Below are 57,671 nucleotides of genomic sequence, written 5' to 3'. Positions count from 1 at the left end.
TATTGCATTATGGAGATCTAACAGATAGCATGAATATTACCCGAATTATTCAAGAGGTTCAGCCTGACGAAATATATAACTTGGGAGCCATGTCCCATGTTAAAGTTAGTTTTGAGACGCCCGAATATGTTGCAAATGTAGATGGAATGGGTGTTTTAAGAATTTTAGAAGCAGTAAGGCTTTTAGGTTTGCAAAATAAAACAAGGATATACCAAGCATCATCTTCAGAATTATATGGATTAGTTCAGGAGACCCCTCAATCAGAAAATACTCCTTTCTACCCCAGGTCTCCATATGCGGTAGCCAAAATTTACGGTTATTGGATTACTGTGAATTATAGAGAGGCTTATAATATGTTTGCTTGCAATGGAATTCTGTTTAATCACGAATCTCCGCTTAGGGGCGAGACTTTTGTTACAAGAAAAATCACCAGAGCGGTTTCAAGAATTGCTTTAGGACTGCAAGAAACTTTTTACCTGGGCAATATAGATGCTAAAAGAGATTGGGGACACGCGGAAGATTATGTGGAGGCCATGTGGAGAATACTACAACAAGACCTTGCGGAAGACTATGTGATAGCTACCGGAGTGACTACCTCCGTTAGAGATTTCGTTATTAAAGCCTTTGATTATGTAGGTATTGAGTTGGAGTTTAGAGGCGAAGGAGTAGATGAAATAGCGGTAGTCAAGAAATGTAGAAACACGGAATTTAAATTAAAAGAGGGGAGTGTCGTTTTAAAAATTGACCCTAAATATTACAGGCCAACAGAAGTAGATTTCCTTTTAGGAGATCCAACTAAATCAAAACAAAAACTGGGTTGGGAACCTAAGCATGACTTAGACTCTTTGGTTAAAGATATGATGAAATCTGATTTGGAATTATTCAAAAGAGATATGCTATTACTAGAAGGAGGGCATAAAGTCAATAAATATCATGAATAAAGATTCGAAAATATATATTGCCGGACATAGAGGGATGGTGGGTTCTGCCATTCATCGGAAATTACAAAAGGAAGGCTTTCAAAAAATTATAACTAAAACTTCAAAAGAATTAGATCTAAGGGATCAGCTAGCCGTTGCTGATTTTTTTGATAAAGAGAAACCCGAATATGTTTTTTTAGCAGCAGCTAAAGTGGGTGGAATTTTAGCCAATAATAAATATAGAGCGGAATTTTTATACGATAATTTGTTGATACAGAATAACGTAATTCATCAAAGCTACTTGAATGATGTTACTAAATTACTTTTTCTAGGCTCATCTTGTATTTACCCTAAATTAGCACCGCAACCATTAAAAGAAGAATATTTGTTGACGGGAAAGCTTGAACCAACAAATGAGCCTTATGCCATTGCAAAAATAGCGGGAATAAAAATGTGTGACGCATATAGAGATCAATACGGTTGCAATTTTATTTCTGCTATGCCTACAAATTTATATGGTCCTAATGATAATTATGATTTAGAAACTTCCCATGTGCTACCTGCATTAATCAGAAAATTTCATGAAGGTAAATTAAGCAATACAGAAGCGGTGCAACTATGGGGGACTGGCTCTCCCAAAAGAGAGTTTTTACATGTAGATGACCTTGCAGATGCATGTTATTTCTTAATGAATAATTTTAATGAAAAGGGGTTTGTTAATATTGGAACAGGTATTGATATCTCAATTAAAGAATTGGCCGAATTGATTAAGAAAATTGTTGGATATTTTGGTAAACTTGATTGGGATGATTCTAAGCCAGACGGTACTCCAAGAAAACTAATGAATGTTGATAAGCTAACTAATTTAGGGTGGAATTATAAAATTGAAGTAGAAGAGGGAATTTTATCTGTTTATGAAGATTTTAAAAGTAAAGTTTTTTAGGCAGAACAGATCTTATTTCAACTATAAAAGTAATATACGCTAGAATTTAGAATAGTTTTCATCAGAATCTGGCTGACAGAAGATAATGGAATCAAGTACATGGATAAGTGGTTTGGGTAGCATAAGCCAAGGGAAGATAAACACCCTCGGTCAGACAAGCCAAAGGATTGAGGTGATTCACGCAAAGGAAAAAAATTCAGTTTAATAATTTTGAAACTAAATTTTCTGCAATAATAAGATTTATTTTTCGAAATAAAATATTAATACCAAGGCCAGGAAAAAGTCAAAAGATTATTTTTCAGTAAACATTCCCTCCCTTTACTCCACTTCAAAACAAAAGGTAGCCAAGGCTACCATTACTTTAACCACAGAGTGACGCAAAGATTTCACTAAGTTTCACGAAGAATAATGAAAACCTAATTGTCCCGTATTCCTCAGTAAGGCTTTTCCTCTATGTTCTTTGTGAAAATCTTAGATGTTAACCCATAAGTAGCCAAGGCTACATTTATTTTAACCACTGAGTGGCTCAAAGTATTCACTAAGCTTCACAAAGAAGAATGAAAGCCATAGGCTTTCTCTTTTTGTCCTTTGTGAAAATCTTAGCGAATCTTCGTGGTTTAAAAGCTTTAATGTTTGTTAAATCTTTCAAAAGCTGCTCTTTCCAATTCCTCTCTGGCATCAGGATGCGCAATCGAAATTAATGCCTTTGCTCTTTGCGTTAAGTTCTTACCGTATAAATCCACCACACCATATTCAGTCACAACATAATGAACGTGAGCTCTGGTAGTCGTAACTCCAGCTCCTTCCTGTAAATAAGGAACAATTTTGCTTACCCCTTTTTTAGTGGCAGCCGGCATGGCTATAATTGCTTTTCCACCTTCCGATAAAGAGGCTCCACGAATAAAGTCCATTTGTCCACCCACTCCTGAAAACTGCATTTTTCCTATCGTATCAGCACATACCTGGCCTGTTAAATCAATTTCTATGGCAGAGTTAATAGCCGTTACCTTAGGGTTTTTCCTGATGATGGCCGTATCATTGGTATAGGCAGCCTCTTTCATATGTACCAAAGGATTATCATCCATAAAGTCATATAATTTTTTAGAGCCTACAGCAAAGCAAGTCACCAGCTTACCAGTCTTCACTTCTTTTTTACTTCCATTGATCACACCACTTTCCACTAATGGTAAAATACCATCTGAAAACATTTCAGTATGTATGCCTAAGTTTTTATGGTTTCCCAGATTTTGTAAAGCCGCATTTGGGATAGCCCCAATTCCCATTTGAAGGGTAGCGCCATCTTCCACTAAACCTGCAACATGTGCACCAATTTTCAGCTCAATTTCGGAAGCTACTGGGATTTCATGTCCGTGAATAGGTTGATCGACTTCAATTGCATAGTCTACTTGACTAATGTGAATGATTCCATCACCATGAGTTCTTGGAACATTGGGATTAATTTGGGCAATCACTAATTTGGCAGTTTGAATAGCCGGTATTGTTACATCCACCGAAACACCTAATGAACAATAGCCATGATGGTCTGGTGTGGAAACTTGGATAAAAGCCACATCCAACGGCAAAATATTTCTTCTAAATAGCCAATGTACCTCACTCAAAAATATCGGAATATAATCTCCTCTACCGGCTTGGATAGCCTTTCTCACATTTCCGCCTACAAAAGCACTATTAATTTTAAATGATTTATAATAAGGTTTTTCTGTATAAGCAGCTCTGCCTTCCGTATGCAAATGCATGACTTCTACATTTTCTAATGATTGATGTCTGTTAGCAAGAGCATCAATCAAAGTGACCGGTGTCATGGCTGCTCCCTGAATAAATACCCTATCGCCTGATTTTACGTTTGAAACAGCTTCTTCGGCTGATACTATTTTTAATGAATTGTTCATATTTCCTTTTGTTTTGCGATTGCAAATTTACTATTCATTAGATAAGTATTGCTTGAGCAAAACCAATGAAAAGAATGATTTATATCAGGGTTTTTAATAAGGTATAGACAAGGTAAAGACTAATGTTTTTTTGTTGTATCAAAATACAAGTGATTTGATTCCAGAGCTGCTATATCTACAGTATTTAGTATAAAATCTATCCTTCTCACAATAATGTCACCCCTAACGGGGCTGGGGGTGTGCTTAAGCTGGCTTACCATAATATCGTTCCGCTGGAACTTTGTATCAATCTGCAACCAATATTAAAGTAAAAAACAAAAAGTAGTTTACAAGAATATTGTATTCAAAGAAGGGCTTTGATAGCAAACTTTTGCCCCATAGGGGTAAAATTATGGTAACATTTTAGTATGACTCGTCCAAAGCTCCGTTAGGAGTGACATTATGTAGCTAGGGATTTTTTCATAAGCTTAGTTATTAATATCAGACTTTGGAAAAGTCTGACATAAGTATAAAAGTATTTTTTTAAGCCAGCAAATTCTAACATAATTTGATCTAAAATATGTTCTATGCATTTCCCCCGCCAGCTGGCTGGAATAAAAAGAGGGCTTTCAACCTTTTTCATTAAATTAGAAGCAAACTTCACTATAATATGAGCGAACAACCCTATTTAAATATAAAAAATGGACTTTTATTCCCTTTTCTCTTTCAAGTGTTGGGATACGTATTTCTATTTTCAGGGATATTCCTTTTAGGCCTCAATATTTGGGTAAGTATTATTTTTATTTTGCTAGGGGTATTAATAGTATCTGCTTATTCGGGAATTGAATTTAAGAACGATCAATTTCGGGATTATAATGCTTTCTTTTTTATAAAGAATGGCAAGTGGGAGCCTTTAAAAAATGTGGAAAAGATATTTATTAAAAGAATTAAAGTCAGCCAGAAATTATATGGCAGAGCCAATCAGAGCTCTATTATCAGGAGTCATATGTATAAAGCATTTTTAAAATTTGATAATGGCGAGTCTTTATTACTATATGAGCATAAAAATAAAGAAAAAGTCGAAAACAAGGTGAATAAAATATCCCAATTCCTAAATACTAAAATTGTAGATTACGCCAATTAAAATTGTTAGAATTGAATCAAACAGTTTTATCTAGCTAAACCCGCTTGATTTTGAAATGAAAAAATTGTTTTTAAAACTGCTCTTATGGCAAAATGTGGAATGATATAAGCAGTGCCTTTGCAGTAAGTTTGAATTGTTTTCCAATGTTGGCTAATCCATAAAGCTTGCTTCTTCTGATGTGCTAATGAAGGAATAGTGGCTTTACTTGCATCAAATATTATCGCCAAAGATTGCCTGTCATCATAGCTACTTTCTAAATCTGCTAAATACTGTTGAAAGTTTTCATCTGTACCTTTCTCACCAGTAAAAGTAACCGTAACGATAGGTTTTTGATGTTCAACTATTGCATACTGTGTCATGTCTAATTTATTTTCCATTGATTAAACCATGGAAATGAGAATAAGTTTTGATTTGACGTTTAGATATGAAGTTCAGGAAGTCGAATTGAATTATAAGAAAATGAGATTTTTAGCACGGGTTTACAAGTGAGGTTAATACTAAATCTGCAGTATACCCTTTAAAATGCGATTCACAATATCGGAGGAAAAAACGCTTATCAAAAGGTTAATGGATCAGGAAGAATATAATATTCAGAAGCAAAAATTTATAGATGCCATAGAAGAAGCACTTGCTGAATAGAAATAATTTAAACCGCTTTCTAAGAAATAACTTTTCCAAAGTTCTCAACTTTGGAAAAGTTATTATTAATTAAATTTACCCTAATTCTGCCACATTATAGAAGGAATCATCCTTAGCCGGAAGCTCGCTTTTACCCATTAAAAATTCATCCACTTCCCTTGCTGCTTCTCTTCCTTCGGAAATGGCCCAAACTACTAGTGATTGTCCTCTTCTGGCATCGCCAGCGGTAAATATATTATCCACATTTGTTTTGTAATCGTTGGCCGCCACTGTTCCAGTTTGTGTTTTATGAACTCCTAAGCTTTGTAATAAGTGATTCTCCGGATGGGAAAACCCAATGGCCAGTAAGGCCAGCTCACAAGGCACATCTCTTTCCGTGCCTTGAATTTCTTGCATAATTTGACTTCCGCCTTGATTTACCCATTCAATATCTACTAATGTGATATGGCTTAACTCGCCTTTATCATTCCCTTTAAATTCTTTTGTCAATACGCCCCATTTTCTTTCTCCTCCTTCTTCATGGGAAGAAGAGGTTCGTAAAGTCATGGGCCATAATGGCCACGGGTCGCTTTCGCCTCTAGTTTCTTGGGGTTTAGGCATTAATTCTAACTGCATTACCGAGCTTGCATTCTGTCGGTGGGAGGTACCTATACAATCTGAACCTGTATCACCTCCACCAATGACTACTACATGTTTTCCTTCAGCCGAAATTTTATCTTCAATGGAATCGCCAGCTACTTCTTTATTTTGCATGGTTAAGAAATCCATGGCATATTGAATGCCTTTAAATTCCCTTCCGGGGATAGGCAAGTCTCTGGGAACTGTAGAGCCAGTGCAAATCACGATGGAATCAAAGTCATCTTTCAGCATATCAGGATTGATGTTTTTCCCAACTTCCGCATTCACTTTGAATCGAACGCCTTCCTCATCCATAATGTTAATTCTGCGCTCTACATATTGTTTTTCGAGTTTGAAATCTGGAATTCCGTAACGTAATAAGCCCCCAATTCTGGATTCTCTTTCAAAAACGGTTACCCAATGTCCAGCTTTATTCAGTTGGTCGGCAGCCGCTAGGCCAGCAGGACCGGAACCTATAACAGCTATTTTTTTTCCTGTACGCTCTTTGGGTGGATTAGCTTTCATATAACCCAGTTCATAAGCCTTTTCTGCTATCGTTTTTTCGATATGCTCTATAGCTACTGCCGGCTTATTGATGCCCAATACACAGCTTGCCTCACATGGAGCGGGACAAATCCTCCCCGTAAATTCAGGGAAATTATTGGTTGAATATAATATATCAGCTGCTTCTTCCCATTTTTCTCTGTAAACCGCATCATTAAATTCAGGAATAATATTGCCTAGCGGACAACCAGAATGACAAAATGGGATTCCACAGTCCATACATCTTGCTGCCTGCTTTTTGGTTTTCACTTCAGGAAAAGGCTGATATATTTCCTTGAAATCTTCTACTCTCTTTTTTGGGGATCTGCTATCGGGCAACTCCCTATCAAATTTTAAAAATCCGTCTTGTTGTCCCATTTTATGCTACAATTTTTTCGTTCTCTTTCTGTGCCTCAGCTTTTCTAGCTTCCAGTATGCGTTTGAAATCATAAGGAATTACCTTGATGAATTGTGGTAAATAATCCTGGAAATTAGCGAGTATTTTTTTCGCTTTTGGACTGTCTGTGGCCTGAGCGTGATAACTAATCAGTGTTTTTAATTCTTCCACATCATCTTCGCTAGGGCTTTCCAAGCTTACCATAGCTTGGTTGCAATTATCTTTAAAGGCCTTCTTTTCATCCAGTACATAAGCAATACCGCCACTCATTCCGGCAGCAAAGTTTTTACCGGTTTCTCCCAATACTACTACTCTTCCGCCTGTCATATATTCACAGGCATGGTCTCCAACACCTTCTACCACTGTACTGACACCGGAATTCCTCACTCCAAAGCGTTCGCCAGCCATTCCATTGATATAGGCATAACCAGAAGTAGCTCCGTAAAAGGCAACATTACCGATGATGATATTCTCAGAGGCCTCAAAATCAGAATTCTTCGGTGGATAGATGATGAGTTTTCCTCCCGAAAGTCCTTTTCCGTAGTAATCATTGGATTCACCTTCTATTTCAAAAGTGACTCCTTTCGCTAGAAAGGCACCGAAACTCTGACCTGCAGAGCCTTCAAATTTATATCGGATGGTATCTTCTGGAAGTCCGTCTCCTTTATATTTTTTACTGATTTCATTGGATAAAATAGCCCCAACTGCTCTATCGATATTTCGAATAGGGAAAGTATGCCTTACAGGCTTTTGATTTTCCATTGCTTCTTGGGCTGTTTCCAGTAATTTCCAATCCAGCACTTCTTCCAATTCATGCTCTTGCTCGATTTGTTTGAAAACTCCTACTTGCTCGGGTATGTTTTCCTGATAAAGAATTGGGCTTAAATCCAGATCCTTCAATTTCCAGAAAGGCACATCATTTCTAACTTTCAGTACTTCTGAGTGACCAACCATTTCCTCAATTGTTCTAAAACCAAGTTGAGCCATGATTTCTCTCAAATCCTCCGTTAAGAATTTGAAGAAATTCACGACATGCTCAGGCTCTCCAGTAAATAATTTTCTTAATTCTGGATTTTGAGTAGCAACTCCTACCGGACAGGTATTAGTATGACATTTTCTCATCATGATACAACCTTCCACCACCAGGGCTGCGGTGGATATTCCCCATTCTTCGGCACCTAGAAGTGTTGCAATAGCCAAATCTCGTCCGGTTCGCATTTGTCCATCAGTTTGAACCGTAATTCGACTTCTCAAATTATTTTTCACCAAAGTTTGATGCGCTTCTGCTAAGCCTAATTCCCAAGGCAATCCTGCATGTCGAATTGAACTCAGTGGTGATGCACCAGTTCCGCCATCCGCTCCGGATATTAAGACCACATCTGCATTGGCTTTTGAAACTCCAGCTGCTACTGTCCCAACTCCTGCCTGAGAGACTAGTTTTACATTTATCCTCGCTGCTCGATTGGCATTTTTCAAATCGAAAATTAGCTGAGCTAAATCTTCAATAGAATAAATATCGTGATGTGGAGGAGGGGAAATTAATCCTACTCCCGGAGTGGAATGTCTGACCCTTCCAATCCATTCATCTACTTTATGTCCCGGTAGCTGACCCCCTTCTCCAGGCTTAGCTCCTTGTGCCATCTTGATTTGTAATTCATCGGCATTCGTCAGATAATAGCTGGTAACACCAAATCTACCGGAAGCGACTTGCTTGATAGCTGATCGTTCCCAATCTCCATTAGGTTTTACTTCAAATCGTACTTCATCTTCGCCTCCTTCTCCACTATTACTTTTAGCGCCAATTCTGTTCATGGCTATAGCCAAAGTAGAATGAGCCTCATGGGAAATTGAACCAAATGACATCGCACCTGTGGCAAATCTTTTCATAATATTCTCAGCTGGCTCTACCTCTGATAAAGAAATAGGCACTCGCTTTTTGAAATCGAAAAGCCCTCTTAAAGTCAGTGTGTCTTTTACCTGATCATTAATTTTAGAGGCGTATTTTTTATATAAAGAGAAATTTGCGGTCTTAGTAGAATGCTGGAGTAAATGAATTGTTTCCGGATTGAAAAGGTGTTTTTCTCCTCTTAATTTCCATTGGTAAACGCCCCCTACTTCTAGGCCTTTTCTGACTTGCTCATTTTTAGGGAAAGCTTGCAGATGTCTCACTAAAACTTCTCTTCCCAAACCGTCAAAATCTATTCCTTCAATTCTGGAAATGGTTCCGGTAAAACATTTTTCAATTACAGTAGAATGCAGTCCTAATGCTTCAAATATTTGAGCACTTTGATATGATTGCAAAGTACTGATCCCCATTTTGGATAATATTTTCAATAATCCGTAACCGATAGCTGTTTGATAATTCGCAACAGCTTCTTTTTTAGTGATATCTTTTCCTAGAAGGTCTTTATCATGTAAATCTTCAATGGATTTAATAGCCAAATATGGGTTGATGGCACTTGCGCCATAACCGATGATAGTTGCAAAATGATGGGTTTCCCTAACATCTCCAGCTTCTATTATTAAACCAGTTTTCGTTCTTAAATTGAGTTTCACCAAATGCTGATGCACCGCTCCGGTTGACATTAAAGAAGGAATAGGAGCATGATTTTCATCTATAGCTTTATCAGAAAGAATTAAGACCACTTTTCCATTGTTGGCAGCTTCTTCTGCTTTTGCACAAATGTTATTTAAGCCTTCTTCCAATCTTCCGGGTGCTCCATCGGCTTTAAAGATACAATCGATAATTTCATATCCAAAACCTATATCTTTCAGATACATAAACTTAGCAATATCCGAATCCAGCAAAACGGGTTGTGAAATATGCACTTGCTTGGCATGAGCTGGAGTTTCCTCCAAAATATTTAAACTTTCGCCCACTCTTGTGAAAAGTGACATCACCATTCGCTCGCGAATAGGGTCGATGGGTGGGTTACTTACCTGAGCAAAAAGCTGTTTGAAATAATTGGCTATATGCTGACTTTGCTTGCTTAAGATTGCCAATGGAGTATCCGCTCCCATAGAACCGATGGGTTCCGTAGCTCGAACTGCCATATCGGCCAAAATAACTTTTAGTTCCTCAGAGGTATACCCATAAGCTTTTTGTTTTCTTAAAAGGATATTACCTGAAAGTTGTTCAACCTTAATTTCAGGAGCTGGTAAGTTACTTAATTTTACTCTATGCGCTAAAATCCAATCTTGATATGATTTATTAGCTGTAACGCCTTGCTTGATTTCTTCATCGAACAAAACCTTTTGCTGCTCGATATCTGCCATTAGCATTTTTCCGGGCTGCAATCTTCCTTTCTGAATCACATCATCGGAAGCTACAGGTAAAGCACCTGCTTCTGAAGAAACAATCAGACGACCGCTTTTGGTGATGCAAAATCTGGAAGGACGCAAACCATTTCTATCTAATGTGGCACCTACTTTTTTACCATCAGTAAAAATCAATGCTGCCGGACCATCCCATGGCTCCATAATGGAAGCATGATATTTATAAAATGCTTTCCGGTCTTTGTCCATCATGCTATTGTCTTGCCATGCTTCAGGCACTAGCATCATCAAAACATGCTCCAATGGACGACCATCCAATACTAACATTTCTACTATTCCATCCAGGTTAGCGGAATCTGAATGTTCCGGATTGGTGACCGGCAATAGTTTATTTAATTCATCTTGAGAGAATACCTTAGAATTGAAGTTGGCTTCCTTCGATTTCATTTTAGTCACATTACCTCTGATGGTGTTGATCTCTCCATTGTGCGCTATAAATCGAAAAGGCTGAGCTAATTTCCAGTTAGGGAAAGTGTTGGTAGAAAAACGAGAATGAATAATAGCAAAGGCAGATTTGAAACGCTCGTCTCTTAAGTCGTCAAAATATTCACGCAATTGATTGGTTCTCAACTGACCTTTGTAAATCACCGTATTGGTGGAAAGACTACAAACATAAAATGCTTTATTATTTCCTTGTACGTTATGACCAATAAAGTGTGTACTGTAATTTCTTAGTACAAATAATTTACGTTCTAATTCATCGATGGCCAAGTCTTTTTCAGCCTGAATAAAGACTTGCTCTATTAAAGGTTCAACGGGTTTAGCACCCGAGCCGGGTACTTTCTCATTAACGGGAATAGCTCTATAACCCAGTATTTTTAAGCCTAATTCTTGAGCATATTCATCAAGTACAGCTTTACATTCATCTGCTACTTTACTCATTTTAGGAAAGAAGAAAATACCTGTTCCTGCTGGCTTATTTTTTTCAAAAGAAATACCTGCGTCTTCAGATGTCCATTTAATGAAATGTTCATCTATTTGCAACATGATTCCGGCACCATCACCGGTTTGCTTATCAGCGCCAGTTCCGCCTCGATGCTCCATGTTTTCCAACATATCCAGCGCATCCTGAATCAGTTGGAATTCTTTATTTCCATTTATATTTACGATCGTGCCTATTCCGCAGGCATCATGTTCAAAAGCTGGGTTGTACAATGAATTTTTATGCATAAATTTGATAGTCAGTCAATTGTGAAGTATAATTTACTGATAATAACTAATCCAAAAAAGTAAATAATGTTGGAATTTAGTGTAGATACTTAGTGTCTAAATTACACTAACTAACTTTCATATGCAAATTAAAGTTCGCTGAAAATTTTAGAACTAGGGCATAAAAAAACAGCCCTATCGGTTTTGAGAGAGATAGGGCTGTTTTTGAGTATTGAAAAAAGTTTTATTTTTTTGGCATTAGTTTAACAATTTTGCCTGGACCTTCAACAGCAACATAAATATAACCGTCAGGGCTTTCGGCTACATGTCTCACTCTGCCTATGCCTTCTAACAATTTTTCTTCTTCCACATAGTTTCCTTCTCCATCCAAAACTACTCGGCATAAATATTGGAATTTAAGTGAGCCTAAAAGGATGTTATTTTTCCATGCAGGATAACGATCACTGGTCACAAAAGTCATTCCGCAAGGAGCAATAGAAGGATCCCAATAATGAATAGGCTGCATCATGCCTTCTTTTTTAGTTTCATCAGTAATGATGCTACCATCATAATCAATTCCGTAACTGATTTCAGGCCAGCCGTAATTTTTTCCTTTTTTCACTATGTTTATTTCATCTCCACCTTTAGGGCCATGCTCATGGGACCATAATTCACCAGTCTCAGGATGAAACTCCATGCCTTGCGGATTTCTATGGCCATAACTCCAAATACTTTTTTCTGCATCCGGGATTTTCACAAAAGGATTATCTTCGGGCACATCACCATTTTCATGTAGTCTGTGTACTTTTCCATAAGGATTTCCTACAGATTGTGCATTATCCATTTCGCCTCTTTCGCCTATACTGAAGAAAACATAACCGTCTTTAAAATCAATACGAGAACCAAAGTGGACTCCTGATTTAGTTTTTGGGAAAGATTCGTAAATCAGTTCTTTATCAGTTAGGTTATCTCCATTTAATTTCGCTCTCATAATGGCAGTACTGCCGCCACCATCGCCCGGTTTAGAGAAACTGAAATAAATCCATCCATTATTTTCATAATCAGGGTGTAGCTGTATATCGAGTAAACCTCCCTGGTTTTTATCATAAACTTCAGGAACACCATTTAACTTTTTGCCTGAAAATTTATCATTTTCAATGACTGAAATTTCACCGCTCCTTTCGGTTACCAGCATTCTTCCATCAGGCAACCAAGTCATGCCCCAGGGGTTATTCAAATTCTCTGCTATAGTGACTACTTCAAAATCTACTGGCAATTTTTCTTTATCAGGTTCAGCCTGGCAAGATATGACTACCAAAAAGCTGAAAATAAATGTGGATATAATGATCGGATTCTTCATAGTTAATGATTTTTGATTCATGTTATTATACCGAATTGAAGAAATATTGTTGGCTAGGTAGAGTTTAGAATTCAGGATAAATAAAAATATACTAAGGTTAAGGCGAAAATTATTACGCCCTTTCAGGGCTTGGTTGAATCTTAAATTTTTTAGCGCAGGGTTTCACTCCACGCTAAAATATGTCATCCCTTCGGGACTTGTCTTATCCAATTAAATACTAAATGTTTCTTAAATTCAAATTATGGGAATTTGTAGAACTGGGGCATTTTGACTTGTAGGCCTGAAAGGCCGTCATATTCTAACACAGGGTGAAGCCCTGTGTGATAAAATAAAAAAAACTAGCCTCAAAGCCCTGAAAGGGCGAAATACCTTAAAAATGAATCTTTCTGCCTTTCAGAACTTAGAAACTTAGCTGCTGCAGTTATTAAATTACTTCGCAGATTGATATTTATCACCCATTATAAATACTCTCAATCTCTTTTTGATAATTGCTTTCAATAATCTTTCTTTTTAAGCTCAACTTAGCGGTCAGTTCATGATTCTCAACTGTCCATGCTTTTGGCAGTAAAACAGTCTTTTTGATTCTTTCATATTGAGCAAATTGTTCATTGGCTTTATCAATTTCTTTCTGAAATTTATCAATGATATTTTGCTGTTTTACCATTTCTGCATCTGAGGAATAGGCTATTCCTTTATGGTGGCACCATTCTTTCAAGGCCTCAAAATTAGGCACGATTAAAGCACCCGGGAATTTTTGCCCATCACCAACAACCATGGCCATTTCAATCATTGTAGATTCTTTTAGCTTGTTTTCGATATATTGAGGAGCAACATACTTTCCACCGGATGTTTTGAACATCTCTTTTTTACGGTCAGTGATTTTTAAGAATTTCCCATTAATTATTTCTCCTATATCACCGGTATGGAACCAACCATCTTTATCTATTACTTCATCTGTCTTTTCAGGCTGATTGTAATAGCCTTTCATAATATTAGGTCCTTTTGCCAAGACCTCGCCATCCTCTGCTATTTTAATTTCCACTCCTGGTAAAGCTGGACCAACGGTTCCGATCAACATATCTTCTTTATTAAATCTATTAAAAGCAATACCAGGAGAAGTTTCTGTTAATCCGTAAGCTTCTAAAACAGGTATTTGCGCTGACCAGAAAATTGTAGCCAGTCTAGGTTGAAGAGCAGCACCACCTGAAGCGATCAATTTAATGTTTCCACCTACTGCTTCTCTCCATTTACTAAAGATGAGCTTATTGGCTAATTTCAATTGAAAGTTATACCATGCACCCTGATCTTTATTCCGGTCATATTTATGGCCTAAGTTTAAAGCCCAGAAAAATAATGATTTTTTAATCCCGGAAAGCTCCATTCCTTTGGCTACGATTTTATCATAGATTTTTTCGAGAAGTCTCGGTACTGTGGTAAACATATCGGGTTGAACCTCTTTCAGGTTATCACCAATTTTTTCAAGGCTCTCAGCATAATAAACTGAAACACCCCTATATATATAAAAGTAAACACTGGTTCTTTCAAAAATATGGCAAAGCGGTAGAAAGCTTAAAGATTTTCTCAGACCATCTACATCCAAATTTTCATTTACAGCTTTTGCGTTGCTCAATACGTTTTTATGCGTCAACATCACACCTTTTGGATTGCCTGTGGTGCCGGAAGTATAAATCAAGGTCACTAAATCCTCCGGATCTACAGCATCTCGGTAAGGCTGCAAATCTGTTTCATCTTTTTCACCACTCTCTTTTAATTCAGTCCATTGCGGAATTCCATCCAGCTTATCGAAAGAGTAAATATTTTTAATAAAGGGAAGACCTTCTGAGGCTTTCCTTACTTTATCATAAAGCTCCTGTTCTTCAGCAAAAACATATTTTAAGCCTGAATCCTCAAAAATAAATTTATAGTCTTTAGGCGTTATAGTAGGATACATGGGTACGCTCACTGCACCAATTTGCTGAAGTGCCAGGTCAATAAAATTCCATTCTGGTCGATTGGAAGATACTATGCCTACTTTATCATTTTTAGCCAATCCCAATTTAAGAAAACCGCGAGAAATAGCATTTACGATATTGATGACATCATCAGTACTGTAATTTTTCCAGACCCCATCATATTTATATGAAAAGGCATCATTAAGTGGATTATTTGCTTTTTGATAGCTCAATAAATCAAATAGTCGAGTAAGTTCCATGGTAGTGATATTTAATTTGTCATTAATATAAATGAAAAAAGAGCTAATGTCACTCTAACAAAAGGAAAATTTTGTTTTTGATATAAAATTAATACAAACCTTACAGCATAAAGGAAGTTATCAATACGTTTTGATATAAATTGATTATAATTCAATATATTTGGTAACATCAAAATGTAATAACAATGTTTGATTTCAAAAAAGCCAGTATCATTATTTTATTACTAGGTGCATTTTGTGTATTTGAAGTTTCAGCAAAAGAAAAAGAGGAGAAAGAAAAAGTTGAGGCTGAACCTGAAAAGAAAAAGTGTGAAAAAACTGATTCTTTAAATCAGTTTAAAGAGCGGGCAATTGTAAAGGACAGTCTTGAACAAAATAAGCAGAATACTCCGAGCTCTATGTCTTCAATGTCTTACAATATCCTATTCCAGGTAATTTACAGATATAGTTTTAAAGAAATATTTGATTCTCCAGCTGCCTCGGAGATCGTAACGAATTAAAATTTCAACTAAATCAAATTTAAAGGCAGTTAAAGAAAAGAGCCTTCGAAATTACTTTCGAAGGCTCTTTTCTTGATTTTAGAATCTAATGTCTTTTCTTAGAACTTTTCAATATCAGCAAAGAAGAAACTTCCTTCAATTTGCGCATTTTCGTCAGAATCAGACCCATGTACAGCATTTGCTTCTATAGAAGTAGCAAATATTTTTCTAATGGTTCCTTCTTCAGCATCTGCAGGATTAGTAGCTCCTATTAATTTTCTGAAATCTTCTACTGCATTGTCTTTTTCCAAGATCATAGCAACAATATTACCTCCAGACATATAAGCTACTAAGTCTTTAAAGAAAGGACGCTCCTTATGTACAGCATAAAACTGTCCTGCTCTTTCTTCGCTTAATTTGGTCATTTTCATTGATACAATTCGAAATCCACCTTCTTCAATCATTTTAGTAATTGCGCCTATGTTGTTTTCAGCCACTGCACCGGGCTTAATCATCGTAAATGTTCTGTTTCCAGCCATTGTGTTTAATTTATTATTTTGAATATTTAATGATGCAAATTTAAGGGATTAATCTGATATGAAATATTATATTTCCTTAAACTCATAATGAATTGCCTTTTTTAGCATAGGCTCAGCCCTTTAGGCGTTTGTTTTTCATGATTTTCTTGTCAACTTTGCAAATCAATTTAATCCCCACAGGGTTAATCTGATTCATGCAGGATATATTAAAACTAAAAGAGGTATTAGAAAAACCTCAAAATATTGTAATTACTACCCACCAAAAACCTGATGCCGATGCATTGGGCAGTAGCTTGGGAATTTATAATTACTTGATAAAGACTGGTCATAGTGTAACTGTGATTACGCCTACCGATTACCCGAAATTCTTAAAATGGATGAAAGGTAATGATATGGTTATGGTTTTTAACGAAAATGGAAACGAGGCAAAAGCAAAGAAATTGGTTGCAGAGGCGGATCTAATTTTCTGTTTAGATTTTTCTAATCTAAAAAGGATTAACGAATTAGGTGACGCAGTAGCGGCTTCCAAAGCTGATAAAGTTTTGATTGACCACCATCGCGATCCGGATGATTTTGCTGAATATGTCTATCATGACATGGAATCTGCTTCCACGGCTCAGTTGATATTTAAATTAATTAAGCTATTTGGAGATAAAGAACAAGTAGATAGTGACACAGCAGATTGTCTATATGCAGGTATCATGACAGATACCGGATCCTTCAAACATCCTAATACTACTCAGGAAGTTCACGAAATAGTGGCTGAATTAATCAGCTTAGGAGCAAATAATTCAGAAGTTTCCCGATTAATATACGATACTAACTCCTTAGATCGTTTGAAATTCTTAGGCTTTGCTTTGAGTGAACGACTTAGAGTATTTGAAAAAGAACATGCTGCATATTTTGCCATTTCAATGGAAGATTTGGAAAAATTTAATTCCAAAAATGGAGATACTGAAGGTTTAGTAAATTATGCTCTATCAGTAGAAGGAATTACAGTAGCTGCCCTTTTTACTGAAACGGAAGACGGTACTAAATTATCTTTAAGATCAATTGGCGATTTTGAAGTCAATGCTCTTGCGGGAGAATATTTTAAAGGTGGAGGACACAAAAATGCGGCAGGAGGTAAAGTTGAAAAGACCTTGGAGGAAACCGTTAATTTATTTGAAGGAATTATTAAAAAATACGCAACACAATTACAAAATAGAGAAAAAATAGAAGTTTATGAACAATTATAAAAGTTTAGTATTAGGATTACTTGCACTTAGCCTTTTTTGGGCATGTGACAGTGCAAAACAAGAAAAAACGGCAGACGGAGTTGAATATGTATTAATTGAGTCAAATGATGGTGAAGCTTTTGAAGAAGGCGATTTTGCTATTTATTCTTTAAAACTTGTGGACAGCAAAGATTCCGTAATGTTGGATAGTAAAGAAGTAGGGGAGTTACCTGTTCAAATCAATGATTCAATACTTTCAACCAGAGGCCCATTATTTTCAATTTTAAAAGAGTTGAAAATAGGAGATAGCATCAAAACAAAACTTACGGCTAGTCAAGTATTAACTGAAGGTTTCAGACAACCAGTTTCACCGGATAAGGATGAAGCAGAAAGATTAACTGTTTATGCTAAAGCGCTTCAAAAACTTGATACTGCTGGTTTCATGGAATGGCAACAGCAAAAGAGAGCTGAGGCTATGGAGAAAATGCAAAAAGATGCCGAAAAGCAAAAGGGAATTGATGATGAATTGATAAAAGATTTCCTTTCAGAAAACGGAATTGAGGCTAACAGAACGGAGTCTGGATTATTTTATATGATTACTGAAGAAACATCAGGTGAGAAGCCAGAAGCAGGAGATACTGTAAAAGTAAATTATGTAGGTAAATTATTAGATGGGACAGTATTTGACACATCTTATGAAGATTTGGCTAGAGAAGAAGGAGTTTATAACCCACAAAGAACATATGGGCCCATCGAAATTCCTATTGGAAAAGGAAGAGTAATTAGAGGATGGGATGAAGGTATTATGCTTTTAAATGAAGGAAGTGAAGCTACTTTGTATATTCCATCAGGATTAGGTTACGGAGCTCGTGGCTCAGGTGCAGCAGTACCGCCAAATTCAACCTTAATATTTGATGTTGAGCTAGTGGAGGTAAAATAATATGAAAAAAGTTATTTATTTGATGATGGCAGGACTAGTTACAGTCCTGTTTTCATCTTGTGACAATGATGAGTGTGAAAATCTTAGAGGGGAATGTCCTGAAGAGCAATTAGCTAAGGACGTACAAATTATAGAAGAATATCTAGAAGAAAATAACCTGACAGCTCAAAGAGACCTTTCATACGATTTATTTTACATTATAAAGGAAGAAGGAAATGGAGCTAAACCTGAAAACGGTCAGCAAGTTGAGGTTAATTATGTTGGTAAATTCCTCGATGGAAAGGTTTTCGATACTTCTATAGAATCTATAGCAAAAGAAGAAGAAATATATAGCGAATCAAGAACTTATCAACCATTTAGTTTTACCCTGGGTAAAGGTCAAGTTATTTTTGGTTGGGATGTTGGTATTAAATTATTAAATGAGGGTACAAAGGCTACTTTAATTCTTCCTTCTTATATGGCCTACGGACCTAGAGGTAATTCTTCAATACCACCGAATACCGTTCTACTTTTTGAAGTAGAACTATTGAGCGTCAATAATTAAAAACCATCAAGAATGATCAAATATCTTTTATCGATAAGTGTTTTACTTTTAGTTATCATTTCTTGTCAGTCAGAAATTCAGTGTGATCAACCACCAGAAGTTTCAGTAGATCAGACAAGACTGGAAAATCAGATTAATCAAATTGAAACTTACCTTGAATCTGAAGGAATTGAATATAATACACATTCCTCTGGAATTAGATATTCAGTGTTAGAATCAGGAGTTGGTAATTCTCCTAGTTTTTGTTCAGCCGTTATAATTGATTTTGAAGGTCGAATTATTAGTGAAAATGAAACCTTTGTTTCAGCAATTGAAGCTAATTATTCTTTAAGATCTAATCAGGTTGCGATAGGATTTAAGATAGCCATAACTGAAATGAATAGAGGAGCTGATTATAGAGTTTTCATTCCAGGTGAGTTATTGATCAATAAGGGGATTAGTGAAGTCTTGCCACGAAATATTCCTAATGGTGAAAATGTTGAGTTCCGAATAAGATTAAATAGTTATTGATTTCATGAAGCTTTGTTTTGCTACAAATAATGTCAATAAAATAAAGGAGGTAGCCCAACTTTTAGGAGACGATTTTCAATTGCTTAGCTTGAATGATATTGGATGCAATGAAGAGCTAAGAGAAGATCAAAGTACCCTTGAAGGCAATGCTCAGCAAAAGGCAGAGTATGTTTATGATCATTACAATATCAATTGTTTTGCGGATGATACGGGCATAGAAGTGGAAGCTTTAAATGGTGAGCCAGGGGTTTTTTCTGCACGATATGCTGGGCCTCAACGCTCCGATGAAAATAATATGGCACTTCTGTTGGAAAGATTGAGATCTTCCAGTAATAGAGCAGCTAGATTTAGAACCGTTATTTGTGCTTTCATTAATAATCAAAAACATTTTTTCGAAGGGATAGTAGAAGGGGAGATTGCCAAAGAACATAATGGAGATAAAGGTTTTGGTTATGATCCTATTTTTATACCGAGTAGCTATTCACAAACTTTTGCTCAAATGAGTCTGGAGGAAAAGAATAAAATATCTCACCGATCAATCGCAGTAAGAAAACTGGTCGATTTTTTACAAACAAATTCTTAAAAACAGTTTAAAACACTAGTTTTGCATTCATGATCAATCCATTCATTGTAGGCATCACAGGAGGAAGTGCATCAGGAAAAACGATGTTTCTGAAAAGTTTACTCAATCATTTCCCTAAAGATGAAATCTGCCTGGTTTCCCAAGATAATTATTACAAAGACCGTCATTTACAACCCAAGGATGAAAATGGGGTTGAAAACTTTGATACCCCTCAATCCATTGAGTTTGATGACTATACGCGTGATATTAAAATGCTGAAAGAAGGGAAGCCTGTAAGCAGAAAGGAATATACATTCAATAATCCGGATGTAGTGCCCAAGATGTTGGAATTCAAACCTTCCAAAATTATTGTGGTGGAAGGCTTATTTGTTTTCTATTTCCCTGAATTAATCAAGTTGCTGGATTTAAAGGTGTTCATTGATGCCAAAGACTATGTAAAGCTCAAAAGAAGAATTATGAGAGATAATTCTGAGCGTGGATATGATTTGGATGATGTATTATATCGCTATGAAAAACATGTGGCGCCTACTTACGAAAAATATATCGATCCCTTTAAATACGATGCCGATGTTATTATCCCAAATAATAATAAATTTGATAAAGGCTTAGAAGTTTTAGTATCTTACCTCAAAAATGTAAGCTCATGACCAATCGTTTTGCAGTAATCGGATTAGGACAGTTTGGAGAATCTATCGCTCGTACTTTAAGTGACAGTGGCGCAGAAGTGTTAGCCATTGATATTGACCTTGATAAAGTAGAAGCTATTAAGGATGATGTAGCCTATGCGGTTGCTCTGGATTCTACGGATGTTAAAGCTTTGAAAGCACAAAACATTCAGGATATGGATGCTATTGTGGTGGCGATTGGAGAGAACTTTGAAGGACTTTTATTGACTACTGTACTACTTTTAGAATTGGAAGTAGAACGAATTATTGCAAGAGCTGCCAATGCACAGCAACGCATGATTTTGGAGAAAATGGGGATAGAAGAAATCCTTTCACCTGAAGAAACTGTTGGGAAGACAGTAGCGGAAATGTTGCTCCATCCAAACATGAAATCCTTCCTTCCTTTGCCGGATGATTACGAGATTGTGGAAATTAATACCCCTTCTAGAGTTGTAGACCAGACTATTAGTGAAATAGGACTAAGAGAAAAATAAAACCTCAACTTGATTACAGTTAAAAGATTATATGACGAAAAAGTGGAAGGGCAATTACAACAAGTAGAGCATATCATAGGCGTACCCCGAGCCGACACTTTCCTTAAAGAAACCGATATCATGATTCTTCTGGGCAAATCAAAGGATGTGAATAAGTTTATTGAGGTGAATAAGTAGAAATTTCTTTATTTCCATTTGGTACTTAGAATATTAAATTTCCACCAATTTAAATCTGTGAGACTATCCCCTTGAGGGGATCATAGGGGTGTTATGTCTGTCAATTTAGCAGAAGGAGAGCTGTTATAAAGCATAAAAAAGAAAATAATACAAGAGTTTTTAAAAGATTTTCCAAAGCTTAGAACTTCGGAAAAGATACTTTCAAAGGATTTACCCCCCCCTATTTGAATACAAACGTTCTTTAATTTCTAAGAGTTCGCTTTTCAATGATTTCATCCCCTTGTAAAGCTCGGGTATTTCAATTTCATCTTTTTCAATTGATTGATCTGAATGAGATGACTGAAGCAATTCAATGTAATTTATTCTCAGTATTTGACAGATTTCTAATAAGTCATTTAGCAAAATATCAGATTTACCATTTTCAATTCTATTGAATTTACTTTGGCTTGTTCCTATGCTGTCAGCTATAAATTGTTGGCTATAGCCTTTTTTGAGGCGTATTTTTCGGATGTGATCTCCAATGGACATGACTTTAAGGTTTTGGTTCTAATTATTCAAATATAAATAATGTTATTTGAATATGAATAAAACGCGTAATATTTTTTTAGTTATTTGTGTATGTTTAACTAATAAATCTTAATTTTATGAAAAAGTTTAATTTCAAATTGAAAAATGTACTGTTAACGGGTATGTTAACAGTATTACTAAGTGTGGGCCTTATCCACGGTGCTAGTGCTAAAATGTTTGGTTCTGAAACAACTTGCACGCCATCCGGATTTGGTTATGATTGGTGTTGCACTACTTCTTACTTTTTCTGGATTCCCTCTACTTCTTGTGATGCTGAAGCACCTTCACAATCTGTTTATTAGAAATATTACAAAAATACAATTTAAAACAAAAGGAGGATTAATGTTCTCCTTTTTAATATTTAGAATAAAATGAACAAACTTCTCTTGGCCTTGCTATTTGTATTCAACTTTCAAGTTGTAGGACAAAATTTTAATCAGAAGCTTTTATATGATTCGATAAATAAAAGTACTATTCCATTTGCGATTATTTCAGAGCCTCCATTTAATAAAGGATTTTATGCGGATTCCGTAGGCTATTTCAGTATTAACTCACAGGTAGACAGTATTATGATTTCATGTGCAGGTTATGGAGTTTCTAAAATACAACTAAGTTTGATAAACGATACTATATTTCTAGATCCATCCAAGAAGATGCTTGAAGAGGTTACTGTTTACGCAAATAATTACAGTAGAGATAAAACAAGAACAATAGGATTTACAAAAAGGAGTAGGATTTCAGTTCAGATTCCTAATGGATGGGAATTGGCAACTTTAATAAAACCAGATAATAATGATTTAACAGGCTTGGTTGACAAGGTTATTTTGAAAATTAGAAATGCAAATGAGAGTCCACTTTTTAGAATTCATTTTTATTATAATAATAGAGGAAAACCTGGTTCGGAGTTCTCTTTTTCTAATAAGATAATCAAGGCTGATAATGGATTAAATAAAAATGTAATTATTAATGATTTTATTTCGTACAATATTGAAATACCAAAAGACGGAATTTTTGTTTCCTTTGAAAGTATAAAAATTGATAATTCAGTAAAGCCTGAATTTTACCTCACGAATAAATATGATCAAGAGAAGACGTTTTGCAGAAGTAAATTGGATTATGACCAATGGATTTCGCTTTATGATTCAGGTTTAACCAGATTATTATCAAAAACTAAAAATCTAAATTTATGTGTGGCTTTAGAGGCTTTATATAATTAGAATTTCATAAGATATTAGAAATCATCCAGAATACCACATTTGTAAAACTTCTACTCCTTATCGTTTCCTTTGGCATCTTTTTGTTCAATTCGACCTACGGTATTATATCCGTAATAGTGATGCAAGGAACCATACTTTTGCTAGAGTACAGAAAGAGAAAACTCAAAGAGTGATTCTTTAACGGCCTTGAGCTCGAAAAATATCTTGTTCTTTTAGTTGAATTAAATTTAATTTGTAGATTGGCTTCAACCTTAAAATTTACAGACCCACAATATGAGAGTTTTATTCCTCGCATTGCTGCTTTTATTTCTTAACTCCACAATGTTAAAATCTCAGGAAGGAAAACAGCTTTCCCAACAAATCAGTGGAACCCTATTTTCCGAAGCAGATTCAACTACCATTCCTTTTGCCAATATCCACATAAAAGGCACAACCCTCGGTACCCATTCGAATGAAGAAGGTCTATTTAGCTTTAAATTTCAAATGAGAGATACTGACGATACAGTGGTTAACTCCTCGATTGGATATGAAGACTTAGAACTATTGGTGTCCAATTTAATAAGCCAAGAATCAGATTATTATTTAATTCCAGAAAAAGGGATGCTAAAGGAGGTACTAGTGAAGCCAACTAATGATACACTTAGTGCGATTGTTGGCAGAGCTATTAAGAGAATACCGTTTAATTATCCTCGAAGGGCATTTCTCCTGAAAGGTTTTTACAGAGAAATGGTAGTTAAGAATAAGAATTATGTAAGGTTATTAGAGGCAGCTGTTTCAGTACAGGATAATGGGTTTGATGTCCCGTACAGCCGGTTAAAAATACGCTTGGATGAATTAAAAAAGAGCGAAGATTATATAGATTATAGTTTCTATAAAGAGATTTACAAGCTACTTTTCGGAGGTGATGAAAACAACTTATATAAATCTTTTGAATTTGACTTTATTCGAGCTTACAATAGCGAGGATAAGTATAGGTTTTTAGTTGGAATATATAATCGATTCGATTTTGAACTAGATTCAGTTATCCAATCTAATAATGAGCTAATTTATGTTTTAAATTTTTACTCCCCTACTTTCCATATTGGTGGACTTCAAACCTCAGGGAAAACGTATATCAATGCAAATGATTTTGGAATTGTAAAATTAGAATATAATCACTACTTTATTCCTGTAGAAGATTCTGATGAAATCCGATTCAAAAATCAGGAGGATCTTTTTTTAAATAATATTTATAGGCAATCAGTTGTAACATATCGAAAGATTGGCAGAAAGTATTACTTAAGCTACATTAAGTGGAAGAAGCCTGTAAAAGGTGCTTGGCAAACAGAAACAGAAGACGGGGAATCAGCCGTTCAGTTTTATGATGCCGCTTTTTATGTAACGGATGTAAAAACAAGAAGAAGGGATTTTAGAAGGATTAGGAATAAGGAAACCATAGCCATAGACCAAGATTTATTCAAAGTTAAAAAACCATATAATGAAGACTTTTGGAATAATTTTAATTCGGTAATCATTGATCCAAAACTCGAAAAAGCTAAAGCAGATATTGAACAACTTGATGCTAATTGAGTGGTAGTTTATAGCATGAATCTTTTAACGCCTAATATTTTTTTTGCCACCAATCAAATCTCCTTAAATTTCCATTCTCATTTCTTTTTTTCCTAAATTGCTTCTACCTAAATTTTTTAAATAATGAAACAAAAAGTAGCCTTAGTTTTAGGCAGTGGTGGTGCCAGAGGAGTTGCCCATATTGGTGTAATTGAAGCACTGGAAGAAAATGGCTTTGAAATCTCATCTATTTCAGGCTCCAGTATGGGGGCAGTCATAGGCGGATTGTATGCTGCCGGGAAGATGCAAGAATATAAAGAATGGGTTACCCATTTTGATAAAATTGATGTTTTTAAACTATTGGATTTCACCCTAAGTTTCCAGGGTGTAGTTCGGGGTGAAAAAGTATTTAAGGAAATGCGAAAGCTTCTCGGGGAATTTAATATTGAAGACTTTCATATACCATTTACAGCTGTGGCCTCAAATATTAGAACGCAAAGAGAGGTGCTTTTCTCAGAAGGAAATTTGATAGATGCCTTGCGCGCTTCCTGTGCAATACCAACCGTAATGACGCCCGTATATCATGATAATGAAGAAATCGTTGATGGTGGAGTATTAAACCCTATTCCTTTAAATAGGGTAAAAAGAACTAAAGGAGATATTTTAATTGCAGTGGATGTCAATGCTACTATCCCTTTTGAAAAGAAAGTAGCAGTAACAGCCGAAGAATTGCAACAAGACGAAAAAAATAAGCAGTTTTTGGAAGACTTTACCAATCGAATTAAAAATCTTTTTCCTTCTAACAATCAAAAGGAAGCCAATGCTATTCCCAAAAAACTAGGTTATTTTGATTTACTGAATAGGTCTATTGATTTAATGCAGGAGAAAATGACCAATTTACAGATGGAGATCATCAAGCCGGATATGTTGATTCAGATTTCCAGAAATTCATGCGGAACCTTTGAATTTTATAAAAGCAATGAGCTGGTAGAATTAGGCAAAACAGCATTTGAAAAATCTTATAGCCAATATAGAAATGGATTGGAAACAACTGAATAGTGAGCTGGGCAATGTCGACCTCTACTGGCTTGATTTCATACTAAAAGGATATTTAGCAGATAATGCCAAAATATTGGATGCAGGCTGTGGGGAAGGAAGAAATATAACCTATTGCTTGAAGAATGGCATGGATATATTCGGTATTGACCAAAACCCCGATGCAATAAATTTTCTAAAGCTAATAGCCAAGCAATATAAATTGACGGATATTGATGCCCGCTTCCAAATTATGAAGTTGGATAAGATCCTTTTCCCCAATTTCACTTTTGATGTGATTATTTGCAGTGCTGTTTTGCATTTTGCAAAAAGCAGGGAGCATTTTGATAATATGATGAGGGAACTTGCTCGACTGTTAAAGCCAAATGGCAAAATCTTTATTCGAACTATGACCGACCGATACCTTCCTGAAAACATAATAGAAATTGAAGAAGGGATTATTCAATTTCCACATGGACAAACACGCTTTATTACCAATGTTGATGCTTTTGCTGCAGATTTAAAGAAGCTTAATTTAAAATTGATTGAGCCTTACAAAGAAGTTGTAGTTGAAAATAAGCATACTATGGGTACTTTTATGCTTGCAAAGTATTAATAAAATAGCCCTAATTTTATTACATCTATTTAAAATCATTATAGAAGCCCAATTTCTGTTTAGTCATTATCAAAGATTAATAAGATTACAAAACCTAGGTAAACAATACATCTTCAAGAATAGATTACATCTTGGCTAATTAAAGAAATTTCGAAAAATAAGTATATTTACTGCTTATCAGTATGAAAAAATATTTATTTCGAAATATTATATTGGGTGAGGGGACTCGCATAAAATCTGAAGGAGATTACCGTAAAGCTTTATTAGTAGGGGCCTGTTGTATTATACTAACTTTTATAAGTTCGGTAAATGGCTTGTTAAACGTCTTTTTGTGGGACTCTTCTTTAACTCCATCTTTTATGGTGGGGATCCTTGGTGGTGTATTTGCATTTTTATTAAATCGTTTTGGTAAGTATGAATTAGCGAAACATAGCTTATTGCTTATCGCCATATTTTTTGTTTTTATTTTCATGTCCAATGAAGGGAAATATTATGGATCTCAGTTATATCTTTTTCCCATTCTAGTAGCATCGATTACTCTATTTGGCTATAAAAATGTAAAAATATGGTTGTTCTACGGCTTTATTGCTTTTGCTTGTTTTGTCATAAGTGAATTTACTGCTTATAAAATCGTTTCGGTTGATACTATCAATGAAGCCAAGGAAGATAAAATTTACTTTCTAAATTATTTTTTCACTTTTGTGGGTCTTATTGTAGTGATTTATTTCCAGGTGAAGTTGCAATATAAATCTGAACAGAAAATTTTAGAGCAAGATCGAAAATTAAAGGAAAGTGAAGAAAGATTTAGATTGGCAGTTGAGGGCACCAATGCTGGAATATGGGATTGGGAAAACATCAATAAGGATCAGCAATGGTGGTCTCCAAAATTGTATGAGTTATTGGGCTACAAGCCGACAGAATTTTCTCCAGATCAACATAGTTTTAAAAATTTATTAGCTGAAAAATCAGACTATCCTCGATTGGTAAGTGATTTTAAGCGTCATCTTCAAAATAAGGAGCCGTTCTCAGTTGAATATAAATTAAAATGTAAAGATGGAAGTTATCGTTGGTTTCAGGGGTCTGGTCAGGCCAAATGGTCTCAGGATGAAAAACCTGTAAGAATGGTAGGCTCTTTAGTAGACATCACTGATAAGAAAGTAAAAGAAGAAGAGATAAAAGAGAAAAATCAGCTATTAGAACAAACCAATGCAGAACTTGATCGATTTGTTTATAGTGTTTCCCATGATTTGCGAGCACCTTTAAATTCTATACAAGGTCTAATTAATATAGGCGATACCACAGAAGATAGTCAGGAGCTCAAGCAATTGCTCGGAATGATGAAAAATAGAGTTAAAAAGCTTTATACGTTTATTGATGAAATCATCAGTTTTGCCAGAAATACTCGCACAGAGATTATTAACGGACCTGTGAACCTTCGTGATTTGGTGAAGGAAATCTTTGAAAATACACAATATCGTGAGCTCTCAGCTGATATAGATTTTAGAATGAGAATTGAAGAGGATACAATACTAGATACTGATAAAGGTAGATTGGGGATTATACTAAATAATTTAGTGGATAATGCCATTAAATACCACCGTCATGTTCATCCCGGTAAATATGTGGCAGTTCAAACAGAAGATTTAGAGGAAGAAATTGTAATAAAAGTTATCGATAATGGACAAGGGATTCCAAATGAGGTTCAATCAAAAATATTTGATATGTTTTTCCGAGCATCTGAAAATTCCAAAGGTTCAGGTTTAGGATTATATATTGTAAAAGATATGGTAGAAAGATTGGGAGGAAGGATAACTCTCGAATCCGAAAAAGGTGAAGGCACAACTTTTAGGATAAAATTACCTAAATCTTAAAATTTCAAACAATCATTTCCAATCCATCATGAGAATTCGTAGAATTTATTAACATAAATTATTGTCATATCTCTGAATGTCAAATAGGTATAAAATTTTCTCATGTAATTGCCTAATAGGCTCTATTTAATTTATCTTTGCGGCATGGCAAAGAAAGAACAAACTCCCGAAAACACACTTTTTAGAGATATAATTGCTCACGCGAAAGAATATGGTTTTGTATTTCCTTCAAGCGAAATTTATGAAGGTTTGCAGGCTGTATATGACTATGGTCCGTACGGAGCAGAATTAAAGAAAAATATAAAGGAGCTATGGTGGAATACCATGACTCGCTTCAATGATGATATTGTGGGTTTAGACTCTGCAATTTTCATGCATTCTGATACTTGGAAAGCTTCTGGTCACATTGAAAGTTTCAATGACCCGATGATTGACAATAAGGATTCCAAGAAGAGATACAGAGCAGATGTATTATTAGAGGAAAAAGCTGCAGAATATGAAAATGCTGGTGATCAGGAAAAGGCAGATGCATTATTGAAAAAAGCAGGTCAGTTATTGCAAGCGGAAGATTTAGATGCGGTTAGAGAATTGATTATTGCTGAGGGAATAAATTGTCCGATTTCAGGCACAGCTAACTGGACTGAGGTTCGTCAGTTTAATTTAATGTTTTCCACTCATATTGGTAGTGTGTCCGATGGTTCTGGTAAAATTTATTTAAGACCAGAAACTGCTCAGGGTATTTTTGTTAATTTCTTAAATGTTCAAAAAACTGCCAGAATGAAAGTGCCCTTTGGGATTGCTCAAATTGGTAAGGCTTTCAGAAATGAAATTGTAGCCCGTCAGTTTATATTCAGGATGAGAGAATTTGAGCAGATGGAGATGCAATTTTTCGTGCGCCCTGGAGAAGAAATGGGATGGTATGAGAAGTGGAGAGATATGCGCTTAAAATGGCATAAAGCTATTGGTATAGCAGATGAAGATTTGCGTCTACATGAGCATGAGAAACTTGCCCATTATGCAAATGCAGCGGTTGATGTAGAATATAAATTTCCATTTGGATTTAAAGAAGTGGAAGGAATCCACAGTCGTACGGACTTTGATTTAAAAAGCCATCAAGAAGTATCCAAAAAGAAATTACAGTATTTCGATCCGGAAGTGGGTAAAAACTATATCCCATATGTAGTCGAAACTTCGGTTGGTTGCGATCGATTGTTTTTAATGCTGTTTTGTAGTGCTTTCAAAAATGAAGAAGTAGGAGAAGGGGATAATGTTAAGACTAGAACTTATTTGAAATTACATCCAGCTTTAGCACCAGTTAAAGCGGCTATTTTGCCTTTAACTAAAAAAGACGGCTTGCCTGAAAAAGGAAAAGAAATATACAAATCCTTAAAAGGAGCTTTCAATGTGGTTTATGAAGAAGCAGCTTCCATAGGTAAACGATATACTCGTCAGGATTTAATTGGAACACCTTTCTGTATTGCTGTGGATCATCAGACTTTAGAAGATGATACTGTGACTATAAGACACAGGGATAGTACTGAGCAAGAAAGAATGCCTATAAACGAAATAGAATCATATGTTATGAAAGCAACATCTTTCAATAGAGTTTATGAGCAGTTATAAACAATCTCTAGGCGTATAGATTTTGTCTATAATCATATGTAAACAATCAATTTAATTAATCGTAACCTATTTGTACTTTTGTGGTTCAGTTAAATATAAGATATTAAACGAATTTGAAAATGATAGAATTAGCAGAAGATAATTTACAAGAAATAGTTGAAGGAAATGAATTAGTAATGGTGCAATATGGTGCCACATGGTGTGGAAATTGTAAAATCACCAAACCAAAATTCAAAAGATTGGCAGGGGAGAATGAGAACATAAAATTTGTTTATGTGGATGCAGAGAAATTGCCAAATTCAAGATCATTGGCTGAGGTTAAAAATTTACCAACTTTTGCAGGATTTAAAAATGGGAAATTAGTGAATTCAATTTCAGGAAATAAACCAAGCATTATAACAGATTTATTAGATGAGGTTACCAATAATTAAACACATAGTAGAGTTCGTGGAGAAAAATGATGAGGATTATGTGGTAGAAAGCATTGATCTACTCGAAGATTTAATTGAAGCGAAAGGAATAAAAGATGAAGAGCTTGAGGTAATAGGGGAATTATTATCTAATTTCTCAGGTGCATTAGAAGTACATAGAGATATAAGGTCAGGTACAGATAAAAAGGAAGCTTTGAATGGGTTTATGAAACGAGTAATGGGCTCTATTGATAGCTAAGTAGCTAAATTTTTAAAATATGTAAAGCACAGTTTCGAAAGATACTGTGCTTTTTTTATTCCCGACAAAATAATGTTATATATAATATGAATAATTATACTTTATAGCGATTTTATTCAATATTTCAACATTCGTTCTTTTATAAATTTAATATTATCGATAAAAGTATATGTTTTACAGAAAATTACTTCTTAATTTAAATTGGTTTAAGTACTTTTCTAATTGGACACTAAATAGATACTATGAAAAAGCTATTATTCAATTCAGTATTGATGATTCTCTTGATATTCATGGGGTTAAAATCACATGCACAATTTTCAGGCGATACTTTTGCCAAAGCCAAGCAAAGCAAAACAGCCAATTTAACCTATGTATATTCTGAAGCACCAGGTTTTGCTGCCAACATTGGAGGAGAAGTTACTGGAGTTTGTGCAGACATAATGAGTGACTTTGAATTTTTCCTTTTAGATAAATATGGAATTACAGTCAACTCCACAATGGAAAAGCAACACGCCAATAATTTTACCGATTATTTGCAAGCAGTTAAAAAGTCATCTAATGGTGTGTTTGGCTTAAGCAACACTACCATTACATCGAAAAGAGAACAAGAATACAATTTCAGCCCACCTTACATTACAAATATAGCCATGTTGCTAACTAATAAATCTGTTCCAACATTAAATGATATCTCAAATATTTCTGAGTTATTTGCAGGTAAAACAGCAATTACAATAAAGGGCACTACTAATGAGGAGCAGATTATGAAAATTAAAAACAAGCACTTCCCTTCATTACAAATTGAGTATGTTAATTATTTTGATGAGGGAATGGTAATGATTAGTAGAGACGAAAATTATTTCATCAATATCGATTTCACTTATTATTTAGATGCTATTCAGTCAAATAAGCCGATTAAAAGACATCCTGCTGGTGATCAAACCGCTGAAGAGTTTGGGATTTTAATGCCTAAAAATAGTGATTGGGTAAAGCCTTTTAACGAATTCCTAACAGAATCTTATAGAAATAGTCCTAGCTACAGAAAAATTATTGCAAAGCACTTGGGGCCAAATGCCTTGAGACTATTAGATTCTGTGGCGGAAGGTAATTAATAGTAAATAAACAGTATTATTTTGATAAAGTAAAAAGCCTCCTGCTTTTCGGCACGGAGGCTTTTACTTACCAAAACATCAACCATTCACTATGAATTAAACTATACCTACCTAATCCTAAATACTAGGATTTAGTTCCTTTACTTTAATAAATATTTTTTGCGAATTGATTTCCATAATCAAATCTGCATTTCTCATCGCCACAGGATCGATATTTTCTTTTTGAAAGCTGTGTAAAAGGCTCCCTTCAATGCTATATATCAATACATCAGGTTCTTTTTCTAAATCGCTAATAAAAAAGAATGGCTTTTCCATTTCAGCCTTTATTTCCTTGGTTAATTTTTCATCATTGGACACTTTCTCTTCATTTGCATATACGTTACCGAATGCAAAAATCATTGCTAAAATTATCACTACCCTTTTCATAATATTTTGTTTTAGGTTCTTATATAGGGTTGACGCGAAATATTGTTGGAAAGTTGCTCCTATTTATTAGTAAATAATTTGGTACATGTACTTTATATGTAATAAATATATATAAAATGAATTATTCTGTAAAATTTAGAAAATATTGGCAATTATTTACCTGGCGCTAGAATATTTTGTTTTTAGATAAAGAGATGGATTAAAAACAGCTTTTATTCCTTGTCGGATTGTATTTTATTCTAAATAGAAAACCCCATATTTTCAGGAAGCATAGATAATATAAAAAATTGATAATCAATAAGTTAAACAAGTGTTTCAGATTGATTAATTCTCTATTAAATGGATGGAATTGAACTTAATAAAGCTTGGCTAAAAATATTCTTGTTTTAGGTTATTTAAACATATATTTTTTTCGATTTCCTGCCTCTTATTTAGGACCTTTTCAAGAGATTTTAATCTTTAGTTTTTTGAAGAGATGCCATTTCTAAAATTCGTAAACATATGTAAGAATAAGTAAATGATAGTACTTAATTTTTCTCCTTTTTATACATAAAACTTAATAGATTTATCGGAGTTAATAAAGAGTCTACTTTTAATAAAATTCACTTATATGGATAAGCCCAATTCGTTTAAAATTCCCAATACAAATAAAAAAAGAATAGTTATAATTGGAGGAGGCTTTGCTGGTATCACAATGGCTAAAAAGTTTGCTGGTCAGGATGTTCAAGTGGTATTGCTTGATAGGCATAATTATCACACTTTTCAGCCATTACTCTACCAAGTGGCTACAGCAGGTCTTGAACCTGATTCAATTGCTGGGCCTTTAAGGAAATTGCTGGAAAACCATAAGAATATTTATTTTCGAATGGCTACGGTCTCTCAGATTGATCAAAAGGAAAGTAGAGTTATCAGTAATGTTGGAGAATTAACTTTTGATTATCTTATAATAGCAGCTGGTTCTAAAACCAATTTTTTTGGGCAAAATGAGAAATTCGAAAAAGCATTTCCACTCAAGCAGATTCCTCAGGCATTAGATTTCAGAAGTCATATTTTGCAAAATTTTGAAGAAGCGGTTTTAAGCTCCGATGAAGAAAAGATAGAGCGTTTAATGAATATCGTAATCGTAGGTGGTGGCCCTACCGGAGTGGAGTTGGCTGGTGCTTTAGGAGAACTTAAAAAACATGTATTGCCAAATGATTATCCTGATTTAGATTTCAATAACTTTAATATTTACTTAGTGGAAGGAATGGACAGACTTTTAGGGGGGATGTCTGAATTTGCTGATAAGAAAGCACAACAATACCTCAAGAAATTTGAAGTAAAGGTGAAGCTTAACACAATGGTGGATAGCTATGACGGTGAAAAAGTAGTTTTTAGTAATGATGAATCAATCCCTGCAGCTACTTTGCTTTGGGGTGCCGGAGTAATGGGTAATGTGATTGAAGGTCTTTCTGAAGAAAGCGTGAAAAACAGTAGATATAAAGTGAATCATTTTAATTTAGTGGAAGGCACTCAAAATATTTATGCAGTTGGGGATATTGCGCTTATGGAAACAGAAGACTTTCCAAAAGGACATCCAATGCTGGCACCCGTGGCAATGCAACAAGGTGAGAGACTGGCAAAAAATATCTTAGCTTCCATGAAAGGGAAAGAACAAAAGCCATTTAAATACTTAGATAAAGGAAGCATGGCTACAGTTGGGCGTAATAAGGCTGTTGTTGATTTACCTAAAAACCTTCATTTTGGTGGGTTTTTCGCCTGGTTTATTTGGATGTTTGTACACTTGATATCTATAGTAGGTTTTAGGAATAAAATTGTAATTCTCAGTAACTGGATTTGGAACTATTTTACCTATGATAAAGGGACACGTTTAATTATTCGACCATACGTACCAAAAGTAAAGCGCCAAAAAGATAAAACATAAATGTCACGCGATTTGACAGGCGGTTTTATAAATCTGGAAAAAGAGGCTTATTTTGTGAAGACTAAAAAAGGAATCATCCATTTTTTGAGCTAGATAGGAAATGAATAAAAAAGTACTGTATTGGACGCTTCAAATTCTAGGTTGGACAGCTTATGGCTTGTTGAATATTTACTTGGCGTATCTGGGAGAAAGACTTTCTACTGAGCAGGCTATTGGTCAGCTTATTTTAGTGCCTTTTTATATTACCATAACTCATCTCTACAGAAATTTTATTATCAGAAATGGCTGGCTGAAAATCATTATCCAGAAACTGGTAGTAAGGGTAGTTATCGCCTGTCTAATTTTAAGTATTATCAACTATGCCTTTCTATTTGGAATTTCCTCAATATTAGGGTTGCTTGATCCGGCTTTCGATCTCAATCCAATTGTGATATTCTTGAGCATTCTAGCCAATCTAATTTTGTATTTCCTCTGGTCTTTGGTCTATTTCATGTATCACTACGTGGAAAATTACAATCGCTCCCTCAAGTTTGATGCAGCTATGAATGAGATTGAACTCAATAATTTGAAATCACAGCTAAATCCTCATTTTATATTCAATGCTTTGAACAGTGTGAGGGCATTGGTTGATGAAGATCCTGTAAAGGCGAAGAATTCTATTACGCAATTGTCCAATATTCTCAGGAACTCATTAATTCTGGATAAAAAAAGATTGATTAACTTTAATGATGAATTAAATACGGTGATCGACTTTTTAGCACTAGAAAAGATCAGATATGAAGAGAGGTTGACCACTGAGTTCGTGATTCATCCAGATTCTTATAAATATCAAGTCCCGCCTTTAATGATTCAAACTTTGGTAGAGAATGGAATCAAACATGGTATTTCAAACTTAACTTATGGAGGTAAGCTATCCATTGAAACGCAAGTGGATGATAAAAAAAAATTAAATATCTTTATCAGGAATTCTGGAAATTTTAAGTTGGATAAAAGACGGAAAAGCAAAGGCTTTGGGATAGAAAATACAAAACAGAGATTAAAATTAATCTTTGATAAAGAAGCTTCGTTTAGTATCAAAAATGAAAAAGAAGGAACGGTTTTAACCACATTAAAAATTCCGCAAATCAGTTATTGAAAATTTTAATTTATAAATATGAAGGTATTAATTATTGATGATGAAAGATTGGCTCGCAAAGAATTAAGTAATTTATTAGCTGAATATAAAGATATTGAAATATTAGGTGAGGCAGCTAATGCTGATGAAGCGGAAGAAATGATTGATAAGCTAAATCCTGACATGATATTTTTAGATATTCAGATGCCGGGCAGAACAGGCTTTGAATTATTAGAAACCTTAGAAAAAACACCTAAGGTTATATTTACCACTGCTTATGATGAATATGCTTTAAAAGCTTTTGAATTTAATGCATTGGATTACCTTTTGAAGCCAATTGAACCCAAAAGGTTGACGGAATCGGTCAATAAAATTAGAAAAGAGGTAGAAGCACAAGAAGAGAAGCAAAAGAATGGCAGCCAACTTACTGTCAACGATCAGGTTTTCGTAAAAGATGGAGATAATTGTTGGTTTGTGAAGCTTAAAGATGTTCGTTTATTTGAATCTGATGGTAATTACATCAAGGTGTATTTTGATAAAAACAAGCCGATGATTCATAAATCATTGAATGCTTTGGATGAAAAGCTTGATAACAAACATTTCTTTAGAGTAAGCCGAAAACATATCATCAATTTAGAATGGATAGATGAAATTGAAACTTGGTTCAATGGTGGCTTAATGGTAAAATTAAAAGGCGGTGATAAAGTAGAGGTTAGCCGTAGGCAAGCAACAAAATTTAAAGATTTGATGAGTCTATAAACCAAAATGACCTCATTGTCGGTAATATACCGACAACCTTTAAATAGCGGGCTTTTCTGCTGCCGGTCGGTGAGCCATTGATTGGGGATACAATACCACTTTTAGATTAGGAAGTTAACTTTGATTGTTTTAAATTCATCCTAATCAAAGTTTTATTGATTTATGAGAAGCACTTTTTTAGTCTTTTTTACATTCTTTTTATTCTTTAACTGTACATCTGAAGAAGTTATTCAAGATAGTGTTGAGGTAAAATTTAATTTAATTAATCAGGAAGGCATTATTACTACTGAATTTGAAAATAGTACTCAGCCTATATTCAGTCTTCAAATATCCAACAATTCAAATGTCGATATTGACTTAGTTTCTCACAATTTAAATGATGAGGATGTTTTTAAAGTATTTTCTATTAAAGAGTTGAACCAAAATTCCGAACCTTTAAGTTTTGGTAAACCTTTTAAAAATGCAGGTTGTGAATATATCGGGGGTTATCCAATCAATTCAGATGAGACCTTCAATGTGACTGTGCCTTGGATTCCGAAAGAAAGTGACTACGAGAATTACCCTAGCATTTTGTGCAATTATAATTTTGATAATGATTCCTTACCTCAAGGAGTTTACACTACTTCACTAGATTTACAATTTAGTTTCCAGAACAATGGAAATACTATTTCTAAATCAATACAAAAAGAAATTACTTTTTCAATCAAATAACTTATTGGGATAAGAAAAAATAGCGGTTAAAATTTAATACAAGGGAGAATCCTGATTTTAGGAACTATTTTTGACCATTAAATCAGTTCACCAAAAATAAATCCGAAGCCAATTTATCAGCTAATAACCTACCTTTTAAAGTAAGTTTTAAATTATCACCATCTCTAATACAAAGCCCTGAACTTTTCCATTGCTCAAGTTGGGGTTGTGCATCTTTCATTAAATCATAACCCAATTCACTTTTCAGATATTTAAGATTACAACCAGTCGAAGTTCTTAAGGAAGTCATCAAATATTCATTGATGCGGTCTTCCGCTGATAAGATATCCATCTCTGCTGGAATTTCATTTTTCGCCAGCGATTTTAAATATTTTGCATTATTGGAAATATTGAACTGCCTGTTTTTGCCATCATAAGAATGTGCGGAAGGGCCTATACCTAAATACGGCTTTTGCTGCCAGTAACTGCTATTATGTTTTGAATGAAATCCTGCTTTTGCAAAGTTTGATACCTCATAGTGTTCATAATCTGCTTTTCGTAAATATTCAGATAAATGATAAAACTGATCTGAGGCATAATCTTCTGAAGCTTCATTCAGCTTTCCTTTTTGCTGCCATCTGCCAAAAACCGTATTGGGTTCAATGGTCAGGCAATAGGAAGAAATGTGTGGAGGCTGAAAATCAACTAAAGTCTTTAAGTCCTTTTCCCAAGTCTCATGAGTAGAAATTGGGATTCCATAAATCAAATCCAGGCTGAAATTATTGAATTCGCTTTCTTTAATCCATTCCAAGCACTGAAAAGCTTCTTTACTATTGTGCGCTCTGTTCATCCACTTTAAAATTTCTTCATCGAAAGATTGAATTCCCACACTTAAGCGATTAATACCATTTTGAAATAGTATTTCCAATTTTTCAGGCGTGATATCATCAGGATTGGCTTCAAATGTAATTTCAGCATTTGGTGAGATTTTATGATGCTGATGTACGGTTTTGAAAATGGACTTTAGATGATTTTCTTCAAGCACAGAAGGAGTTCCGCCACCAAAATAGATGGATTCAATTAGCTCTTCACCCAGATAATCTTGCTGAAGGGCAATTTCTTTGCATATTGCTTCCACCATTTCGTTTTTAATCACCATATTGGTGGAAAAATGAAAGTCACAGTAGAAGCATGCCTGCTTACAAAAGGGAATATGTATGTATATGCCTGCCAAAATTAATGCAAATCTAGCTCGAATTTTACAGAAGTACCTGCTACTGCCTCTCCTATATTTTATAGTGATCACAATTTCGTTCGCACAAAATTCAAGTGACAGTCTTTTCCAACAGAAAAAAGTGATTCTTGATTCTTTAATTAAATCCGGCTATTGGGAAGCTCAAGTCGAAATTGATGATCAGAATAATTTTCAAATCCAGAAAGGAAAACCATATTATTGGAAATCAATTAAAGTCTATGAGGATGGACTGCCTTCTGAAATCCCATTTATTAACAATTTGTATGGAAAAATCGCGAATCAGTTTCTTTTAAGAAAAAAGTTAACTGAATATGTAGGAACAAATTATCATAGAAATGGCTATCCTTTAGCTAAGGCTAATTTATCAATAGATGATTTAACTGATAATCAAATAGATGTTACAGTTGACATACTATCTCAAAATTATATTCTATACGACTCAATTCTTTTAAAAGGAGATAGTCAAGCAATTAATCCAGCCTATTTGGGTAATCTTTTAGATTTAAAGTACAATCAGCCATTTGATATTAAGTCCTATAAAAATATTGCTGATAAAATAGGGCAATTAGAATACATTAGCATTTCATCAGCCCCTGAATTAAGATTTGCCAATAATAAAGCGATAATTGGCTTAGATATAGAGAAGGAAAGGGTCAATCAATTTGATGCCCTAATTGGATTCATTCCAGAGGGTTCGCGTACCAACTTGACCGGGCAAGTAGATGCCCGTTTAAGGAATTTATTTAAAAGGGGAGTTGGATTAGATGTTTTCTGGCAAAAGTATTCAGCAAATTCTCAATTTCTCAACACTAGAATTCAGCAATCTCATGCTTTCAAAAGTTCATTAGGGATTGATTCCGGGTTCGAGCTCCTGCAAGAAGACAGTACATTTCTTCAAACTAATTTAAAAATTGGAACGCAATATCCTGTTTTGAATTTCTTAATATTTGGGGTGTCTTATCAACGTCTAAATAATAATGTATTGAGAGATTTTTCAGAGTCAGAGTTGTCGAAACTTAACCCATTGAGAAGTTCGAGTGTCAATGCGGTTGTGATTAATACTGATTGGAAAAGACCATTGACTTATCCTCAATTAAAAGATTATGCTTTTGCGCAGTTAAATTTTAGTTTAGGAAATAAGCAAATTGCAAATTACTCAACTTTACCTGAAGTGTGGCAGAATGTTCCGGAAAAAAGTAATACAATAAATGGTGGTTTCAAATTTCACGTACAAAAGGTTTTAGGACAGCGGTTTTTGATAGAAGCAATTCCTCAATATAGCGCAATTCAAAATACAGCATTATCTCAAAATGACCTTTTGCGTTTAGGTGGATTACAGAATTTAAGAGGCTTCGACAGGAATTTCTTCTATACGCGATATTTTGGACTTATAAATTTGAATTATAGATATTTCCTTGACCAAAAATCGAGTTTTTTCCTCTTAACTGATTTTGCGAAATTACAATCTAATATAGGTTGGGTCTACACTACTGGTGCAGGTCTGGATATCAAAAGTAAAAACGGCTGGTTTAGAATTATTTATGCATTGGGGCAAGAAGCAGGAAATATGCCTGACTTTTCACAAGGAAAGGTGCATTTTGGTTATATTGCAGTTTTTTAAAGTGGTATATTTTTAATTGAATAATTATTAATGCAAAGGCTTATATTCTTCTTATCTATATTTCTAATCTTATCTTGTAGTCAAGAAAAATCAGAGGAGAAAAAAATCCAAGCTACTTCCGAAACTGAAGGACGAATATGGCATCAAACAGATACTTTAATGAGTACTGTTAAATGGTCTTCAGATAGCGTAAGACAGCTAAGGCTGGATTTGGGTAATTACTCAGCATTATACCTTGAAGCTAAGTCAAATGCAGACTTCTATTTATTTTATGGCGATAAACTAATTAAAAAATCATCTGAAGGGTACTTAAATCATGCTTTTAATAATGTCCAGGTTGAGGGTGTTTTCATAACCCTGGATAGAGATGTTCGAGATTTGAGCTATGGAATTTATTCTATTGAAAAGGCTAATACTACCGGAGCTTATCCCCCTATGGAAAATGTGGAAAGAGAAAGTAAATGGATTTCAGATAATATTCTATTAATCCTTTTGATTGGAGCTTCTCTGTTTATGGTAATTATAAAAGTCAATTACGATAAGCGATACTTAAATACTTTATCATTTAGTAAGATTTTTACCACTCACTTAAATGAAGGGGATCAATCTCGTGTAAGGACAATGGATCAGGATAATTTGGTTTTTGCAGGATTCTATTCTTTTCTAACCGCTGGCTTAATATATTTTTTAAGCGTAGGCAAAAATGTTGGGTTTTTAGGAATAGAAGCGAATGGAATTATTGAATATTTGAAAATTCTGGGCATAGTATCAATAGGCTTAATTGTAAAGGTTATATGGGTCTCAATAGCATCTAATTTATTTGGGAATAATAAGATAATTGCTTTTTATATTAAGGAGATGTTAAATATTAATCTATTTTTTGTCATCATATTATTCTTTAGCTCAATTTTAATATTTCTTTTTAAAGGTGCCATACCAGCCTTTTGGCTATCTACAGCCATATATGGAGTGTTAGCATTTTATTTCATCAGGTTAATATTATTGTATTTTAAAATATTAAAATTAAGCAGCTTCACTAATCTCTATTTATTTTCTTACTTTTGCACCACAGAAATATTCCCATTTTTAATTGGACTAAAATATTTCATGAGATAAAACTTTTCAAAGTAGACCTATTAACATGTCAACAACTGTAAAAGACCGATTTTATCCGGTAAAAAGTATCATGGTTTCACAGCCTGAGCCGGCAGATATTTCAAACTCTCCGTACCATAAATTGGCGGACAAGTATAAAATCAAAATTGATTTCAGGCAATTTATCAAAGTTGATCCTATAGATTCTAAGGAATTCAGGAAACAAAAATTGATATATTAAAGCATACTGCCATCATCTTTACTAGTAGAAATGCGGTAGACCATTTCTTTAGAATATGTAAGGACAGTAAGGTAGAAATGCCTCCTGAAATGAAATATTTTTGTATTTCAGAACAAACGGCTAATTATTTGCAAAAATATATAGTGGTAAGAAAGCGAAAAGTTTTTGTAGGGGAGAGAACCGCACAGGATATCTTAAACGTAATTAAAAAGCACAAGAACGAAAAGTATTTGTTCCCATGTTCTAACATCAGAAAAGATGATATTCCATCTTTTATGACTGACAATGGATATAATTTTACTGAGGCCATTATATACAAGACAGTTGCTGCAGATTTATCTGATTTAGAAAATATCACTTATGATATTTTAGCGTTCTTTAGTCCTTCAGGAATTAATTCTTTGTTTGTGAATTTCCCTGATTTTAAACAAAATAAAACTAGAATTGCTGTGTTTGGACCAACAACTGCCCAGGCAGCTAGAGATGCAGGTTTAATAATAGATATTGAAGCTCCATTACCAAATGCGCCTTCAATGACAGGAGCGTTAGAACTTTATATTAAAAAAGCTAACGGCCTTAAATAATTGTATTATAGGTAGTTAGATATCTTTAATTATATAATAACTTTAAATTTATTACATAATAGCTTGAACAAAAGTTATTTTTATTATATTTATCCTTCTAAAGTGTTGAGGATATGAAAAAAATAGTACAAATATTAACTCTAATCATTTTGGCTTCGGGTGTTTACAATGCCCAAGGCCAAGATGTGCAGTTCTCTCATTACATGTTTAATAACCTATTCAATAACCCTGCTTATTCTGGGGTAGAGGGTTATACTAAACTAACTGCTATGCACAGAACCCAATGGGCAGGTTATGCACCTTCAAATGGCCCTGTGGGAGGAATTAATTCTCAATTGATTTCTTTGACCACACCTATTATGCGTTATAATAGTGGTTTTGGATTTTATGTACTGAATGATGATATAGCCAATCAAAACTTTATTCAAATTCAAGCTTCAGGAGCATATCATTTAGGGATTAAGGAGTCCAAACTTAGTATAGGTTTTCGAGGAGGTGTGATTACTCAAAACATAAATAAAGATGGTTATATTGTAATAGATCCTGATGATCCAAATATAAATAATATTCAAGCTACTCAGGTTAGGCCAGATTTTTCAGTTGGAGTTAATTATCAACATAAAGACTTTTATGTTGGAGCTGCTTTCAATCACCTGATTGAAGCAGAATTTGGGTTTGGAGCGGATGCAATTAAAAACCCTTATCCAAAAGACTTTCTTATAACAGCAGGCTATACTTTTCCTATTAATTACGATGTTAATTTAACACCAAGCTTTTTGGTAAGAACTACAGAATTTAGTTCTTATACCTTTGATGTTTCAGCAATTGCTACATATAAAGAAAAAATATGGGGTGGGCTTTCTTTTAGACAACAAGAAGCAGCTATAGTAATGTTGGGGTATAGTTTCTTTAAAGAGAATACTTTTAAAGTAGGTTATGCCTTTGATTATACCCTTGTGGCACAAAGTGCAAAGAGTACAACTTCTCATGAAATTATGCTAAGTTATAGATTGCCAGCTATATCTACATCGGGAAAAAAGGTAGTGCGAACGCCTAGATTTAGACATTAATCGTAAAAAGTTTGCAGAATAAAACTTTTTTATGAAAATTGTGGAGATATTTCTATAAATTATTTAAAATACAATAAAACCTTACAGTTCAGGGTTTAAATGTTAGGGTGTAAAGAATATATTTAATAATTGTCAATATATTAGCGTTTAGTTAGAAACAAATAGGTGTTATGAATAATAAAGGTGTTTTGAAAAAATTAACCCTATCGATTTTGTTTGTTGCTACTCTTTTCCTGGAAGGCTGCGGTCTTTTTGGGGGCGGAACTGGTGATGGAGGAAACTTGGTAGGAGTTCCCGGAAGAGAAGGATGGTATATGGCTACTCCTTACGGTATGAGATCAGTTCCAGCCGGAACTTTTCACATGGGGCAAGCTGATGAAGATGTTGCAGCTAGTCAAATAAATTTCAACAGGCAGGTAACTATTGGTGGGTTTTACATGGATGAAACTGAAATTACCAATAATGAATATCGTCAGTTTATTCAAAGAATGATGGAGGATTCAGCTTCTACCCTTGGTAGAGATTATATTATGAAAGAGCTTTATCCTGATACCACAGTTTGGATGAAAGATTTCACAAATCATATGGGAGATCCAATGCAGGAGTATTATTATATGCACCCTGCATTTGACGACTATCCGGTTGTAGGTGTTGACTGGGTAGCCGCTAAAGTATTCTCTCAGTGGAGAACAGATTATTTAAATTCATACAGAGAATCTTTGGGAGAGTTCCCTATGCCTGCATTCCGACTGCCTTCAGAAGCAGAATGGGAATATGCAGCTAGAGGCGGTAGAGATATGGCCAAATATCCATGGGGAAATCCATACATAAGAAATGCGAAAGGATGTATGTTGGCAAACTTTAAACCAGGTAGAGGTAACTATTATGATGATGGAAATGCATATACTGCTGAAGTAATGTCATATTTTCCGAACGATTTTGGTTTGTTTGATATGTCAGGAAACGTTTCAGAATGGTGTGAGGATGCATTTAATCCTGCTTCTGTTCCATTAGTGTGGGATTTAAACCCAACCTTTTTTGATGAAAGTGAGCCTAGAAAAGTAATTCGTGGTGGTTCATGGAAAGATATTGCTTATTACCTTGAAACAGGTACTAGAGCATTCGAACATAAGGATTCTACAAGAGCTTACATTGGTTTCAGATGCGCAATGACTTACTTAGGCCGTTCATCAGGAGCAGAATTTTAATTGACTTTTTAAAAAAATAAAACAATATTTAGGACATTAACCATTAAAAACTACAAACATGAGTAATAAAAAAGGCGGATTCCAGGAGTTACTTTTCAAAACCATAATGCCTAAGGTATATGGTATTGGTGCGGCTATCGTGATTATCGGTGCCATGTTTAAGATTCTTCACCTTCCGGGTGCGGCATTGATGTTAGGTATAGGTTTAACTACAGAGGCAATTATATTTTTGTTAAGTGCTTTTGAACCTACACATGAGGAAATTGATTGGAGTAAAGTTTACCCAGAGTTAGCTGAAGAGGAATATGATGATCCAGCTCTAAGAAAGAAACAAATATCATCTGCAGCAGGCGGATCTACTGCCCAGCAATTAGATAAAGTATTGGAAGAGGGAAAAATTGGTCCTGATTTAATAAAAAGTTTAGGCGATGGAATGAAAAGCATGGCTGATTCAGCTAAGCAAATGTCTAGCCTAAGTAATGCAGCTGTTGCTACTAATGATTATGCTAATAATGTAAAACAAGCTAGTAAATCATTATTAGAGATGAATAAATCTTATGATAATACTGTAAAGGCTATGTCAGAGATGTCGAACGCTTCAATGGATGCTAAGTCTTACCATTCTCAAGTGCAAGCGGTTACTAAAAACTTGACTGCATTGAATCAGGTTTATGAAATGGAATTGCAAGATTCTCAAAATCATGTGAAAGCAATGAATAAATTCTATAAGAATTTATCAACTGCTTTAGATAGCATGACAGAAGCAAGTAAAGATACTGCTCAATTCCAAACAGAAGTTAAAAACCTAACAACAAATCTTTCTCAGTTAAATAAAGTATATGGCAATATGCTATCTGCTATGAAAGGTTAATTTGTTATTAAAGCATAAAAACTAGAATCTATGGCTGGAGGAAAAGAAACCCCAAGACAGAAGATGATCGGCATGATGTACTTGGTACTGACTGCCCTTTTGGCGCTAAACGTAAGTGTTACGGTACTCGACAAATTCATCGATATAAATAACTCTTTAGAAGTTTCTGTTGATGCTGCTAAGGAGCAAAACGGTAATACTCTGCGAAGAATTGAAAACGCTGTGGAAGAATCCGGTAGTCGTCCTAATGATGTGAAGATTTTGGATGAGGCAAAGGAAATACGCAAGAGGACTCGTGAAATGGTGGCTGAACTGAAAACATATAAGGAGACTTTCATTAAAATCACAGGAGGATATGATGAGGATGGAGAAATGATAGGAAAGACTGACTATGATAGGGTAGGGAATTATATGATGCCTGAAAATGAAAACAATGGTATAAAATTGCAAAAATCGCTTAATGAGTATGCAAATTTTATAGATGAGACAGTTGCAGATTCCTCAATAACTTTTGAGCCTTTGGCTTTAGACGCTAATAATAATCAGCGTTTTAAAAATGACCCTAATAAAAAAGGTATGGATTGGGCTACATTAGAATTTATGGGAGCGCCAACACCTGCTGCAATGGCTACTATAAGTGATTATCAAAATAAAGTGATGGCTTACGAAGCCAGAGCACTTGATATTTTGGCAAATAGAGTGGGTGCCCAAGATTTGAATTTTGATTTAATTAGATTAGTAGCTCTACCGGAGTCTAAGGTTGTAGCTGCTGGTGCAAAATATAAAGCAAATTTAATTGTAGCAGCCTCTTCTTCTGCAGAAGATCCTGAGATGACTTTTAATGGTAATGAAATTGATGTGGAAAATGGTGCAGGTAAAATTGAGTTTACTGTATCATCTGCTAGTTCATATGGCGAGGAAGGAACTGCCAGAAAAACTTTTGAGGCCACCGCTAAACTAAAAGATAGCGTTTACAGAGAAGAAATTGAATATTTTGTAGCGGAACCTATAATTCAGGTGCAGTCTGCTGCTTTAAGTCAATTGTATTTGAATTGTGGAAATGAATTAGATGTATTAGTTCCGGCATTAGGAACTGCCTATAATCCATCTTTTTCAGTTCAAGGAGGTTCTACTATTCAGGGAAAAGAAAGAGGTAGGGTTACCATAATCCCTAATGCTCCTAAAGTTACTTTGGGTGTTAGTTCAGGTGGAACTAAAATTGGAAATAAAGTATTTAGTGTACGAAAGATACCAAAGCCAGATGTTCAAGTTTTTGTCGGTTCTAAGCCAGTAAACTTAAAACAAGGAGAAAAGGCCACTGCTGTCAGAGTATTAAGAGTTCAGGCTATCGCAGATGAAAACTTTAAAGCGCAGTTACCGAAAGACGCACAATATAAGGTTACAAGATGGACCATTACTTTAGCTAGAGGGCCTAGACCAGTAGGGCAACCTATAAAGGCAACATCGGAAACTGTAAATGTTTCACAATTGATGGCAAATGCTCGTCCTGGAGACAGATTGGTTGTTCAAGTGGATCAGGTACTAAGAAGAAATTTTAGAGGGAATACAGAAGAAGTTGCTTTAGGTGAGCAAGTTTTTCCTATCACTCTAAATTAATAGTGTAAAAGAAATTAATAGGTTATGAAAAAGTTTGTGTTATTATTTATAGGATTTGCTCTATTGGCTTTTTTACAGCCATTAAAAGCTCAAGAGTCAAGCAATGATGGGTATAATCCTAATTCAGTTTACCCTATTCATGAAGATGATATTATGTTTAAGAAGAGGGTATGGAGAAGAATGGATTTAAGAGAAAAGCAAAATAAACCGTTTTTTGCATCAAATAATGAAATAACCAAACACATTATTCAAGCTGCAAAAGCAGGTATTCTCCCTATTTACCAAGGAGATTCCATGGTAAATAGAGTAACTAAAGAAGAATTTTTAGAAAGGTTAGAGGATCCTGCATTGAAAGATTTGAACATGGGCGGTGGTGCTGATGATGGCTGGGGTAATGCCGGTGGAGATGATGCTTGGGGTAATGATGATGGTTGGGGCGATACTGCTGCTGATGATACTGCTGGTGGAGAAGAAGAAGCTGCCGCAACTGAGGTCTCTACACAATTTACAGTAAGACAAATGTCCACTTTAGAAATTATTGAGGATATGATTTTTGATAAACAGAGATCAGTTTTAGTGTGGGATATACAAGCTATCAAAATAATTATACCTGCTGAAAATTTCACTGCTGGCGTTGAAAGAACTGTTGGCGTTTTTAAATATAAGGATCTGGTTGATTTGTTTAGAAGTAATCCTGAGCAAATGATTTGGTTTAATCCTCAAAATAGTGCTGAACATAAAAACTTAGCAGACGCATTTGCATTAAGATTATTTAATGGAAGAATTGTTAAAGTTGCTAATCCAAATGATAATATGATCATTGATATATATAGTGAATCTCCTAAACAAGGTATAATGGCATCTCAATGGATTGAATATCAATTAATGGAGAAAGAACATGAATTATGGTCTTATTAAGATTTATAAAATACTAAACAAAAAAAGGAGGACTCTTAGTCTTCCTTTTTTTGTTTAAAGGCTGTTAGAAGTTGTTCTGCTTTGTTGTTCCCGATCACCGTATTGAGTTGTTCAAATGAGGCTTCCTTAATCTTTTTTACAGATTTAAAATGCGTTAGTAATTGATCTATAGTTTTTTCTCCTATACCTTCAATTCCTTCTAATTCACTTGTAAAACTATTTTTACTTCTTATCTGCCTGTGGAAAGTAATGGCAAAACGGTGAGCCTCATCTCTCAGTCTTTGAATAAGTTTAAGTGATTCACTTTTTTTACTGATATGAACCGGATATGGATCTTCTGGGAAGTATATTTCCTCTAGTCGCTTTGCAATTCCTATAATTGGAATCTTACCATAAAGATCTAGTTTTTTTAATGCTTTTACAGCAGCGCTCAATTGCCCTTTTCCCCCGTCTATCACTATTAAATTCGGTAGTTCCTGTTGTTCCTTCACTAGCCTATTATATCTTCTTCCTACTATTTCAGTCATAGAAGCAAAATCATCTGGCCCAATAACTGTTTTGACATGATAATGCCTGTATTCACTCTTTTTTGGTCTCGCATTTTTGAAGTGAACCATTGAGGCAGTTGGGTTGGTGCCTTGCATATTAGAGTTATCAAAGCACTCGATTTTAATAGGAAGTTCTTTGAGCCTCAGATCATTTTGAAGTTGTTTCAAAACCCGTAACTCCTTTATTTTAGTCGATTCGTTTTGATTAAGTTTTTCCTTCTTAAAGAATAGAGCATTTTTTAAGCTCATTTCCACTAATTTCTTTTTATCTCCAATTTGGGGTTTAATGAAATAAAAACTTTCTGGGAGATTTTCAATATCAATATTGGTTAGTATTTCATTGGTGTTGCTTTCATATTGTTTCCTTAAATCTATAAGGGCTAAAAGAAAAAGTTCTTGGTCAGTTTCATCTAATTTTTTCTTTAATTCAATGGTTTTTGTAACATTTATACTACCATTTTTTATTCGCATATAATTTACAAAAGCATATTTATCTTCAGAAATTATACTGCAAACATCAATATCAGTAAGTTTAGGGTTCACTACTAATGACTTGCTATGGAATTTCTCAAGCAAGTCGAATTTTTCTTTAAATTTCTGGGCCTTTTCAAAATCCAAACCCTCTGCAGCTTTTTGCATATTTTCTTTAAAGTGCTGCTTTGGTATATTTAAATTTCCTTTTAAAATTTCGCTTGCTTGGTTTATATCTTTTTGATAATTATCATGACCTTGTAATCCTTCACAAGGACCTTTGCAATTTCCAATATGATACTCCAAACACACTTTAAATTTTCCAGCCTTTATGTTCTGATCGGTAAGATTTAATTTACATGTTCTGATAGTATATAATTTCCGAATCAGTTCTAAAACATTATTCATGGCTCTTACACTAGCATAAGGACCGAAATAAGTCCCATTTCGTGCTATTCGCCTTCTTGTTGAAATTATTCTGGGGAATGGCTCATTGGTGATGCATAGATAAGGAAATGATTTATCATCCTTTAAGAGGATATTGTACTTCGGTTGTAATTCTTTAATTATTGAATTTTCAAGTAAGAGCGCATCAAATTCTGAATTGACTATTACTATTTCAACTTTTTTAATTTCTCTTACTAACCTTATTGTTTTCCTATTGTGATTAGCCGATTTATTAAAATAGCTTGTAACTCTATTTTTTAAATTTTTTGCTTTTCCTACATAAATGATGTCACCAGATGAGTTATGAAATTTATAAACACCAGGTAATTTCGGTAGTTCATTTATATCTTGTGGTTTAAAGAATACCGCATCATACATCTCTCATTATTTTATTGTATGTCATCAACATCCAATTGTTGTATTTGTTCTGTTGAATCTGTAGCGTTGTTTTGTTGCATCATATAATCCTCACAATTTAATTCTATAGATAAATTGGAAGGTTTTTTAAACGGTCCTTTGGATACTGCCAATTCCTCATCTGCATAAACTTTCTTCATAAATTTTTCCCAGATTGGCATTGCCATTCTTGCACCTTGTCCTAATCCTATATTTCGGAAGTGAATACTTCTTTCATCTCCTCCAACCCAAACACCTGCAGCCAGATCTTTTGTAACTCCTACAAACCAACCATCAGAATAATTTTGAGTAGTTCCGGTTTTAGCTCCTATTTCATTATCTTCCCTTAATTCTCTGTCAAGACCCATTGCTGTTCCTCCAGATATTTCGGTAGATCCTTTTAGCATATGCAGCATTGCATAAGCTGTTTCAGAACTTAATGCTTCGCCAGATTTTGGTACGAATTGTTTCAATACTTTACCATTTTTATCTTCAATTCGTTCGATATAAAATGGTTTAGTATAAAAACCTTCATTAACGAAGGTACTATAGGCTCCAATTAATTCATAAATTGAAACATCTGAGGTTCCTAAACACAAAGATGGCACAGCGGCTAAAGGACTTTCTATTCCTAATCTTTTAGCGTAATCTACTACCGTTTGAGGTCCAATTTTGCTCATTACGTAAGCTGTCCCTGAGTTTAATGATCGAGCCATAGCTTGTCTTAATGTCATGGTGTCACCAGTAAATTTTCCTCCAGAATTGGAAGGCGTCCATGTTGGCGGATCACCTGGTACTTCGAAAGTTACTGGGACATCTTCTATCTGATAACATGGCGAATAACCATTATCTATTGCCGCAGCATAAACAATTGGTTTAAAGGTAGAGCCTGGCTGTCTTCTGCCTTGCTTCACATGATCATATTTGAAATGTCTATAATTAATTCCACCAACCCAGGCTTTAATATGGCCATTATTTGGATTCATTGCCATAAAACCAGCATGTAAAAATTGTTTATAGTAACGTATAGAATCCATCGTGCTTAAAACAGTATCTTTCTCACCTTCCCAACTAAATACTTTCATTGATTTTGGTTCCCTTAATTTCTCAAAGATTTTCTTTTCATTATCACCAAATTCTTTTTCCCAATAATCATAGGCATCTGTTCTTCTAGCTTCATTTTCAACGAAATCTTTTATTACTCTACCCGATTCATCTCTCCAGGGAGCTTTTCCTTCCCAATGTTCATCAAAAAGCTCTTGTTGAAATTTCATATGTTCTTCAACAGCTTCTTCAGCATATTTTTGCATTCTGCTATCAATGGTTGTATAAATTCTTAGGCCATCTTCATAAAGATCATATCCATTTGCTTTAGACCAGGCTAATAAGTCCCATAAAATAACGCCTCTGAAATAAGTAGCAAGTCCATCATTGTGGTTTTCCACATCATAATCTAATTCTATAGGTTTTGAGGATAGACTATCATAGGCAGTATCGTCAATGTAACCGTATTTACGCATTTGATTCATAACCGTATTTCTTCTATGGTAAGAATTCTCCGGTTCATATACTGGACTATATAAATTAGGGTTTTTACAAAGTCCTACAAGCACAGCTGATTCAGGAATTGTAAGTTGATCAGGGGTCGTATTAAAAAAGGTTTGAGAGGCGGTCTTTATCCCGAAAGCATTACTACCAAACTCGAATGTATTAAGATACATTGCAATAATCTCTTTTTTAGTATAGGAACGCTCTAATTTTATAGCCACAATCCATTCTTTCATCTTGGCAATTACTAATCCTAAAACAGGAACATCGTTTAGGCTTCCATTTGACAAATCGCTTCTGGTTCTAAATAATATTTTTGCTAATTGTTGTGAAATTGTACTTCCACCACCAGCACTTTTATCAAACATTAAAATGGATTTAAAAAACACTCTTCCTAATCCATATAAGTCAATTCCAGAGTGCTCTGTAAAACGAATATCTTCTGTGGCTATAAGTGCATTGACAACATTAGGTGATAATTCATCAAATGTTATTTGACTTCTATTGTAGCGATAATATTTTCCCATTTCTACATTGTCCGCAAAGTATAAAATGGAGGATAAATCACTTTTTGGATTTTCCAATGATTTTAGACCTGGTAATTCACCATACCAGCCATTGAAGTTAATGCTGATGCTATATATAAATAATACAAAGCTAGCTAGTGCTATTATAAAAATAGCCCACATTGCAACTACCGCTTTAAATATTTTAGACTTTTTCATATTATTTTACTCTTTATCTGAAGATCAAATCTTCATAATTTAAGGGGTTACTTGATAATTTAAATTAAAGAATTCCATATAACTATCCGGCAATTTTGCTTGATAAAAGATTTGAAAGTTATCTTTTGAGATTATAAAATTACTAAAATTTAAGCTGCTGAAATTTTTTAAAGGTGATAAATCACTGTTAAATTTTTTATAAAACGCTTCTGCTATATTTTTTCCGTCAAATTCGCTTAACAACACCATTGAATATTCCTCATTGAAAACGAGATTTCCAGCATTTAATTCCTGATCAGGAAAGAATTTTTCACCAAAAGCTTCAATTTCTTCTGGTAAAACACCAGAAAGGGCTTTGTTTTTCTCATATATAACTACAAAATAGTGTGTTTGATCAAAAAACGGTATATACTTGATTTGATCTTTTTGTTGTTGTTTTTTATCTAAGTTATCAATGGCGGCTAAAAGGCTTTTGGCAAAATCATAGAGTTCACTTTCAGGATAATTTTCCATGAAATTCTGTAATTTAAACCTATAGGTGTTTTTGCCATCTGTTATACCCGAAATTAAGGTTACCAATAATTTTAAGTTATCTTCATAATCATTTTCAGGGTAGTTATTTAAACCTTCGTTTATTTCTATTGTCGCCTCCTTATAATTTTCGTTTTGATATAACCTGTACGCTTTTTCATAGATTAATTTCACTTTTGCACTGGCCAAATTACTTTCTTCCTGATAGTTAGGGTTCTCAATTAACTTTGCGAATATGGTTTGAGGAAATTTTTCTAGCAATTCATCAGCAAATGTTTTTGCTTTCTCTTCTTCCTTGTCTTCATAATATATATATAATAAATACAAGATTTCTGCACGATATTCAGTTTCAGGATATCGAACTAATAACGTCTCGTAAGTATCAATAGCATCTTTCTTCTCTTGTAATTCAAAATTATAAATATTGCCTAGTTTATAATAGGCTACTTCCATTTCTTGCTTCAAGCGCTGCTGCTCTTCTTGTTCAAAAGGGATTGAATTGAAAAAATCTTTTCGTTCTTGAGCAATTAATTCCTCTTCAGATTTTTCGCCTTTTTCATTTTGTTCAGTTTCCGCCAGGCCTTCATCCTCTTGTTCTGCACTTTCTTCTTCATAAACCTGAGTTCTTTTTGTTCTCCAATTATCTTGTAAGGAGCGATCCCCCCAAGTTCGTTTAAATGTATTTCTCCCTTGAGCTAGGGTAGCTGGATCGTAGAAATAAAATTTTCCACCGGGTGCAGTATTTGTCTGTAGAGTTGGACCTTCTTGAAATCCGCTAATATTATTATTGGCAGTTTGATTTCTTTTAGCTCTTTGCTGCTTTTTCTCCTCCTCCTTTTCTTTTGATATCCTCTCATTTCTTAATGTTATGAATATTTCATTTAATGAAGCACTATCCATTTTAGCTAAGCTGAGTAAGGAATCATTATCGTTAATGGTATTTATTTGTGTAATGAAATCTGAGAGAACTTCATGTCTAGTGGCCACCTGAGGGTATACACTTTCATCCTCCGGCATTATTTTATATGCACTGTCGTAGTATGCTTTTGCTAAAGGGTATTTTTTAAATTCATCAAAATATAGTAATCCTAATTTATGATAGGAAAAAGATTTCTGTCTTGGATTGTCAATGCTTTCTCGAACAGATGATTTATAAAATGGGATAGCCTCTTCAATGTTGCCTTGTTTGAGTTCAAACTCAGCCATTTCATAATAGATCTTGTCTCTAAATTCTAGGTTTTTACCATCTTTCAATAGCTGCTCAAAATATTTCCTTATTTTTTTAATGTCTTCTCCTTTTGATAGCTCTGTTACTTGAGCCATATTTAAACGAGCATAAAATGATAATTCATAGGGGGGTCTGTTATTTAATACCTCACTATAATTATCAAATGCCACTGCATCTAATTTAGATTTTTGATAGAGTTGACCTAAGATGAAATGCATTTTCGCCTTTTCAGGTCCTTTAGGCATCAGTCTAATTGCAGCACTCAAATATTTAATTACATTATTTGGATTGTTTGTAATTTGATAATAATGAGCGGCATTTAAATATAAGGCGCATTTATTTGATTTTGACAGTTTTTGTCTGTTCAGATAATCAATTACTGCCAATGCATTGTTAATTTCTCCATATTCAGTAAATGTTCGGACAAGATGGGTAAGTGCTAAATATCTTGTTTGTTCATCCTTACTATTAACATTTACATATTTAAAAGTTTCAACAGATTCCTCATATTCTTGCTTCAGCATGCGAGCGATGCCCACTAATATATAACAATCATCAACCCACTTACTTACTTTATGCCTTTGAATTCCAATAGATGCTTTTTTAATAACATCTTCAATTTTTTCTTTATTGGAGTTCACAATATTTGTATCTATAGGAGCTTTAACTTTTAATACTCTATTAAAATTATTCTTATGAGCTTCCTCAATTTCCAATAATACCTCTTGCAATTTTTCGTTTGCAATGAAATAAGCATTGTATTTGGCAGTAATATTATGATAACTGTAACCAACAATCCCTGAATTTTCAGGAGAACATGCAGCAAGGACTAATAAAAAGCCCCAGATTAAATTTCGATATTTTTTATTAATTTTAATATTCACTTTAAAATTTGAAAAGACTAAAATAAGCGATTCATATAAGAAAAGTATTGAGAGTCGTTGATAATATGTATTTTTGCATCAAATAATAAAAAAACAAAGTTGCGAATAAGAAAAACAATGTCCAATTGGCTTACCACAAGATATCAAATGGTGGTAAGAAACGAAGAAAACTTAGCTGAAGTATCTACAATAAACTTTACTTATGCAAAAGTTGTAGTTATTAGCTTATTAACTTTTGTTATAATTTTTATTGGGGCATTATATTTATCTCAATCTTTATTGGCACAGTGGTTTGATCCTAGGCATACCACAATGGAATATAATCAAAAGTTATTGTCGTTGACAACAGAAATGGATTCCTTGAAATCAAAATTAAGAGCACAGGATCGTTTTATAGGAAATGTACAAACCATATTAAAAGGAGATGTGCCTGAGGGAGAAACATATCGTAGGCCAAACCAGGTAAATACGGATGATTTAAACCGGGATATGAATCCCCAGGTTATGAATACTGGAGATTCAATAATTAGACAGGAATTTGAGGAACAAGATTTTAATTTAACTAGTTATTCAAGTAATAATTACTCAGAGGAGTTGAAGGATATTTTCTTTTTTCCTCCTTTACAAGGTATTGTAAGTTCGCCATATGATATGAGCATAGATCATTATGGGATAGATATTGTTGCAAAAACTAATGAACCCGTAAAATCTATAGCAGATGGGACCGTTATATTGTCATCTTGGACACAGGATGGGGGCTATGTAATTGCCATACAGCATAGAGCAAATTTAATATCTGTTGTAAGACATAATTCTGCAATATTAAAAAAAGTTGGTAATTTTGTAAATGCAGGCGAAGTAATCTCCATAATTGGCAATTCTGGGGAACTAACTACAGGGCCACATGTTCATTTAGAAATATGGTACAATGGGAATCCGGTAGATCCGGAAGAATTTATTACTTTTTAAGGAAATAGGAAACGGAAATGTTTAATAACAAGCAAGAAAAAAAACAAATGGCACAAGATATCACAAGTTCCAGTAATACTATTGGAAAAGGAACTACCATTAACGGAGATTTAGAGACTTTTGGCAATATTAGAATTGATGGGAAAGTAATTGGTAATATTAAAACAAAATCAAAATTGGTTTTGGGCAACACTTCATATATTGAAGGAAATGTTTTGTCTCAAAATGCTGAAATTGAAGGAGAGGTGAAAGGAGTTGTAGAAATAACTGAGTTATTGATTCTAAAACCTTCAGCAGTTGTTCATGGTGACATCGTCACTAACAAACTTATTGTTGAGTCAGGAGCCACATTTAATGGCGAATGTAAAATGGGTGTTTCTAATAAAACCATCAAGATAGGTGAAGAAACAGCTAATGGTCAATCAAACCCAAAAATTGAAAAAGCAAAAGCCATATAATAGCTATTTAAAATACTCAGGCCTTGCTATTCAAATGGCAGGGACTATTTATCTGGGTAATTTATTAGGTAAATATATTGATAAAGTTGCCGAAAGTGGTTCTGATGTCTTTACAAAGGTCATTACACTTTTGGCAGTTTTCCTTTCTATGTTTGTCATCATCAGGCAAGTGATAAAATCCCAAGAATAATTTTTAATGATCAAAAGACTCGTTTTATTTACGATTGCTGTTGTGGTTTTGGCAACTTCTGTTCTTCTTCTTCAAAAATGGTATATATCTTCTCATGGAGGAGGTTTATCGTATTCTCTTGATGCAATTTATATTTTTCACTTTATCGCCTATTTAATAATCGTGGCAGCTGTTGAGCTGTTGAGCAAGAAATTGCCAAACCAAGTAGGCTTCTTTTATTTAGCAAGTGTATTCATCAAAATCGGTTTTTTTGTATTGCTTTTTAAGGACACTATTTTTTCAGATAATCCGATGAATTTCTTGGAGAGGATTTCTATAATAATCCCTTTTTTTACTTTTCTAATCATCGAAGCTATCTACAGTGGAAAGTTGATGAATGAACAGTAAATAGATAAATTTTTCTGAAAGGAAAAAACTTAATAAAAAAATTATGTTTATTGAGAAATTGATTACCTTTGCCCCCAAATTAAGGCTATCGTAAATAGTATAATGATCAATCCAACTATAATGAGAAACACATTGTTGTTCGTACTTTTAATATCGCTATTCAACGTTAATACGTTATTTGCGGTTGCAGGAGGATCGGAAGAAGGTGGGCAAGTAGACACCCAAGAAGAGATTAAAAATTATATTGAGCATCACCTGAAAGATTCTCATGATTTTACTTTTTGGACAAATGGTAAAACTGGGACTCATATTGGATTTCCATTACCTGTAATTTTATGGTCTGATGGATTGCACGTTTTTCTATCTTCCAAATTTGATCATGGACATGAAGTAGCGGAATCAAATGGTAAATATTTTACGCTTTATCATAGCAAAGTTTTTGAGACAAATGCAGCAGGTGATATCGACTTAGATGAAGAAGGACATGCTACTAATGCCAAACCTTTGGATTTTTCAATTACTAAAAATGTTGTGGGGATGTTGTTGGCATCTTTGCTATTATTCTTAGGATTTAATTCCTTGGCAAGAAGCTATAGAACAAGGTCAATACCTAAAGGAATTGGCAGAGTATTAGAGCCTTTAGTTATATATGTTAGAGATGATATTGCTCGTCCTAATATTGGCCCTAAATATGAAAGATATATGTTTTATCTTTTAACAGTATTCTTTTATATATGGATCTTAAATCTAATGGGATTAACACCGCTAGGCTTTAATGTTACGGGTAATATTGCAATCACTGTTGGATTAGCTTTGATTACCTTTGTGGTAGTTCAGTTTAGTGGGAATAAAAATTATTGGAAGCATATTTTCTGGATGCCGGGTGTTCCGATTCCAATGAAAATTATTTTAATGCCAATAGAAGTGTTAGGAATGCTTACTAAGCCTTTTGCACTTTTGATACGTTTGTTTGCGAATATGACAGCAGGACACTTTGTAGTGATGAGCTTAATTGCTTTAATGATCACTATGAGGTCAGCCTTTGGCTTAGTAGCCTCTACAGGTATGGCATTTGCATTAGCGTTCTTTATTACCTTAATTGAATTACTAGTTGCTTTCTTGCAGGCCTATATTTTTACAATGCTTTCAGCATTGTTTATTGGTATGGCAGTGGAAGAAGAGCATCATTAATAAATAAGTATTTTTGTTTAATTTAATATAAATCAAATCTCATGTACAATTTAATTGGAGCAGGATTAATCGTAATCGGTGGTGGAATTGGCCTTGGCCAAATTGGTGGAAAAGCAATGGAAGGTATTGCTAGACAGCCAGAAGCGTCAGGTAAAATTCAAACCGCTATGATTATCATCGGTGCATTATTGGAAGGTTTAGCATTTGGTGCTTTAATCTTAGGTCAATAATCAATACCGAAGGAAAAAACAAATGTTGTTTGCAGCGCTAGGCTGTAAACAACATTTTTTAAAAACATTTAATTAAACACAAGAATGGAACAATTAGTAAATGATTTTTCTCCTGGGTTGTTTTTCATGCAACTCTTCATTTTTGCTGTTCTTTTATTGCTTTTATCAAAGTTTGCTTGGAAGCCAATTTTGAACTCATTGAAAGCAAGAGAAGGCAGCATTGCAGATGCATTGCAATCAGCTGAAAATGCTAAAGAGGAAATGGCAAAGCTGCAGGCTGACAATCAAAAATTATTGCAAGAAGCAAGATTAGAGAGAGATAAGCTGCTAAAAGAAGCAACTGACATTGCTAATAAAATTAAAGAAGAAGCTAAATCTGATGCTGCTAAACAAGCAGATAAAATGATTTCTGATGCTAAAAATGCTATTGAAGTAGAGAAAAATGCCGCTTTAAAAGAGGTGACTACTAAAGTGGCTGAACTTTCATTGGAAATTGCAGAAAAGCTTATTCGTAAAAACCTA

The 57,671-nt window shown here is 34.4% G+C and carries 53 protein-coding genes and 1 pseudogene (1 of these 54 running past the window's edge); 41 read left to right on the top strand and 13 right to left on the bottom strand.

Annotation, left to right across the window (positions count from 1 at the left end; genetic code table 11):
- Positions 1–941 carry the 3' portion of a GDP-mannose 4,6-dehydratase gene (gene gmd / locus Q0L29_RS04935; protein ID WP_296619573.1) on the top strand. The gene continues 172 nt to the left of window position 1, outside the view, so the window shows 941 of its 1,113 coding nt (coding positions 173–1,113); the start codon falls outside the window, past its left edge; the stop codon is at positions 939–941.
- A complete protein-coding gene (locus Q0L29_RS04930) occupies positions 934–1,863 on the top strand; it encodes a GDP-L-fucose synthase (RefSeq protein ID WP_296619571.1) in 930 nt (309 codons plus the stop codon). Before gmd ends, Q0L29_RS04930 begins: the two co-directional genes overlap by 8 nt.
- A 626-nt stretch (positions 1,864–2,489) precedes the next feature.
- On the opposite strand, the gene Q0L29_RS04925 is transcribed toward Q0L29_RS04930, so the two are convergent.
- Positions 2,490–3,773 (bottom strand): acetyl-CoA hydrolase/transferase C-terminal domain-containing protein, encoded by a 1,284-nt coding sequence (locus tag Q0L29_RS04925; protein WP_296619569.1) that lies wholly within the window; start codon positions 3,771–3,773, stop codon positions 2,490–2,492.
- Positions 3,774–4,422: 649 nt separating this feature from the next.
- On the opposite strand from Q0L29_RS04925, the gene Q0L29_RS04920 reads away from it, so the two are divergent.
- Positions 4,423–4,896: a hypothetical protein gene (locus Q0L29_RS04920; protein ID WP_296619567.1), complete on the top strand. Its 474-nt coding sequence runs from the start codon at positions 4,423–4,425 to the stop codon at positions 4,894–4,896.
- A gap of 26 nt (positions 4,897–4,922) precedes the next feature.
- Here Q0L29_RS04920 and Q0L29_RS04915 read toward each other — a convergent pair whose 3' ends face one another.
- The 5 genes from Q0L29_RS04915 to Q0L29_RS04895 form a co-directional block, all read right to left on the bottom strand.
- Positions 4,923–5,273, bottom strand: a complete 351-nt coding sequence (locus Q0L29_RS04915; protein ID WP_296619566.1) for an STAS/SEC14 domain-containing protein — start codon at positions 5,271–5,273, stop codon at positions 4,923–4,925.
- Between the two features lie 337 nt (positions 5,274–5,610).
- The gene (locus Q0L29_RS04910) at positions 5,611–7,074 is read right to left on the bottom strand and encodes a glutamate synthase subunit beta (RefSeq protein WP_296619564.1); all 1,464 of its coding nucleotides are present in this window, start codon (positions 7,072–7,074) and stop codon (positions 5,611–5,613) included.
- A 1-nt stretch (position 7,075) separates the two neighbouring features.
- Positions 7,076–11,599, bottom strand: a complete 4,524-nt coding sequence (gene gltB, locus Q0L29_RS04905; RefSeq protein ID WP_296619562.1) for a glutamate synthase large subunit — start codon at positions 11,597–11,599, stop codon at positions 7,076–7,078.
- Between the two features lie 223 nt (positions 11,600–11,822).
- Entirely contained in the window at positions 11,823–12,938 is a 1,116-nt protein-coding gene (locus Q0L29_RS04900) for a PQQ-dependent sugar dehydrogenase (protein ID WP_296619561.1), read from the bottom strand.
- Between the two features lie 451 nt (positions 12,939–13,389).
- Positions 13,390–15,150 (bottom strand): long-chain fatty acid--CoA ligase, encoded by a 1,761-nt coding sequence (locus Q0L29_RS04895; protein WP_296619558.1) that lies wholly within the window; start codon positions 15,148–15,150, stop codon positions 13,390–13,392.
- A 185-nt stretch (positions 15,151–15,335) separates the two neighbouring features.
- Between Q0L29_RS04895 and Q0L29_RS04890 the strand changes: the two genes are divergently transcribed.
- Complete coding sequence (locus tag Q0L29_RS04890; protein WP_296619557.1) at positions 15,336–15,650, top strand: hypothetical protein; 315 nt, start codon at positions 15,336–15,338, stop codon at positions 15,648–15,650.
- 98 nt (positions 15,651–15,748) lie between these two features.
- On the opposite strand, the gene Q0L29_RS04885 is transcribed toward Q0L29_RS04890, so the two are convergent.
- The gene (locus tag Q0L29_RS04885; protein ID WP_296619555.1) at positions 15,749–16,168 is read right to left on the bottom strand and encodes a nucleoside-diphosphate kinase; all 420 of its coding nucleotides are present in this window, start codon (positions 16,166–16,168) and stop codon (positions 15,749–15,751) included.
- A gap of 194 nt (positions 16,169–16,362) precedes the next feature.
- Here Q0L29_RS04885 and Q0L29_RS04880 point away from each other — a divergent pair, with 194 nt between their 5' ends.
- From Q0L29_RS04880 to Q0L29_RS04845, 8 genes are read left to right on the top strand one after another with little or no spacing between them, the layout of a single operon-like run.
- Entirely contained in the window at positions 16,363–17,406 is a 1,044-nt protein-coding gene (locus tag Q0L29_RS04880) for a bifunctional oligoribonuclease/PAP phosphatase NrnA (protein WP_296619553.1), read from the top strand.
- Positions 17,393–18,325 (top strand): FKBP-type peptidyl-prolyl cis-trans isomerase, encoded by a 933-nt coding sequence (locus Q0L29_RS04875; RefSeq protein WP_296619551.1) that lies wholly within the window; start codon positions 17,393–17,395, stop codon positions 18,323–18,325. Before Q0L29_RS04880 ends, Q0L29_RS04875 begins: the two co-directional genes overlap by 14 nt.
- Position 18,326: 1 nt before the next feature.
- Positions 18,327–18,869 carry an FKBP-type peptidyl-prolyl cis-trans isomerase gene (locus Q0L29_RS04870; RefSeq protein ID WP_296619549.1) on the top strand — a complete coding sequence of 181 codons (543 nt, stop codon included), beginning with the start codon at positions 18,327–18,329 and terminating at the stop codon, positions 18,867–18,869.
- 12 nt (positions 18,870–18,881) lie between these two features.
- Positions 18,882–19,379 carry an FKBP-type peptidyl-prolyl cis-trans isomerase gene (locus Q0L29_RS04865; RefSeq protein ID WP_296619547.1) on the top strand — a complete coding sequence of 166 codons (498 nt, stop codon included), beginning with the start codon at positions 18,882–18,884 and terminating at the stop codon, positions 19,377–19,379.
- A 4-nt stretch (positions 19,380–19,383) separates the two neighbouring features.
- Entirely contained in the window at positions 19,384–19,962 is a 579-nt protein-coding gene (locus tag Q0L29_RS04860; RefSeq protein WP_296619545.1) for a non-canonical purine NTP diphosphatase, read from the top strand.
- A gap of 29 nt (positions 19,963–19,991) precedes the next feature.
- Positions 19,992–20,609, top strand: a complete 618-nt coding sequence (gene udk, locus Q0L29_RS04855; RefSeq protein WP_296619543.1) for a uridine kinase — start codon at positions 19,992–19,994, stop codon at positions 20,607–20,609.
- On the top strand, positions 20,606–21,121 hold the full coding sequence (locus Q0L29_RS04850) for a TrkA family potassium uptake protein (protein WP_296619541.1): 516 nt from the start codon (positions 20,606–20,608) through the stop codon (positions 21,119–21,121). Before udk ends, Q0L29_RS04850 begins: the two co-directional genes overlap by 4 nt.
- 9 nt (positions 21,122–21,130) lie before the next feature.
- Positions 21,131–21,298: a hypothetical protein gene (locus tag Q0L29_RS04845; protein WP_296619539.1), complete on the top strand. Its 168-nt coding sequence runs from the start codon at positions 21,131–21,133 to the stop codon at positions 21,296–21,298.
- Positions 21,299–21,508: 210 nt separating this feature from the next.
- Here the strand turns inward: Q0L29_RS04845 and Q0L29_RS04840 are convergent, their stop codons facing one another.
- On the bottom strand, positions 21,509–21,826 hold the full coding sequence (locus Q0L29_RS04840; RefSeq protein WP_296619537.1) for a helix-turn-helix transcriptional regulator: 318 nt from the start codon (positions 21,824–21,826) through the stop codon (positions 21,509–21,511).
- A gap of 116 nt (positions 21,827–21,942) precedes the next feature.
- Here Q0L29_RS04840 and Q0L29_RS04835 point away from each other — a divergent pair, with 116 nt between their 5' ends.
- The 10 genes from Q0L29_RS04835 to Q0L29_RS04790 all read left to right on the top strand — a co-directional run bounded on the left by Q0L29_RS04835 (position 21,943) and on the right by Q0L29_RS04790 (position 31,553).
- Entirely contained in the window at positions 21,943–22,167 is a 225-nt protein-coding gene (locus Q0L29_RS04835) for a hypothetical protein (RefSeq protein ID WP_296619536.1), read from the top strand.
- Positions 22,168–22,236: 69 nt separating this feature from the next.
- Positions 22,237–23,082: a hypothetical protein gene (locus Q0L29_RS04830; RefSeq protein WP_296619535.1), complete on the top strand. Its 846-nt coding sequence runs from the start codon at positions 22,237–22,239 to the stop codon at positions 23,080–23,082.
- 321 nt (positions 23,083–23,403) lie between these two features.
- The gene (locus Q0L29_RS04825; RefSeq protein ID WP_296619533.1) at positions 23,404–24,651 is read left to right on the top strand and encodes a carboxypeptidase-like regulatory domain-containing protein; all 1,248 of its coding nucleotides are present in this window, start codon (positions 23,404–23,406) and stop codon (positions 24,649–24,651) included.
- A gap of 123 nt (positions 24,652–24,774) precedes the next feature.
- Positions 24,775–25,689, top strand: coding sequence for a patatin-like phospholipase family protein (locus Q0L29_RS04820; RefSeq protein WP_296619531.1), 915 nt, complete (start codon positions 24,775–24,777; stop codon positions 25,687–25,689).
- Positions 25,667–26,281 carry a bifunctional 2-polyprenyl-6-hydroxyphenol methylase/3-demethylubiquinol 3-O-methyltransferase UbiG gene (locus tag Q0L29_RS04815; RefSeq protein WP_296619530.1) on the top strand — a complete coding sequence of 205 codons (615 nt, stop codon included), beginning with the start codon at positions 25,667–25,669 and terminating at the stop codon, positions 26,279–26,281. The genes Q0L29_RS04820 and Q0L29_RS04815 overlap by 23 nt, the downstream gene beginning before the upstream one ends.
- 182 nt (positions 26,282–26,463) lie before the next feature.
- Positions 26,464–28,152: a PAS domain-containing sensor histidine kinase gene (locus Q0L29_RS04810; RefSeq protein WP_296619528.1), complete on the top strand. Its 1,689-nt coding sequence runs from the start codon at positions 26,464–26,466 to the stop codon at positions 28,150–28,152.
- A gap of 144 nt (positions 28,153–28,296) precedes the next feature.
- A complete protein-coding gene (locus Q0L29_RS04805) occupies positions 28,297–29,775 on the top strand; it encodes a glycine--tRNA ligase (protein WP_296619526.1) in 1,479 nt (492 codons plus the stop codon).
- A 119-nt stretch (positions 29,776–29,894) separates the two neighbouring features.
- Positions 29,895–30,206: a co-chaperone YbbN gene (locus tag Q0L29_RS04800; protein WP_296619524.1), complete on the top strand. Its 312-nt coding sequence runs from the start codon at positions 29,895–29,897 to the stop codon at positions 30,204–30,206.
- On the top strand, positions 30,187–30,444 hold the full coding sequence (locus Q0L29_RS04795; RefSeq protein ID WP_296619522.1) for a hypothetical protein: 258 nt from the start codon (positions 30,187–30,189) through the stop codon (positions 30,442–30,444). Before Q0L29_RS04800 ends, Q0L29_RS04795 begins: the two co-directional genes overlap by 20 nt.
- A gap of 242 nt (positions 30,445–30,686) precedes the next feature.
- Entirely contained in the window at positions 30,687–31,553 is an 867-nt protein-coding gene (locus Q0L29_RS04790; protein ID WP_296619521.1) for an ABC transporter substrate-binding protein, read from the top strand.
- A gap of 117 nt (positions 31,554–31,670) precedes the next feature.
- On the opposite strand, the gene Q0L29_RS04785 is transcribed toward Q0L29_RS04790, so the two are convergent.
- Complete coding sequence (locus Q0L29_RS04785) at positions 31,671–31,979, bottom strand: hypothetical protein (protein WP_296619519.1); 309 nt, start codon at positions 31,977–31,979, stop codon at positions 31,671–31,673.
- 610 nt (positions 31,980–32,589) lie between these two features.
- On the opposite strand from Q0L29_RS04785, the gene Q0L29_RS04780 reads away from it, so the two are divergent.
- The 4 genes from Q0L29_RS04780 to Q0L29_RS04765 all read left to right on the top strand — a co-directional run bounded on the left by Q0L29_RS04780 (position 32,590) and on the right by Q0L29_RS04765 (position 36,487).
- On the top strand, positions 32,590–33,903 hold the full coding sequence (locus Q0L29_RS04780) for an NAD(P)/FAD-dependent oxidoreductase (RefSeq protein WP_296619518.1): 1,314 nt from the start codon (positions 32,590–32,592) through the stop codon (positions 33,901–33,903).
- A gap of 100 nt (positions 33,904–34,003) precedes the next feature.
- On the top strand, positions 34,004–35,038 hold the full coding sequence (locus Q0L29_RS04775) for a sensor histidine kinase (RefSeq protein ID WP_296619517.1): 1,035 nt from the start codon (positions 34,004–34,006) through the stop codon (positions 35,036–35,038).
- 18 nt (positions 35,039–35,056) lie between these two features.
- Complete coding sequence (locus tag Q0L29_RS04770; protein ID WP_296619515.1) at positions 35,057–35,776, top strand: LytTR family transcriptional regulator DNA-binding domain-containing protein; 720 nt, start codon at positions 35,057–35,059, stop codon at positions 35,774–35,776.
- A 162-nt stretch (positions 35,777–35,938) separates the two neighbouring features.
- Positions 35,939–36,487 (top strand): hypothetical protein, encoded by a 549-nt coding sequence (locus Q0L29_RS04765; RefSeq protein WP_296619512.1) that lies wholly within the window; start codon positions 35,939–35,941, stop codon positions 36,485–36,487.
- An 82-nt stretch (positions 36,488–36,569) separates the two neighbouring features.
- Here the strand turns inward: Q0L29_RS04765 and hemW are convergent, their stop codons facing one another.
- Positions 36,570–37,700 carry a radical SAM family heme chaperone HemW gene (gene hemW / locus Q0L29_RS04760; protein WP_296619510.1) on the bottom strand — a complete coding sequence of 377 codons (1,131 nt, stop codon included), beginning with the start codon at positions 37,698–37,700 and terminating at the stop codon, positions 36,570–36,572.
- Positions 37,701–37,821: 121 nt separating this feature from the next.
- Between hemW and Q0L29_RS04755 the strand changes: the two genes are divergently transcribed.
- The 8 genes and pseudogenes from Q0L29_RS04755 (at position 37,822) to gldN (ending at position 46,946) form a co-directional block, all read left to right on the top strand.
- Positions 37,822–39,342: a hypothetical protein gene (locus Q0L29_RS04755; protein WP_296619508.1), complete on the top strand. Its 1,521-nt coding sequence runs from the start codon at positions 37,822–37,824 to the stop codon at positions 39,340–39,342.
- A gap of 30 nt (positions 39,343–39,372) precedes the next feature.
- On the top strand, positions 39,373–40,458 hold the full coding sequence (locus Q0L29_RS04750) for a DUF4271 domain-containing protein (protein ID WP_296619506.1): 1,086 nt from the start codon (positions 39,373–39,375) through the stop codon (positions 40,456–40,458).
- Positions 40,459–40,483: 25 nt separating this feature from the next.
- Positions 40,484–41,262 (top strand): annotated as a pseudogene (locus Q0L29_RS04745) (uroporphyrinogen-III synthase).
- Positions 41,263–41,375: 113 nt separating this feature from the next.
- The gene (locus tag Q0L29_RS04740) at positions 41,376–42,332 is read left to right on the top strand and encodes a type IX secretion system membrane protein PorP/SprF (RefSeq protein WP_296619504.1); all 957 of its coding nucleotides are present in this window, start codon (positions 41,376–41,378) and stop codon (positions 42,330–42,332) included.
- Between the two features lie 170 nt (positions 42,333–42,502).
- Complete coding sequence (locus Q0L29_RS04735; RefSeq protein ID WP_296619503.1) at positions 42,503–43,540, top strand: SUMF1/EgtB/PvdO family nonheme iron enzyme; 1,038 nt, start codon at positions 42,503–42,505, stop codon at positions 43,538–43,540.
- 58 nt (positions 43,541–43,598) lie between these two features.
- The gene (gene gldL / locus Q0L29_RS04730) at positions 43,599–44,411 is read left to right on the top strand and encodes a gliding motility protein GldL (RefSeq protein WP_296619501.1); all 813 of its coding nucleotides are present in this window, start codon (positions 43,599–43,601) and stop codon (positions 44,409–44,411) included.
- Positions 44,412–44,441: 30 nt separating this feature from the next.
- On the top strand, positions 44,442–46,028 hold the full coding sequence (gldM, locus tag Q0L29_RS04725; RefSeq protein ID WP_296619499.1) for a gliding motility protein GldM: 1,587 nt from the start codon (positions 44,442–44,444) through the stop codon (positions 46,026–46,028).
- A gap of 24 nt (positions 46,029–46,052) precedes the next feature.
- Positions 46,053–46,946 (top strand): gliding motility protein GldN, encoded by an 894-nt coding sequence (gene gldN / locus Q0L29_RS04720; RefSeq protein ID WP_296619497.1) that lies wholly within the window; start codon positions 46,053–46,055, stop codon positions 46,944–46,946.
- Positions 46,947–46,981: 35 nt separating this feature from the next.
- Here gldN and uvrC read toward each other — a convergent pair whose 3' ends face one another.
- From uvrC to Q0L29_RS04705, 3 genes are read right to left on the bottom strand one after another with little or no spacing between them, the layout of a single operon-like run.
- Positions 46,982–48,790 carry an excinuclease ABC subunit UvrC gene (gene uvrC, locus Q0L29_RS04715; protein ID WP_296619496.1) on the bottom strand — a complete coding sequence of 603 codons (1,809 nt, stop codon included), beginning with the start codon at positions 48,788–48,790 and terminating at the stop codon, positions 46,982–46,984.
- Positions 48,791–48,801: 11 nt separating this feature from the next.
- On the bottom strand, positions 48,802–51,081 hold the full coding sequence (locus Q0L29_RS04710; RefSeq protein ID WP_296619494.1) for a transglycosylase domain-containing protein: 2,280 nt from the start codon (positions 51,079–51,081) through the stop codon (positions 48,802–48,804).
- A 39-nt stretch (positions 51,082–51,120) separates the two neighbouring features.
- Positions 51,121–53,724, bottom strand: coding sequence for a tetratricopeptide repeat protein (locus Q0L29_RS04705; protein WP_296619492.1), 2,604 nt, complete (start codon positions 53,722–53,724; stop codon positions 51,121–51,123).
- Positions 53,725–53,841: 117 nt separating this feature from the next.
- Between Q0L29_RS04705 and Q0L29_RS04700 the strand changes: the two genes are divergently transcribed.
- The 7 genes from Q0L29_RS04700 to atpF form a co-directional block, all read left to right on the top strand.
- The gene (locus tag Q0L29_RS04700; protein WP_296619490.1) at positions 53,842–54,693 is read left to right on the top strand and encodes a M23 family metallopeptidase; all 852 of its coding nucleotides are present in this window, start codon (positions 53,842–53,844) and stop codon (positions 54,691–54,693) included.
- Positions 54,694–54,710: 17 nt separating this feature from the next.
- On the top strand, positions 54,711–55,151 hold the full coding sequence (locus Q0L29_RS04695) for a polymer-forming cytoskeletal protein (RefSeq protein WP_296619488.1): 441 nt from the start codon (positions 54,711–54,713) through the stop codon (positions 55,149–55,151).
- Positions 55,129–55,341 carry an AtpZ/AtpI family protein gene (locus Q0L29_RS04690; protein ID WP_296619486.1) on the top strand — a complete coding sequence of 71 codons (213 nt, stop codon included), beginning with the start codon at positions 55,129–55,131 and terminating at the stop codon, positions 55,339–55,341. The genes Q0L29_RS04695 and Q0L29_RS04690 overlap by 23 nt, the downstream gene beginning before the upstream one ends.
- Positions 55,342–55,347: 6 nt before the next feature.
- Positions 55,348–55,728 carry a DUF6168 family protein gene (locus Q0L29_RS04685; protein ID WP_296619485.1) on the top strand — a complete coding sequence of 127 codons (381 nt, stop codon included), beginning with the start codon at positions 55,348–55,350 and terminating at the stop codon, positions 55,726–55,728.
- Between the two features lie 120 nt (positions 55,729–55,848).
- Positions 55,849–56,919, top strand: a complete 1,071-nt coding sequence (gene atpB, locus Q0L29_RS04680; RefSeq protein WP_296619483.1) for a F0F1 ATP synthase subunit A — start codon at positions 55,849–55,851, stop codon at positions 56,917–56,919.
- A gap of 41 nt (positions 56,920–56,960) precedes the next feature.
- Positions 56,961–57,149, top strand: a complete 189-nt coding sequence (atpE, locus tag Q0L29_RS04675) for an ATP synthase F0 subunit C (RefSeq protein ID WP_013454689.1) — start codon at positions 56,961–56,963, stop codon at positions 57,147–57,149.
- An 84-nt stretch (positions 57,150–57,233) separates the two neighbouring features.
- A partial coding sequence (gene atpF / locus Q0L29_RS04670) for a F0F1 ATP synthase subunit B (protein ID WP_296619480.1) occupies positions 57,234–57,671 on the top strand: 438 nt, incomplete at its 3' end.

It is taken from the genome of Marivirga sp., from assembly GCF_024636815.1.
Taxonomy (GTDB): Bacteria; Bacteroidota; Bacteroidia; order Cytophagales; family Cyclobacteriaceae; genus Marivirga.
Note: the sequence above shows the minus strand (reverse complement) of the source record. Positions and strands in the feature narration are given on the sequence as shown.

Coding starts and splice junctions, on each gene's coding strand:
- Q0L29_RS04930 (WP_296619571.1), top strand. CDS start 934: ATGAATAAAGATTCGAAAATATATATTGCCGGACATAGAGGGATGGTG.
- Q0L29_RS04925 (WP_296619569.1), bottom strand. CDS start 3,773: ATGAACAATTCATTAAAAATAGTATCAGCCGAAGAAGCTGTTTCAAAC.
- Q0L29_RS04920 (WP_296619567.1), top strand. CDS start 4,423: ATGAGCGAACAACCCTATTTAAATATAAAAAATGGACTTTTATTCCCT.
- Q0L29_RS04915 (WP_296619566.1), bottom strand. CDS start 5,273: ATGGAAAATAAATTAGACATGACACAGTATGCAATAGTTGAACATCAA.
- Q0L29_RS04910 (WP_296619564.1), bottom strand. CDS start 7,074: ATGGGACAACAAGACGGATTTTTAAAATTTGATAGGGAGTTGCCCGAT.
- gltB (WP_296619562.1), bottom strand. CDS start 11,599: ATGCATAAAAATTCATTGTACAACCCAGCTTTTGAACATGATGCCTGC.
- Q0L29_RS04900 (WP_296619561.1), bottom strand. CDS start 12,938: ATGAAGAATCCGATCATTATATCCACATTTATTTTCAGCTTTTTGGTA.
- Q0L29_RS04895 (WP_296619558.1), bottom strand. CDS start 15,150: ATGGAACTTACTCGACTATTTGATTTATTGAGCTATCAAAAAGCAAAT.
- Q0L29_RS04890 (WP_296619557.1), top strand. CDS start 15,336: ATGTTTGATTTCAAAAAAGCCAGTATCATTATTTTATTACTAGGTGCA.
- Q0L29_RS04885 (WP_296619555.1), bottom strand. CDS start 16,168: ATGGCTGGAAACAGAACATTTACGATGATTAAGCCCGGTGCAGTGGCT.
- Q0L29_RS04880 (WP_296619553.1), top strand. CDS start 16,363: ATGCAGGATATATTAAAACTAAAAGAGGTATTAGAAAAACCTCAAAAT.
- Q0L29_RS04875 (WP_296619551.1), top strand. CDS start 17,393: ATGAACAATTATAAAAGTTTAGTATTAGGATTACTTGCACTTAGCCTT.
- Q0L29_RS04870 (WP_296619549.1), top strand. CDS start 18,327: ATGAAAAAAGTTATTTATTTGATGATGGCAGGACTAGTTACAGTCCTG.
- Q0L29_RS04865 (WP_296619547.1), top strand. CDS start 18,882: ATGATCAAATATCTTTTATCGATAAGTGTTTTACTTTTAGTTATCATT.
- Q0L29_RS04860 (WP_296619545.1), top strand. CDS start 19,384: ATGAAGCTTTGTTTTGCTACAAATAATGTCAATAAAATAAAGGAGGTA.
- udk (WP_296619543.1), top strand. CDS start 19,992: ATGATCAATCCATTCATTGTAGGCATCACAGGAGGAAGTGCATCAGGA.
- Q0L29_RS04850 (WP_296619541.1), top strand. CDS start 20,606: ATGACCAATCGTTTTGCAGTAATCGGATTAGGACAGTTTGGAGAATCT.
- Q0L29_RS04840 (WP_296619537.1), bottom strand. CDS start 21,826: ATGTCCATTGGAGATCACATCCGAAAAATACGCCTCAAAAAAGGCTAT.
- Q0L29_RS04835 (WP_296619536.1), top strand. CDS start 21,943: ATGAAAAAGTTTAATTTCAAATTGAAAAATGTACTGTTAACGGGTATG.
- Q0L29_RS04830 (WP_296619535.1), top strand. CDS start 22,237: ATGAACAAACTTCTCTTGGCCTTGCTATTTGTATTCAACTTTCAAGTT.
- Q0L29_RS04825 (WP_296619533.1), top strand. CDS start 23,404: ATGTTAAAATCTCAGGAAGGAAAACAGCTTTCCCAACAAATCAGTGGA.
- Q0L29_RS04820 (WP_296619531.1), top strand. CDS start 24,775: ATGAAACAAAAAGTAGCCTTAGTTTTAGGCAGTGGTGGTGCCAGAGGA.
- Q0L29_RS04815 (WP_296619530.1), top strand. CDS start 25,667: ATGGATTGGAAACAACTGAATAGTGAGCTGGGCAATGTCGACCTCTAC.
- Q0L29_RS04810 (WP_296619528.1), top strand. CDS start 26,464: ATGAAAAAATATTTATTTCGAAATATTATATTGGGTGAGGGGACTCGC.
- Q0L29_RS04805 (WP_296619526.1), top strand. CDS start 28,297: ATGGCAAAGAAAGAACAAACTCCCGAAAACACACTTTTTAGAGATATA.
- Q0L29_RS04800 (WP_296619524.1), top strand. CDS start 29,895: ATGATAGAATTAGCAGAAGATAATTTACAAGAAATAGTTGAAGGAAAT.
- Q0L29_RS04795 (WP_296619522.1), top strand. CDS start 30,187: ATGAGGTTACCAATAATTAAACACATAGTAGAGTTCGTGGAGAAAAAT.
- Q0L29_RS04790 (WP_296619521.1), top strand. CDS start 30,687: ATGAAAAAGCTATTATTCAATTCAGTATTGATGATTCTCTTGATATTC.
- Q0L29_RS04785 (WP_296619519.1), bottom strand. CDS start 31,979: ATGAAAAGGGTAGTGATAATTTTAGCAATGATTTTTGCATTCGGTAAC.
- Q0L29_RS04780 (WP_296619518.1), top strand. CDS start 32,590: ATGGATAAGCCCAATTCGTTTAAAATTCCCAATACAAATAAAAAAAGA.
- Q0L29_RS04775 (WP_296619517.1), top strand. CDS start 34,004: ATGAATAAAAAAGTACTGTATTGGACGCTTCAAATTCTAGGTTGGACA.
- Q0L29_RS04770 (WP_296619515.1), top strand. CDS start 35,057: ATGAAGGTATTAATTATTGATGATGAAAGATTGGCTCGCAAAGAATTA.
- Q0L29_RS04765 (WP_296619512.1), top strand. CDS start 35,939: ATGAGAAGCACTTTTTTAGTCTTTTTTACATTCTTTTTATTCTTTAAC.
- Q0L29_RS04750 (WP_296619506.1), top strand. CDS start 39,373: ATGCAAAGGCTTATATTCTTCTTATCTATATTTCTAATCTTATCTTGT.
- Q0L29_RS04740 (WP_296619504.1), top strand. CDS start 41,376: ATGAAAAAAATAGTACAAATATTAACTCTAATCATTTTGGCTTCGGGT.
- Q0L29_RS04735 (WP_296619503.1), top strand. CDS start 42,503: ATGAATAATAAAGGTGTTTTGAAAAAATTAACCCTATCGATTTTGTTT.
- gldL (WP_296619501.1), top strand. CDS start 43,599: ATGAGTAATAAAAAAGGCGGATTCCAGGAGTTACTTTTCAAAACCATA.
- gldM (WP_296619499.1), top strand. CDS start 44,442: ATGGCTGGAGGAAAAGAAACCCCAAGACAGAAGATGATCGGCATGATG.
- gldN (WP_296619497.1), top strand. CDS start 46,053: ATGAAAAAGTTTGTGTTATTATTTATAGGATTTGCTCTATTGGCTTTT.
- uvrC (WP_296619496.1), bottom strand. CDS start 48,790: ATGTATGATGCGGTATTCTTTAAACCACAAGATATAAATGAACTACCG.
- Q0L29_RS04710 (WP_296619494.1), bottom strand. CDS start 51,081: ATGAAAAAGTCTAAAATATTTAAAGCGGTAGTTGCAATGTGGGCTATT.
- Q0L29_RS04700 (WP_296619490.1), top strand. CDS start 53,842: ATGTCCAATTGGCTTACCACAAGATATCAAATGGTGGTAAGAAACGAA.
- Q0L29_RS04695 (WP_296619488.1), top strand. CDS start 54,711: ATGTTTAATAACAAGCAAGAAAAAAAACAAATGGCACAAGATATCACA.
- Q0L29_RS04685 (WP_296619485.1), top strand. CDS start 55,348: ATGATCAAAAGACTCGTTTTATTTACGATTGCTGTTGTGGTTTTGGCA.
- atpB (WP_296619483.1), top strand. CDS start 55,849: ATGAGAAACACATTGTTGTTCGTACTTTTAATATCGCTATTCAACGTT.
- atpE (WP_013454689.1), top strand. CDS start 56,961: ATGTACAATTTAATTGGAGCAGGATTAATCGTAATCGGTGGTGGAATT.